The sequence below is a fragment of the Phenylobacterium sp. genome, from assembly GCF_016793285.1.
In the GTDB taxonomy this organism is placed as follows: Bacteria; Pseudomonadota; Alphaproteobacteria; order Caulobacterales; family Caulobacteraceae; genus Phenylobacterium.
In genome coordinates this window covers 1-55,516 of record NZ_JAEUMO010000016.1, presented here as the reverse complement: position 1 = coordinate 55,516, position 55,516 = coordinate 1, and the positions used below count along the sequence as shown (strand labels likewise).

Annotated in this window: 50 protein-coding genes and 1 pseudogene (1 of these 51 cut by a window edge); 30 read left to right on the top strand and 21 right to left on the bottom strand. The window is 70.6% G+C overall.

The features are described 5' to 3' along the window. On the top strand, positions 1-820 hold the 3' portion of the coding sequence (locus JNL41_RS02200; RefSeq protein ID WP_293472632.1) for a DUF2155 domain-containing protein. It extends 2 nt beyond the left edge of the window; only the last 820 of its 822 coding nucleotides appear in the window; only part of the start codon is in view: it crosses the left edge, with 1 base visible at position 1; it ends in the stop codon at positions 818-820. Positions 821-837: 17 nt separating this feature from the next. Here the strand turns inward: JNL41_RS02200 and aat are convergent. After that, positions 838-1,407, bottom strand: a pseudogene (aat, locus tag JNL41_RS02195) (leucyl/phenylalanyl-tRNA--protein transferase); the annotation flags it as partial. Positions 1,408-1,521: 114 nt separating this feature from the next. Here aat and JNL41_RS02190 point away from each other — a divergent pair. Genes JNL41_RS02190 through JNL41_RS02170 form a run of 5 tightly spaced genes read left to right on the top strand, consistent with a single transcriptional unit; the run spans position 1,522 to position 6,972 of the window. After that, entirely contained in the window at positions 1,522-2,718 is a 1,197-nt protein-coding gene (locus JNL41_RS02190; RefSeq protein ID WP_293472631.1) for a glycosyltransferase, read from the top strand. A 5-nt stretch (positions 2,719-2,723) separates the two neighbouring features. Continuing rightward, positions 2,724-3,224 (top strand): PepSY domain-containing protein, encoded by a 501-nt coding sequence (locus JNL41_RS02185; RefSeq protein ID WP_293472630.1) that lies wholly within the window; start codon positions 2,724-2,726, stop codon positions 3,222-3,224. A gap of 10 nt (positions 3,225-3,234) precedes the next feature. Further along, positions 3,235-3,909: a response regulator transcription factor gene (locus JNL41_RS02180; protein ID WP_293472629.1), complete on the top strand. Its 675-nt coding sequence runs from the start codon at positions 3,235-3,237 to the stop codon at positions 3,907-3,909. Beyond that, entirely contained in the window at positions 3,906-5,261 is a 1,356-nt protein-coding gene (locus JNL41_RS02175; protein WP_293472628.1) for a HAMP domain-containing sensor histidine kinase, read from the top strand. Before JNL41_RS02180 ends, JNL41_RS02175 begins: the two co-directional genes overlap by 4 nt. Before the next feature lie 55 nt (positions 5,262-5,316). Continuing rightward, positions 5,317-6,972, top strand: coding sequence for a Na/Pi cotransporter family protein (locus JNL41_RS02170; protein ID WP_365697751.1), 1,656 nt, complete (start codon positions 5,317-5,319; stop codon positions 6,970-6,972). A gap of 34 nt (positions 6,973-7,006) precedes the next feature. Here the strand turns inward: JNL41_RS02170 and accC are convergent, their stop codons facing one another. From accC to aroQ, 3 genes are read right to left on the bottom strand one after another with little or no spacing between them, the layout of a single operon-like run. Then, positions 7,007-8,353 (bottom strand): acetyl-CoA carboxylase biotin carboxylase subunit, encoded by a 1,347-nt coding sequence (gene accC / locus JNL41_RS02165; RefSeq protein ID WP_293472627.1) that lies wholly within the window; start codon positions 8,351-8,353, stop codon positions 7,007-7,009. 4 nt (positions 8,354-8,357) lie between these two features. Then, complete coding sequence (accB, locus tag JNL41_RS02160; protein WP_293472626.1) at positions 8,358-8,852, bottom strand: acetyl-CoA carboxylase biotin carboxyl carrier protein; 495 nt, start codon at positions 8,850-8,852, stop codon at positions 8,358-8,360. A gap of 30 nt (positions 8,853-8,882) precedes the next feature. After that, the gene (gene aroQ, locus JNL41_RS02155) at positions 8,883-9,320 is read right to left on the bottom strand and encodes a type II 3-dehydroquinate dehydratase (RefSeq protein WP_293472625.1); all 438 of its coding nucleotides are present in this window, start codon (positions 9,318-9,320) and stop codon (positions 8,883-8,885) included. A 252-nt stretch (positions 9,321-9,572) separates the two neighbouring features. On the opposite strand from aroQ, the gene thiS reads away from it, so the two are divergent. After that, positions 9,573-9,773 carry a sulfur carrier protein ThiS gene (thiS, locus tag JNL41_RS02150; protein ID WP_293472624.1) on the top strand — a complete coding sequence of 67 codons (201 nt, stop codon included), beginning with the start codon at positions 9,573-9,575 and terminating at the stop codon, positions 9,771-9,773. 1 nt (position 9,774) lies between these two features. Next, positions 9,775-10,566: a thiazole synthase gene (locus JNL41_RS02145; RefSeq protein WP_293472623.1), complete on the top strand. Its 792-nt coding sequence runs from the start codon at positions 9,775-9,777 to the stop codon at positions 10,564-10,566. Here the strand turns inward: JNL41_RS02145 and JNL41_RS02140 are convergent. Next, positions 10,563-11,414, bottom strand: coding sequence for a hypothetical protein (locus tag JNL41_RS02140; RefSeq protein ID WP_293472622.1), 852 nt, complete (start codon positions 11,412-11,414; stop codon positions 10,563-10,565). The genes JNL41_RS02145 and JNL41_RS02140 overlap by 4 nt on opposite strands. A gap of 170 nt (positions 11,415-11,584) precedes the next feature. Between JNL41_RS02140 and JNL41_RS02135 the strand changes: the two genes are divergently transcribed. After that, positions 11,585-13,609 (top strand): TonB-dependent receptor, encoded by a 2,025-nt coding sequence (locus JNL41_RS02135; RefSeq protein ID WP_293472621.1) that lies wholly within the window; start codon positions 11,585-11,587, stop codon positions 13,607-13,609. A gap of 63 nt (positions 13,610-13,672) precedes the next feature. On the opposite strand, the gene JNL41_RS02130 is transcribed toward JNL41_RS02135, so the two are convergent. Both JNL41_RS02130 and JNL41_RS02125 read right to left on the bottom strand, forming a co-directional pair. Continuing rightward, complete coding sequence (locus JNL41_RS02130; RefSeq protein WP_293472620.1) at positions 13,673-15,076, bottom strand: aldehyde dehydrogenase family protein; 1,404 nt, start codon at positions 15,074-15,076, stop codon at positions 13,673-13,675. A gap of 104 nt (positions 15,077-15,180) precedes the next feature. Continuing rightward, complete coding sequence (locus JNL41_RS02125; protein WP_293472619.1) at positions 15,181-16,332, bottom strand: alpha/beta fold hydrolase; 1,152 nt, start codon at positions 16,330-16,332, stop codon at positions 15,181-15,183. Positions 16,333-16,417: 85 nt separating this feature from the next. On the opposite strand from JNL41_RS02125, the gene JNL41_RS02120 reads away from it, so the two are divergent. Genes JNL41_RS02120 through JNL41_RS02110 form a run of 3 tightly spaced genes read left to right on the top strand, consistent with a single transcriptional unit; the run spans position 16,418 to position 19,029 of the window. Then, positions 16,418-17,080 (top strand): TetR/AcrR family transcriptional regulator, encoded by a 663-nt coding sequence (locus JNL41_RS02120; protein ID WP_293472618.1) that lies wholly within the window; start codon positions 16,418-16,420, stop codon positions 17,078-17,080. Further along, on the top strand, positions 17,077-17,769 hold the full coding sequence (locus tag JNL41_RS02115; RefSeq protein WP_293472617.1) for a VOC family protein: 693 nt from the start codon (positions 17,077-17,079) through the stop codon (positions 17,767-17,769). Before JNL41_RS02120 ends, JNL41_RS02115 begins: the two co-directional genes overlap by 4 nt. A 9-nt stretch (positions 17,770-17,778) precedes the next feature. Then, the gene (locus JNL41_RS02110; RefSeq protein ID WP_293472616.1) at positions 17,779-19,029 is read left to right on the top strand and encodes a hypothetical protein; all 1,251 of its coding nucleotides are present in this window, start codon (positions 17,779-17,781) and stop codon (positions 19,027-19,029) included. Here JNL41_RS02110 and JNL41_RS02105 read toward each other — a convergent pair whose 3' ends face one another. From JNL41_RS02105 to JNL41_RS02090, 4 genes are all read right to left on the bottom strand, one after another. Beyond that, a complete protein-coding gene (locus JNL41_RS02105) occupies positions 19,030-20,520 on the bottom strand; it encodes an FAD-binding protein (protein WP_293472615.1) in 1,491 nt (496 codons plus the stop codon). It abuts the gene before it with no gap. A gap of 83 nt (positions 20,521-20,603) precedes the next feature. Then, positions 20,604-21,332 (bottom strand): DsbA family protein, encoded by a 729-nt coding sequence (locus tag JNL41_RS02100; protein WP_293472614.1) that lies wholly within the window; start codon positions 21,330-21,332, stop codon positions 20,604-20,606. A 33-nt stretch (positions 21,333-21,365) separates the two neighbouring features. Then, complete coding sequence (locus tag JNL41_RS02095) at positions 21,366-22,757, bottom strand: M48 family metalloprotease (RefSeq protein WP_293472613.1); 1,392 nt, start codon at positions 22,755-22,757, stop codon at positions 21,366-21,368. 52 nt (positions 22,758-22,809) lie between these two features. Beyond that, positions 22,810-25,491, bottom strand: a complete 2,682-nt coding sequence (locus JNL41_RS02090; protein WP_293472612.1) for a ribonuclease E/G — start codon at positions 25,489-25,491, stop codon at positions 22,810-22,812. A gap of 475 nt (positions 25,492-25,966) precedes the next feature. On the opposite strand from JNL41_RS02090, the gene JNL41_RS02085 reads away from it, so the two are divergent. The 3 genes from JNL41_RS02085 (at position 25,967) to prfB (ending at position 30,877) form a co-directional block, all read left to right on the top strand. Then, positions 25,967-27,142: an N-acetylmuramoyl-L-alanine amidase gene (locus JNL41_RS02085; RefSeq protein WP_293472611.1), complete on the top strand. Its 1,176-nt coding sequence runs from the start codon at positions 25,967-25,969 to the stop codon at positions 27,140-27,142. 151 nt (positions 27,143-27,293) lie between these two features. Next, the gene (locus JNL41_RS02080; RefSeq protein ID WP_293472610.1) at positions 27,294-29,672 is read left to right on the top strand and encodes a penicillin-binding protein 1A; all 2,379 of its coding nucleotides are present in this window, start codon (positions 27,294-27,296) and stop codon (positions 29,670-29,672) included. Positions 29,673-29,766: 94 nt separating this feature from the next. Then, a protein-coding gene (prfB, locus tag JNL41_RS02075) for a peptide chain release factor 2 (RefSeq protein ID WP_293472609.1) occupies positions 29,767-30,877 on the top strand; the annotation gives its coding sequence in 2 pieces (ribosomal slippage) (positions 29,767-29,835 and positions 29,837-30,877; 1,110 coding nt in all). 31 nt (positions 30,878-30,908) lie between these two features. On the opposite strand, the gene JNL41_RS02070 is transcribed toward prfB, so the two are convergent. The 4 genes from JNL41_RS02070 to tyrS form a co-directional block, all read right to left on the bottom strand. Further along, a complete protein-coding gene (locus JNL41_RS02070; RefSeq protein WP_293472608.1) occupies positions 30,909-31,325 on the bottom strand; it encodes a polymer-forming cytoskeletal protein in 417 nt (138 codons plus the stop codon). Further along, positions 31,306-32,460 carry a M23 family metallopeptidase gene (locus tag JNL41_RS02065; RefSeq protein WP_293472607.1) on the bottom strand — a complete coding sequence of 385 codons (1,155 nt, stop codon included), beginning with the start codon at positions 32,458-32,460 and terminating at the stop codon, positions 31,306-31,308. The genes JNL41_RS02070 and JNL41_RS02065 overlap by 20 nt, the downstream gene beginning before the upstream one ends. A gap of 151 nt (positions 32,461-32,611) precedes the next feature. Further along, positions 32,612-33,073: a peroxiredoxin gene (locus JNL41_RS02060; protein WP_293472606.1), complete on the bottom strand. Its 462-nt coding sequence runs from the start codon at positions 33,071-33,073 to the stop codon at positions 32,612-32,614. A 131-nt stretch (positions 33,074-33,204) separates the two neighbouring features. Further along, positions 33,205-34,461, bottom strand: coding sequence for a tyrosine--tRNA ligase (tyrS, locus tag JNL41_RS02055; protein WP_293472605.1), 1,257 nt, complete (start codon positions 34,459-34,461; stop codon positions 33,205-33,207). Positions 34,462-34,809: 348 nt separating this feature from the next. Between tyrS and JNL41_RS02050 the strand changes: the two genes are divergently transcribed. The 5 genes from JNL41_RS02050 (at position 34,810) to JNL41_RS02030 (ending at position 41,816) form a co-directional block, all read left to right on the top strand. Then, positions 34,810-35,934, top strand: a complete 1,125-nt coding sequence (locus tag JNL41_RS02050; protein ID WP_293472604.1) for an anhydro-N-acetylmuramic acid kinase — start codon at positions 34,810-34,812, stop codon at positions 35,932-35,934. Between the two features lie 142 nt (positions 35,935-36,076). Then, positions 36,077-37,894, top strand: coding sequence for an NAD(P)/FAD-dependent oxidoreductase (locus tag JNL41_RS02045; RefSeq protein ID WP_293472603.1), 1,818 nt, complete (start codon positions 36,077-36,079; stop codon positions 37,892-37,894). 111 nt (positions 37,895-38,005) lie between these two features. After that, positions 38,006-39,526: a DUF4173 domain-containing protein gene (locus tag JNL41_RS02040; protein WP_293472602.1), complete on the top strand. Its 1,521-nt coding sequence runs from the start codon at positions 38,006-38,008 to the stop codon at positions 39,524-39,526. Positions 39,527-39,531: 5 nt separating this feature from the next. Next, complete coding sequence (locus tag JNL41_RS02035) at positions 39,532-40,239, top strand: response regulator transcription factor (RefSeq protein ID WP_293472601.1); 708 nt, start codon at positions 39,532-39,534, stop codon at positions 40,237-40,239. Continuing rightward, a complete protein-coding gene (locus tag JNL41_RS02030) occupies positions 40,236-41,816 on the top strand; it encodes a HAMP domain-containing sensor histidine kinase (protein WP_293472600.1) in 1,581 nt (526 codons plus the stop codon). The genes JNL41_RS02035 and JNL41_RS02030 overlap by 4 nt, the downstream gene beginning before the upstream one ends. A gap of 416 nt (positions 41,817-42,232) precedes the next feature. Here JNL41_RS02030 and JNL41_RS02025 read toward each other — a convergent pair whose 3' ends face one another. Further along, positions 42,233-42,601, bottom strand: a complete 369-nt coding sequence (locus JNL41_RS02025; RefSeq protein ID WP_293472599.1) for a nuclear transport factor 2 family protein — start codon at positions 42,599-42,601, stop codon at positions 42,233-42,235. Then, on the bottom strand, positions 42,598-43,248 hold the full coding sequence (locus JNL41_RS02020; protein WP_293472598.1) for an alpha/beta hydrolase: 651 nt from the start codon (positions 43,246-43,248) through the stop codon (positions 42,598-42,600). The genes JNL41_RS02025 and JNL41_RS02020 overlap by 4 nt, the downstream gene beginning before the upstream one ends. Before the next feature lie 162 nt (positions 43,249-43,410). Between JNL41_RS02020 and JNL41_RS02015 the strand changes: the two genes are divergently transcribed. Genes JNL41_RS02015 through JNL41_RS01970 form a run of 10 tightly spaced genes read left to right on the top strand, consistent with a single transcriptional unit; the run spans position 43,411 to position 50,939 of the window. Further along, on the top strand, positions 43,411-43,842 hold the full coding sequence (locus JNL41_RS02015; protein WP_293472597.1) for an Rrf2 family transcriptional regulator: 432 nt from the start codon (positions 43,411-43,413) through the stop codon (positions 43,840-43,842). Next, on the top strand, positions 43,839-44,966 hold the full coding sequence (locus JNL41_RS02010) for a cysteine desulfurase family protein (protein WP_293472596.1): 1,128 nt from the start codon (positions 43,839-43,841) through the stop codon (positions 44,964-44,966). Before JNL41_RS02015 ends, JNL41_RS02010 begins: the two co-directional genes overlap by 4 nt. Continuing rightward, complete coding sequence (sufB, locus tag JNL41_RS02005; RefSeq protein WP_293472595.1) at positions 44,966-46,435, top strand: Fe-S cluster assembly protein SufB; 1,470 nt, start codon at positions 44,966-44,968, stop codon at positions 46,433-46,435. Before JNL41_RS02010 ends, sufB begins: the two co-directional genes overlap by 1 nt. Continuing rightward, positions 46,432-46,836, top strand: coding sequence for a hypothetical protein (locus JNL41_RS02000; RefSeq protein ID WP_293472594.1), 405 nt, complete (start codon positions 46,432-46,434; stop codon positions 46,834-46,836). The genes sufB and JNL41_RS02000 overlap by 4 nt, the downstream gene beginning before the upstream one ends. 2 nt (positions 46,837-46,838) lie before the next feature. Beyond that, on the top strand, positions 46,839-47,588 hold the full coding sequence (gene sufC / locus JNL41_RS01995; RefSeq protein WP_293472593.1) for a Fe-S cluster assembly ATPase SufC: 750 nt from the start codon (positions 46,839-46,841) through the stop codon (positions 47,586-47,588). Continuing rightward, entirely contained in the window at positions 47,585-48,610 is a 1,026-nt protein-coding gene (gene sufD, locus JNL41_RS01990) for a Fe-S cluster assembly protein SufD (protein WP_293472592.1), read from the top strand. Before sufC ends, sufD begins: the two co-directional genes overlap by 4 nt. A 2-nt stretch (positions 48,611-48,612) precedes the next feature. Further along, complete coding sequence (locus JNL41_RS01985) at positions 48,613-49,827, top strand: cysteine desulfurase (RefSeq protein WP_293472591.1); 1,215 nt, start codon at positions 48,613-48,615, stop codon at positions 49,825-49,827. A 13-nt stretch (positions 49,828-49,840) separates the two neighbouring features. Next, positions 49,841-50,203 carry an SUF system Fe-S cluster assembly protein gene (locus tag JNL41_RS01980; RefSeq protein WP_293472590.1) on the top strand — a complete coding sequence of 121 codons (363 nt, stop codon included), beginning with the start codon at positions 49,841-49,843 and terminating at the stop codon, positions 50,201-50,203. Then, a complete protein-coding gene (locus JNL41_RS01975) occupies positions 50,203-50,616 on the top strand; it encodes an iron-sulfur cluster assembly accessory protein (protein ID WP_293472589.1) in 414 nt (137 codons plus the stop codon). The genes JNL41_RS01980 and JNL41_RS01975 overlap by 1 nt, the downstream gene beginning before the upstream one ends. A gap of 44 nt (positions 50,617-50,660) precedes the next feature. After that, positions 50,661-50,939, top strand: coding sequence for a 2TM domain-containing protein (locus JNL41_RS01970; RefSeq protein ID WP_293472588.1), 279 nt, complete (start codon positions 50,661-50,663; stop codon positions 50,937-50,939). On the opposite strand, the gene JNL41_RS01965 is transcribed toward JNL41_RS01970, so the two are convergent. The 4 genes from JNL41_RS01965 to JNL41_RS01950 all read right to left on the bottom strand — a co-directional run bounded on the left by JNL41_RS01965 (position 50,936) and on the right by JNL41_RS01950 (position 55,422). Further along, positions 50,936-51,610, bottom strand: coding sequence for a glutathione S-transferase (locus JNL41_RS01965; protein WP_293472587.1), 675 nt, complete (start codon positions 51,608-51,610; stop codon positions 50,936-50,938). The two genes, JNL41_RS01970 and JNL41_RS01965, sit on opposite strands and share 4 nt — an antisense overlap. Positions 51,611-51,834: 224 nt before the next feature. Continuing rightward, positions 51,835-52,641, bottom strand: coding sequence for an enoyl-CoA hydratase/isomerase (locus tag JNL41_RS01960; protein WP_293472586.1), 807 nt, complete (start codon positions 52,639-52,641; stop codon positions 51,835-51,837). A 101-nt stretch (positions 52,642-52,742) separates the two neighbouring features. Continuing rightward, positions 52,743-53,792, bottom strand: a complete 1,050-nt coding sequence (locus JNL41_RS01955) for a GGDEF domain-containing protein (RefSeq protein WP_293472585.1) — start codon at positions 53,790-53,792, stop codon at positions 52,743-52,745. A gap of 49 nt (positions 53,793-53,841) precedes the next feature. Continuing rightward, on the bottom strand, positions 53,842-55,422 hold the full coding sequence (locus JNL41_RS01950; protein ID WP_293472584.1) for a DEAD/DEAH box helicase: 1,581 nt from the start codon (positions 55,420-55,422) through the stop codon (positions 53,842-53,844). Positions 55,423-55,516 lie beyond the last annotated feature (94 nt).

The following is a 55,516-nucleotide window of genomic DNA, read 5'->3' as shown; positions in this document are numbered from 1 at the left end:
GCGCCGACCGCCAGCCCGCCTGATCCGCCGCGCCGCCCCGCTTCTCGGTCTCGGCGGGCTGGTGCTCGGCGGCCTGGTCGCGGGCGTCGTCTCGGCCCAGCCCGCCGCCCCGTCGCCGCCGCCGCCGCCCGAGGCGCCGTCCGCGCCGCTCGCCGCGCCCCCCGAGGAAGCGCCGCCGGCGACGGTCGCCGCGCCCGCGCCGGCCGCCGCCGCCCCCGTCGAGGCCAAGGACGTCGCGCCGGCCGCCGCGCCGCGCGAGCGCGTGGCCGAGAAGCCCGCGGACGCGCCCATCCGCCGCTCGCGCGCCTACGACGTCGCCGTCCTCCAGGCCCTCGACAAGGTCACGGCCGAGACCCTGAGGTTCGAAGCCCGCGTCGGCGCGCCGGTGCGCTGGAAGGGGCTCGTCTTCACCGTCAGCGCCTGCGAACGCTCGGCGCCCGACGAGGCCATCGAGGACTCCGTCGTCTATGTGACGATCGACTCCCAGCCGCGCCCGCAGCCCGGCCGGCCGACGCCGGCGCCGAAGCGGGCGTTCAGGGGCTGGATGTTCGCGTCGTCGCCCGGCCTGAACCCGGTCGAGCACGCCACCTACGACGCCTGGGCGATCAGTTGCAGGGCCAGCGCGCCCGCGCCGGGCGTCGCACCCGCCGCCGCGCGCCCGCCGCCCGCCAAGGCGCCCGCGGCCGAGGAGCCCAAGGTGCTCGACCTTCCGCCGGCCAAGGCCGTGCCGCCGCCCGCGACCCCGCCGCCCGCGGCGACGCCGGCGCCGAAAGCCGAGCCGCCCGCGCCCAGGAGCGAACCCGCCGCGCCCGCCACGTAGAAGCTGGCGGTGGCCTCCATCGCCGCCGCGAGCCGGCGATGGTACTCGGCGCGGGAGATCTCCTGCGCGCCGAACCGGCCGAGGTGATCGGTCATGAACTGGGTGTCCAGCAGGCGGAAGCCGCCGGCGATCAGCCGGGCGACCAGGTGCGTCAGCGCGACCTTCGAGGCGTCGGTGCGCCGCGAGAACATGCTCTCGCCGAAGAACGCGCCGCGCAGGGAGACGCCGTAGAGCCCGCCCACCAGCGCCCCGTCCTGCCAGGACTCCACGGAATGGGCGTGCCCGGTCTCGTGAAGCCGCAGGTAGAGCCGCTCGATGGGCCGGTTGATCCAGGTCTCCGTCCGGCCGGGACCCGAGGCCGCGCACGCGAGCACGACCTCGTGGAACGCGGTGTTCACCCGCACCTCGAACCGGTCCGACCGCACCGTCCGCGCCAGCCGCCGCTGAACATGGAAGGCGTCGAGCGGAATCACGCCGCGCCGCTCGGGGTCGATCAGGAAGACGCGGTCGTCCTCGCGCGCGTCGGCCATCGGGAAGACGCCGCGCGCATAGCAGTCGAGCAGGTCACGGGCGTCGAACGCGGACATGGGCCACGTCTAGCGCCGCTGGCGCAGCCCTCGCTAGCCCAGGCCCCGTCGAAGATGGGCAAAAGCAAATGTTGCGGTGAGTCCGCCGCCATCCGCCGGCGGCAGGCTCGGGCCATGCCTGCATCCGGTCCTGTCGTGTTGTTCGCCGGCGGGCTCGCAGGGGACGGCGTGGCGCGCAACACCGTCCATCTGGCCAACGCGCTCGCGCGGCGCGGCGTGCCGGTCGAGATCGTCTGCCTGAAGGGCGGCGCGCTGGCGGCCGAGCTGGCGGGGCCCGCGGTGACGTGCCTCGGTCGGGGCCGCGGCGCGCGCGCCCTGGCGCTCGCCGCCGCCGTGCCCGCGCTGCATCGGCGACTGAAGGCGCTGGCGCCGTCGGTCGTGCTCTCGATGGGCAACCACGGCCATCTGGCCTGCTGGGCGGCGCTGCGCGGCCTGCCGGACACGCCGCGGCTCTACCGGATCAGCAACGACCCGGCGCACGGCGGCACGGCGCAGCGATGGGTGCGCGGTCTGGGTCTGCGCCTCGTGGCCGCCGACGCGACGCGCCTGATCTGCGTCTCCGCCGAGATCGCGGCCGCCGGGCCGTTCCGCCGCGCCCGCCGCGACGGGCGGGTGCGTGTCCTGCCGAACGGCGTCGACGCCGACGCCGTTCGCGAGCGCGCCGCGCGGCCCGTCCGCCATCCCTGGCTCTCCGACGGCCGGCCCTACCTGGTCTCCGTGGGCCGTCTGCACCGGCAGAAGAACTACGAGGGCCTGATCGAGGCCATTTCGCTGGCGCGTCGCGAGCGTCCCGACCTGCGCCTGCTGGTGCTGGGCGGCGGGCCGCCGAAGGCGCGGCGCGCGCTGGAGGCCTGCGCCGGCGCAGCCGGGCTCGCCGCCGCCGTCCGCTTCGAGGGCGAGGTCGCCAACCCGTTCCCGCTCGTCGCCGCCGCCCAGGCCTACGTCCTGCCGTCGCTCTGGGAGGGCGCGTCCAACAGCCTGCTGGAGGCGATGGCCTGCGGCGTGCCGGTCGTCGCCTCCCGCACCGCCGGCGCCGCCGCCGCGGTGCTGGAGGACGGCCGCCACGGACTCCTGGCCGATCCGGCCTCGCCCCCCGACCTCGCCCGCGCGATCCTCGTCCAGACCGATCCGGCGACGCGGATCGGGCCCGGCGGGCGGGTCGCCGCGTTCCGGCTCGACGCCACGCTGGCGCGCCTCTGCGCCGCCGTCGCCAGCGCCCGGCTGCTGCATGACGAAAACCAAATGCTGGCCGAACGCGCGCCCCATCTCGCGCGGCTATCTGAGACGGCGCGGGGGCAACGCACGGAGTGACCGACATGAATATCCGCACAGCTTTCCTCGGGGCCGCCGCGGCCGCCCTGCTGACCACGCCGGCCATCGGCCAGGTCGTCCGCCCCAAGGTGACCCTGGCCCAGGCGGTCGCGACCGCCGAATCCCAGCTCGGCGCCCGCGCCTACGACGCCGAGTTCGACATGGACCTGGGCGACATGGTCTACGAGGTCCGCCTCGTGAAGGACGGCAAGCCCGTCGAGGCCCTGGTGGACGCCACCACCGGCCGCCTCGTGCGCCAGTCCAGGCCGCTGAAGGCCCACCTGCCGATCGTCGGCGACCACCTGAAGGCCGCCCAGACCGCGCCGCGCACCCTCAGCCAGACCATCGCCATGGTCGAGGAGGCCACCAAGGGCAAGGTCGCCGAGATCGGGCTGGAGCGCCGGGGCGGGCGGCACTACTACGAGGTGGAACTGGTCGGCGCCGAGGACCGCGACGTGCTCGTCGACGTCCGCACGGGCGCGATCACGCCCCTGATCGGAGACTGAGCCGAGCGCCATGCACGTGCTGGTCGTGGAAGATGACGAACGGGTCGCGGGCCATGTGGTGAAGGGCCTGAAGGGCGAGGGCTGGCTGGTCGACCACGTGGCCGACGGCAAGAAGGCGCTCTTCCAGGTCGCCGCCGAGACCTATGACGTCATCGTCCTCGACCGCATGCTGCCCAACGTCGACGGGCTGAAGATCCTGCAGACCATGCGGGCGTCGGGCGACGGCACGCCGGTCCTGATCCTCTCGGCGCTCGGCGACGTCGACAATCGCGTGAAGGGCCTGCGGGCCGGCGGCGACGACTACCTCGCCAAGCCCTTCGCCATCTCGGAACTGATCGCCCGCGTCGAGGTCCTGGGCCGGCGCAAGGCGCAGCCGGTGCAGGAGACGACGGAACTCAGCCTCGCCGACCTGCAGATGAACCTGCTCACCCGCACGGTGACGCGCCGCGGCCAGCCCATCGAGCTCACCACCCGCGAGTTCGCGCTCCTGGAGCACCTGCTGCGCAACGCCGGGCGCGTCGTCAGCCGCTCGATGCTCCTGGAAGCGGTCTGGGACTACAACTTCGACCCGCAGACCAACATCATCGACCAGCACGTCAGCCGCCTGCGCGCCAAGCTCGACAAGGACTTCGACCCGCCGCTGCTCCAGACGATCCGGGGCATGGGCTACAGCCTGCGCGCATGAACCTCCGCCGCGTCCTGAAGAGCCTGACGCTCAGGCTGACCCTGGTCTACATGGCGCTCTTCACCGGCTCGGTCGGCCTGATGCTGGCGGTGACCTATGTCGCGGGCGTCTGGCGGCCGCTCCGCGCGGTCGAGGCGACGATCCGCGCCGACGGCGACCGGCTGGCGGCGATCTACGCCGCAGACGGCCGCGACGCGCTGATCCGGGCGCTGGAGGCGCGCGTGGCGGCGGCGAAGGGCCGGCTGCCCTATCACGTCCTGATCGCGCCGGGCGGGGCGGTCGTGGCCGCCAACCTCCAGGACTGGCCGGATATCCGGTCGGGCGATTGGGTCCGCTACGAGTTCGGGACCTACGCCACCGGAACCGAGGAGGAGCACGAGGCGGTCGTGCGCGACATGGCGCTGCGCGACGGCTACCGGCTGCTGGTGGGCGTCGACACCGAGGATCTGGATGAGCGCGAGGACATGATCTTCGAGGCCCTGTCCTGGGGCGCGGGCATGAGCCTGCTGCTGGGCCTGCTGGGCGGTCTCGTGATGACCTACGCCGTCTCGCATCGCCTGGAGCGCATCAACCGCGCCGCACGGGCGGTGATCGGCGGCGACCTGTCGGGCCGGGTCGAACTGCACGGCAGCGGCGACGACTTCGACCAGTTGTCGGCGACGCTGAACGAGATGCTGGCGCGGATCGAGGGCCTCGTCGCGTCGATCAGCCGGGTCTCCGACAATATAGCCCACGAGCTGCGCACCCCGCTGACCCGGCTGCGCGCCGAGCTGGAGGAACTGGCCGCCGCCGGCGACCCCGAGGAAGCCAGGACCCTCGCCGCCGCCGCCCTCGACGAGGCCCAGCGGCTCCAGGCGATGTTCGAGGCGCTGCTGCGGATCGCGCGCCTGCAGAGCGGGCCCAGCGACGCCCACGCGCCGGTCGACCTCACGCTGCTGCTGGAGGACGCGGTCGACCTGCATCGCCCGGCCGCCGAGGAGAAGGGGCAGGCCCTCGACCTGCGCGCGCCGGCCGGACTCGCCATCCGCGGCGACCGCGACCTGGTCTTCCAGGTGCTGAGCAACCTGCTCGACAACGCCGTCAAGTTCACGCCGCCGGGCGGGGCGATCCGCGTCGAGGGCCGCCGCGAGGGCCACGCAGTCGAGCTCGCCGTGAGCGACAACGGCCCCGGCGTCCCCGCCGACGAGCGGCCGCGGGTGCTGGAACGCTTCTACCGGAGCGGCAAGGGCGACGCGCCCGGCTTCGGCCTCGGCCTCAGCCTGGTGGCCGCCGCCGCCGAGCGCCACGGCGCGGACCTGCGCCTGGAGGACGCCGCGCCCGGCCTGCGCGTCGTGGTCCGATTCCCCACTTGATGCCGCCGCCGCCCGGTCGCCTTATGCGCGGTCCGGACGAGGAGGTTCCCGCGCCATAGACACCACCCTGGTCATCTTCGAGCTCGCCGGCTTCGCCGCGCTCCTGATGTGGGGCGTCCATATGGTGCAGACGGGCGTGCAGCGGACGTTCGGGCCCAAGCTGCGGCACTTCCTGGCCGGGGCGCTGCGCAACCGCCTGCGGGCTTTCGGCGCCGGCGCCGCGGTGACCGTCGCGCTCCAGAGCAGCACCGCCACGGCGCTGATGCTGACCGCCTTCACGGCCGGCGGCCTCGTGGAGCTCGCCCCGGCGCTGGCGGTGATGCTGGGCGCCAACGTCGGCTCCAGCCTCGTCGTCCAGGCGCTCTCGTTCGATGTGGCCATCCTGGCGCCGATCCTGGTGCTGGCGGGCGTGGTGCTCTGGCGGCGTGGGCGCGACGCCTGGCACGACTTCGGCCGCGTGCTGATCGGCCTGGGTCTCGTGCTCACGGCGCTGCACCAGTTCCTGCAACTGCTCGAACCGCTGGTCGCACAGCCGGGCGCCGCCGAGGCCCTGCGCCAGGCCGGCCAGTTCATTCCGCTGGTCGTCGCGGGCGCGGCGCTGCTGACCTGGGCGGCGCACTCCTCGGTGGTCACCGTCCTGCTCGCCATGTCGCTGGCCGCCAAGGGCGTGGTGGGGATCGAGACGGGCGTGGCCCTGGTGCTCGGCGCCAACCTCGGCTCGGCGATCAACCCGCTGCTGGAGGGCGATGTCGGCAGCAATCCGGCCAATCGCCGCCTGCCGCTGGGCAACCTGGTGAACCGGCTGGCGGGGCTCGCGCTCGTCCTCGGCTTCTTCGCCTACCTCGCCCCGCTCGTGGCCCGCCTCGGTCCCGACCCCGGCCGGGCGCTGGCCAACTTCCACACGCTGTTCAACCTCGCCCTGGCGCTCGCCTTCCTGCCCTGGCTGAAGCCCTACGCCGAGTTGATCCGCCGCCTGCTGCCCAGTCCCGCCGCCGAGGCCCGTCCCGGCGCGCCGATCTACCTCGACCCCGCCGCCCGCGAGACGCCGCAGGTGGCCCTGGCGCTCGCGACCCGCGAGGGCCTGCGGATGGCCGACACCGTGGAGGGGATGCTGAAGGGTCTGCGCGAGGCGCTGCAATCCGACAGCCGCGAGCCGATCACCACCACGCGCCAGCTCGACGACGTGCTCGACGGCCTGAACAGCGCGATCAAGGGCTACGTGCTCGGCCTGCCGCACGAACGCCTCTCGCCCGCCGAGCTCGAACGGCAGATGGAGGTGCTGACCTTCGCCACCAACCTGGAGCACGCCGGCGACCTGATCTCCAACGACCTGCTCAGCGTGGCCCAGCGCCGTCAGGCCCGCGGCGTGGCCTTCTCGGAGGAGGGCGAGGCCGAGCTCGTCCGGCTGGTCGACCGCCTGATCGGCAATGCGCGGCTCGCCGGCTCGCTGTTCATGAACCGCGATCCCGCCACGGCCCGCTCGCTGATGTCCGAGAAGGAGGCGTTCCGCGAGATCGAGACCGAAGCCGTGGCCGCCCACTTCGAGCGCCTGCGCTCGGGCAATCCCAAGACCGTCGAGACCAGTTCGCTGCACCTGGACGCACTGCGCGATCTGAAGCGCATCAACTCCCACCTCGTGGAGGCTTCGGCCTATCCGATCCTGCGCACCGGCGGCGAACTGCTGCCCAGCCGCCTCAAGAGCGTGAAGTGATCGACCTCCCGACGCTGCGCGCAGGAGGTGAGGCTTACCCCGCCTGCGCCGCCATCCACCGTTCCAGCCAGTGGATGTTGTAGTCGCCGTTCAGGATGTCGGGCTGGTGCAGCAGTTCCTGGAAGAGCGGGATGTTGGTGTCGATGCCACCCACCACGATCTCGCCCAGGCAGCGGTTCAGGCGCGCGATGCACTCGGCCCGGTCGCGGCCGTGGACGATCAGCTTGCCGATCAGACTGTCGTAGTAGGGCGGGATCGAATAGCCGGCGTAGAGGGCGCTATCCATGCGCACGCCCAGGCCGCCCGGCGCGTGATAGTCGGTGACCAGGCCCGGCGAGGGGGCGAAGGTCTTCGGATTCTCGGCGTTCACCCGGCACTCGATGGCGTGGCCTTCGAAGACCACGTCCGACTGCTTGAAACTGAGCGGCAGGCCGGCGGCAATGCGGATCTGCTCGCGCACCAGGTCGATGCCGGTAATGGCCTCGGTGACCGGATGCTCGACCTGGAGGCGGGTGTTCATCTCGATGAAGAAGAACTCGCCGTTCTCGTACAGGAACTCGATGGTGCCGACGCCCAGGTAGCCGATGGCGCGAACGGCATCGACCACCACCTGGCCGATCCTGGCGCGCGCGGCGGCGTCGATGGCGGGCGAGGGGGCCTCTTCCAGCACCTTCTGGTGTCGGCGCTGCAGCGAGCAGTCGCGCTCGCCCAGGTGGCAGACGTTGCCGAAGCTGTCGGCGACCACCTGCAGTTCGATGTGCCGCGGGGTCTGGAGGTAGCGCTCCATGTAGACCGCGTCGTCGCCGAAGGCGGCCTTGGCCTCGCTGCGGGCGGTCTGCACGGCCTCGACGAGGTCGGCCTCGGTCCTGGCGACCTTCATCCCGCGCCCGCCGCCGCCGGCGGCCGCCTTGATGAGCACAGGGAAGCCGATCTCCGCGGCGGCCGCGTAGGCCTCTTCCTCGGTGGTCACCGCGCCGTCCGAGCCGGGCACGACCGGGATGCCGGCCGCCTTCACCGCCTGCTTGGCGGTGATCTTGTCGCCCATCATGCGGATATGCTCGGGCTTGGGCCCGATGAAGGTGAAGCCGTGGGCGTTCACGATCTCGGCGAAGCGGGCGTTCTCGGAGAGGAAGCCGTAGCCCGGGTGTACGGCCTGGGCGCCGGTGATCTCGCAGGCCGCGATGATCGCCGGGATGTGCAGGTAGCTCTTGGCCGCGGGCGGGGGTCCGATGCAGACGCTCTCGTCGGCAAGTCGAACCCACATGGCCGACGAGTCCGCTTCGGAGTGTACCGCGACGGTGGAGATGCCCATCTCCTTGCACGCGCGGTGGACGCGCAGCGCGATCTCGCCCCGGTTGGCGATCAGGATCTTTTCGAACATCCGACTACTCAATGATCGCGAGCGGCTCGCCGAATTCGACGGGTTGGGCGTCGTCGACCAGGATCTCCACGATCTTGCCGCCGCGCGGGGCCGGGATCGGGTTCATGGTCTTCATGGCTTCGACGATGAACAGCGTCTGGCCGGCCTCGACGGTGTCGCCCACCTTCACGAAGGGCGCGGACGCCGGGTTGGGCTGCAGGTAGACCGTGCCCACCATCGGCGACTTCACCTCCTCGCCGGCCGCACGGGCCGGGGCGGCCGCGGCGGGGGCGACGGCGGACGGCGCGGCCTGGGCCGGCGCAGCGGGGGCGACCGGGGCCGGGGCGGCGTAGTGCGCCACGGGGGCGGCGACGGCCACCGCCTGCTTGGCGACGCGGATCTTCAGCGCGCCCTGTTCCACCTCGATCTCGGTCAGCCCCGTCTCGGTGAGGATGTCCGCCAGCTTGCGCACGAGGCGTGCGTCGAACGGATCGGCGGGCGCCTTCGGGGAGGTCGGCATGGGTATTCGGCCCTTGTCTATCGGTCTGGTCTAGCGGGCGAGGCCCGCGGCGGCCTCGACGGCCAGTTCGTAGCTCGCGGCCCCGAAGCCGGAGACTATTCCGGTGGCGGCCAGCGACACATAGGTCTTCCGGCGGAACGCCTCGCGCGCGGCAGGGTTCGAGAGGTGGCACTCCACGACGGGGATGCCGAGCATCTTCAGCGCGTCCAGGATGGCGACCGAGGTGTGGCCGTAGCCCGCCGGGTTCAGGACCAGCGCCGCGGCTTCGTTGCGCGCCTCCTGGATCCAGTCGATCAACTCGCCCTCGTGATTGGACTGGCGGAACACGACCTCGAAGCCCCTGGCCTTCGCACGCGCCTCGCAGAGGGCCCGCACGTCGTCCAGGGTCTGATGTCCGTAAATCTCCGGCTCGCGGGTCCCCAGCAGGTTGAGGTTGGGGCCGCTCAGCACATAGATCGGTTTCGGCATTGAGCTCCGCCGTCGATTCCGGCGGTCTTTTAGCCATCCCAGGCCAAGGTCACAAGGACGGCGCCTCTATTCCCGCTCATCCCCACCCCCGCTCATCCCCGCGAATGCGGGGACCCAGACTTTCCTTTGGAGTTCTCGGCGCGCTCCGGCGGTCCACAAGCAAGCCTGGGTCCCCGCATTCGCGGGGATGAGCGGAGCAGGTTGGCGCCGCGCCGGCTTGTCTTCCGAGGGCGTCCGCCCCACAACCGCATCATGCAACTGACCGTCAACGGCGAGGTCCGGAGCTTCGAGGGGGTGGCCGACGTGGCCGGCCTCGTCGCGGCGCTGGGCCTGAACACCAGGAAAGTGGCCGTCGAGCGGAACCTGGAGATCGTGCCGCGGTCGGTCTATGCCAGCACCGCGCTCGCCGACGGCGACCGGATCGAGATCGTGACTTTCATCGGAGGCGGCTGAGTTGGACGGCGCGACGCACACGCAAGACGATACCTGGACCGTCGCCGGCCGCACCTTCCGCTCGCGCCTCATCGTGGGCACGGGCAAGTACAAGGACTACGCCCAGAACGCCGCCGCCGCGAAGGCGGCGGGCGCCGAGATCGTCACGGTGGCGCTGCGCCGCGTGAACCTCAGCGACCCCGGCGCGCCGATGCTCTCGGACTACGTGAAGCCGGACGAGTTCACCTACCTGCCCAACACCGCCGGCTGCTACACCGGCGAGGATGCGGTGCGCCTGCTGCGGCTGGCGCGCGAGGCGGGCGGCTGGGACCTGGTGAAGCTCGAGGTGCTGTCGCAGACGCCGCACCTGCTGCCCGACATGGAAGAGACGCTCAGGGCGCTGAAGCTGCTCATCTCCGACGGCTTCTCGGTGATGGTCTACTGCTCGGACGACCCGGTCTACGCCAGGAAGCTGGAGGACGCGGGCGCCGCGGCGATCATGCCGGCCGCCGCGCCGATCGGCTCGGGCCGCGGCATCCAGAACACGCTGAACCTCGGCCTCATCGTCGAGCAGACCAAGGTTCCGGTGCTCGTCGACGCCGGCGTCGGCACGGCCTCGGACGCGGTGGTGGCCATGGAGCTCGGCTGCGACGCGGTGCTGATGAACACCGCCATCGCCGAGGCGAAGGACCCCATCCGGATGGCCGTCGCCATGAAGCACGCCGTCATCGCCGGCCGCGAAGCCTTCCTCGCCGGGCGCATGGGCAAGCGGATGTACGCCGATCCCTCGTCGCCGCTCAGCGGGCTGATCTAGTCGGCCTGCAGGTCGACGTAGGGGCCGAAATCGGCGCGGTGGCCGATGTTGACGTAGTGGTCCGACCACAGCCAGTAGCGCGGCGGGTTGTGCAGCGCCTCGGGCGTGGCCGGATCGGGGAAGAGGTCTGCGGCCAGGTCGGCGCGCACGAAGAAGGCGTTGGCGCCCGTCAGGTTCGTGCCCACCAGGCGATAGCCCTTGGCGGCGGCCACCTCGGCCATCGCCTTCAGGCTGGAGCCCATGTAGTCGGTTCCGGTCCAGCGCAGTTCGCCATTGTAGACGGGCGTCTTGGCCAGGTGCGCGGGCCACTTCGCATTGTACTCGATGCAGATGACCTTCGGCCGGCTCGTCAGGGCCTCCAGCAGGTAGATGTCCATCCCGTCGATGTCGATCGACAGGAAGTCGACGTCGTCGTCGGCGCCCATGCCCCTGAAGACGTGGTTGATCGTGTCGCGGGAGATGTAGCCCCAGCCGACCTGGAGCCGCCGCCCCAGGATCTCGCCGAACTTGCTCTCGATCGGGCCGCGCTGGCCGATGTTCCCCTCCAGCCAGACGCCGCGCCAGCCCTTGTGCAGCAGGTAGAGCGAGTTGCACTCCAGGCCGTTCTGCACGCCGATCTCGACGAAGCGGCCGGTCTCGATCCCGAGGCGGCGGAAGATCTCCTCGACGATCCCGTCCTCGTCGTTCTGCGAATAGACCTTGAAGCCGAACGGCTCGAGCCGCTTCGGGTCGCGCGCCGCCGCCGCCTGGAGCCGCTCGATCTCCTGGCGGGCGTGGTAGCCGGCGATCCGCTGGTTCTGCGCGCGCAGCGCCAGGAGGGTCCTCAGGGTGGCGTCGTCGTTCTGCATCGCGGCTGCTTAGCACGCGTGCGGAAGCGCCGCGAAGGCGCCGCGCCGGACGCCGACCGTTCGGCCGTTACGTTATCCCGTAACGTCGCCTGAAACCGTTCCGTACTGCCGCGCGCCGACGCCTTCGGCCATGACGCGGTCCGTTGTTCGGGGAAGGGGCCGCCGGTTCCATGCGTCATGCCAGTCTCGCCGCGCTGTGCGTCTTCGGCGCGGGGCTCGTCTGTGGACCGGCGCTCGCCGCGGATGAGGCGGCGGCTGCCGCCGACGACGCGACGGGCGTCCAGGAGGTCGTCGTCTTCGGCCGCGGCGAGGCCAAGATCGGCGTCGCCCACGCCGCCAGCGAGGGCACGATCGCCGGCGCCGACATGCTGGTCCGGCCGCTGCTCAAGCCCGCCGAACTGGTCGAGGCCGTGCCGGGCCTGATCGCCGCCCAGCACTCGGGATCGGGCAAGGCCAACCAGTACTTCCTGCGGGGCTTCAACCTCGACCACGGCACCGATTTCACGACCTACATCGACGACGTGCAGATGAACTTCCGCACCCACGGGCACGGACAGGGCTACCTCGACCTCAACGGCCTGATCCCGGAGGTCGTCAGCCGCGAGGACTACCGCAAGGGCCCGTACCGGGCGGACGGCGGCGACTTCGCGCTGGCCGGCGCGATCTACATGAACACGATCGACGGCTACGACCGGCCCTGGGTGGCGGGCGAGGCTGGCTCGTTCGGCTACGGCCGGATCGCGGCGGGCGGCAGCGTCGGCGACGAGGCGGCCGGCCGGTTCACCCTGGTCGCCGAGGGCAAGGTCTACGACGGCCGCTGGGAGCAGGCCGAACACCTGCGCCACTACGCGGCCTTCGCCAAGTACGCCCGCGACATCCCGCTGGGGCGTCTCGAACTGACCGCGCATGGCTATCACGGGACCTGGCGGCCGACCGAGCAGATCCCCGAGCGGATCGTGGGCTCGTCCGCCTGCGCGGACGTCTTCTGCTCCCCGGATCCGACCGCGACGGGCCGGACCGACCGCTTCGTCGTGAACGCCAGGCTCACCGGCGACGGCTGGAAGGCCAACCTGTACGGCCAGGCCTACGACTGGGACATGTACTCCAACCCGACCTACGCCAACGCCGACGGCTCGAGCGCGCAGATCCACCAGTTCGACCGGCGCGTGATCCTCGGCCTGCGCGCCGAGCGGACCTGGGTCGCAGGCCCGACGCTCCAGGTGCGCGTCGGGACCGAGACCCGCTACGACGACATCTCCAACGTCGGCGTGGCGCAGACCTCGTCCCGGCGGCTCGTCTCGTCGTTCGGCTTCTATGCGGTGAAGGAGGCCTCCGCGGCGGCCTACGGCGAGGCGACCTGGGAGCCGCTGGAGGGGCTGCGGATCATCGGCGGCCTGCGCGGCGACTACTATCACGCCGACGTCGAGGCCAAGGACGCCGCCGCCGCGGCCCTCGGCGTGGGCCGTGCCGGCGACGGCATCGTCTCGCCGAAGGTCGACGTCGCCTACAGGCTCACCGACAGCATCGAGCTCTACGCGGACTGGGGCCGCGGCTTCCACTCCAACGACGTGCGGGGGCGGTTCGCCGCGACGCCCGTGCCGATCCTGGTGCGCGGCACGGGCGAGGAGGTGGGCGCGCGCTTCCAGCTCGGGCGCCTGACGCTCACCACCAACTACTGGAAGCTGAAGGTGGGCAGCGAGCTGCGGTTCGTGGGCGACTCCAACGCCGTGGAGCCGACGGGCGCGAGCCGGCGGCGCGGCTACGACGTCGTGGCCTTCTGGCGCCCGGTGGACTGGCTCGCCGTCGACGGCAGTTGGTCGGCCAGCCACGCCCGCTACGACAACGGCGACCATATCCCGAACGCCTTCGAGAACTCCGGCTCCGTGGGCGTCAGCTATGTCTCGGACGACTGGAAGGCCAGCGTGCGTGTCCGCCATCTCGGCCCGTCGCCGCTGATCGAGGACAACTCCGTGCGCGACAAGGGATCGACCGTCGTCAACCTGCGCGGCGCGCGCGTGTTCGCCGACATCGAGGTCTACGGCGAGCTGCTGAACGTCCTGAACAGCCGCGACAAGGACATCGCCTATTTCTACGAGAGCTTCGTGCCCGCCTTCGACGCCGCGCCGACCGAAGGGCGTCTGAGCCGCGTGGTCGAGCCGCGGACGGTGCGCGTGGGGGCCACCTACCGGTTCTGACGGATCTGCGGGCGGCGGCCCCTCCGAAGCCGCCGCTCGCGATTTTCCGTGAAGGTCAGGCGCTCAGCGCGCCATGTTGAGGACCTGGACCTGGGTGAACTCCTTCAGGCCCTCTTCGCCCAGCTCCGAGCCCACGCCGGAGAACTTGGCGCCGCCGAAGGGCAGGTGCGGCTGCAGGTCGGCGTGCTTGTTCACCCACACCGAACCCGACTCCATCTGCTCGGCCAGGCCCCAGGCCCTCTCGCTGTCCTTGGCCCAGATCGAGCCGCCCAGGCCGTAGATCGAGGCGTTGGCGCGGCGCACGGCCTCGGCCGGGTCGGAGTACTTGATCACCGGCATCACCGGGCCGAACTGCTCCTCGTCGACCAGCTTGGTCCCGTCGGCGATGTCGCGCACGACGGTGGGCTGGATGAAGTAGCCCTTGTCGCCCTGACGGCCACCCCCGGCGATGACCTTGCCATCCTTCCGGGCGCTCTCGATGAAGCCCATGACCTTGTCGAACTGCTGCTTGTTCTGGAGCGGGCCCATCTGGACCCCCTGCTCGAGGCCGTCGCCGACCACCATCTCGCCCGCCAGACGGGCGAACTCGTCGCACATGGCGTCGTACATGCTCTCGTGGACGTAGATGCGCTTGGCCGCGATGCAGACCTGGCCGGCGTTCTGCATGGCCGCGCCGAACACCTTGGGCGCGGTCTCCTTGAGGTCGACGTCGTCCAGGACGATCAGGGCGTCGTTGCCGCCCAGCTCCAGCGACACGCGCTTGAGGGCGTCGGCGGCCGAGGCCATCACCTTCTTGCCGGTCTCGGTCGAGCCGGTGAAGCTGATCTTGCGGATATCGGGATGCCGGGTCATCTCGCCGCCCAGGTCGTTGGCGTCGGCGATGATGTTCACGACGCCCGGCGGCACGATGTCCTTGATGATCTCGCCCAGCTTCAGCGCCGTCAGCGGCGTGGTCGGGGCAGGCTTCACGATGACCGTGTTGCCGGCCAGCAGCGCCGCCGGGACCTTGAACGCCATCAGGATCATCGGGAAGTTCCAGGGGATGATGCAGCCCACCACGCCCAGCGGCTTGCGGCGCACCTCGACCCGGCCCGACGCGTCGTCCTGCACGGTCCTGGCCGGGAGGTCCAGGCTCGCGAAATAGCGGAAGAAGGCCGAGGCGCCGAACACCTCGCCGGTGGCGTCGGCCAGCGGCTTGCCCTGTTCCTGGGTCAGCAGGCGGGCGAGGTCGTTCAGGTTGGCCTGGATCGCGTCGGCGATCTTGACGAGCACCGCGCGGCGTTCGTCGATCGAGGTGGCGCTCCAGGCGGGGAAAGCGGCCTTGGCGGCGGCGACCGCCTGGTCGAGCTGGCCCTTCGAGGCCCGGGCGCAGGAGGCGAACACCTCCTCCGTGGCCGGGTTGACCACGTCCAGCGTGGCGTCGCCCTTCACCAGGGCGCCGTTGATGAGCAGCTTGTAGTCGGACATGGGATCCTCCCGGAGCAATTGTCGGGAGGAAGGCAACGCCCCTTACGTCAGGTCGGTCAAGTGCGGCCTGGAGCCGTCGGCGGTTCGTCCGAACCGTCGAGGCTCTAGAAGCCGCGCGCGTCCAGCCAGGCGCCGACCGCGGCCGTCGCCTTGGGCAGCAGATCCGGCCGCTCGGCATAGTAGTGGTCGGCGCCTTCGATATGCACGATCGACTTGTCCTGCGAGCCCACGGCGTCGAACAGCCGCTGGGCGTGGCTGGGCGTGCAGGCCAGGTCGGCGGTGTTGTTGATCACCAGCGTCGGACAACTGATCCGGCGGCCGTTGGTGACGCCGTTGGCGCGGCTCTCGTCGTAGCTCCATTGCGACAGCCACGAGCGCAGGGTGGTGAAGCGGCCCAGACCCACCGGCCCGTCGTTCACGATCCTGGGGTCGCCGAGATAGCAGGTGTAGGGGCGGCGGTCGGACGGGTCCTGGGAGGGGTCGGTCCAGCGGACGTCGCACATGGTGCCCTGCACCACGAAGCAGCGCTCGGCGTCGGGATCGCCGTTGGCGTTGAGGTCGGCGAGCTGCGCCTTGGCCCAGTCGGTGATGCGCCGGTTGCGGGCGATCTGCGCCTCCCGGAACCGGGCGACGAACTCGGCGGAGTAGGGCGGCCGCTGCGGACAGGCGGCGTCGTAGATGTCGAGGCCGCGATCGCGCTCGAAAGGCCGCGTCTCGTCCAGGATCGAGGGGTCCATCCATTCGGTCATGGTCACCGAGCGGCTGATGTGCGCCGCCAGCAGCATCACGCCGTCGGCCGGCTGCAACCCCGCGCCCTTGATGTCGATCGGATCGCCCGCGGGTGTCTCGGTGATCGTCGGGTGCTCGGCCTGGTCCTGGTAGAACATCGACAGCGAGCCGCCGCCGGACCAGCCGCCCAGGATCACCTTCTCATAGCCGAAGCGGGTCTTCAGGTCGGCGATGCAGGCGCCCAGGTCCAGGACGCACTTCTCCATGATGAGCGCCGTGTCGTTCCCGCGGTAGCGCGGGTTGCAGTAGACGACGTGGCGTCCGGCCCGGGCCAGCGCCGAGACCAGCGGCAGGAACGACCCGCCGCCGATGGGGTGGCTGAACAGGATGGCGGTCTTCGACGTGCCCGTGTCGGGCCGGATGCGCATGCACTCGACGAAGACCTGGCCCGAGGGGCCGCCGTAGACCTCCTTCAGCCGGCTGTTGTCCGCATGAACGAAGCCGTAGGCCTCCCGCACGATCGCCATGGTCGCTCTCCCCGCTGCCGCCGACTTGATGGCCGGATCACTTTCTGACTACAAAATCAGAAAAGCTGATTGCCGAGTCAATGCGATGCCTGACGCCACCGACTGGTCGAGCACACCGAAGGGGGAGGCCACGGCCGCCCGGATCCGTGAGGTGGCGCTGGACCAGTTCTCCCGCCTGGGCTTCGAGCGCGTGACCCTGGGCGGCATCGCCAGGGCGGCCAGGGTCTCGCAGCCGGCCCTACACTACCACTTTCAGGACAAGGCCCAGCTCTGGCGCAGTGCGATGCTGGCGCTTGCCGCGGTCATCGCCGAGGAGGAGCGGCTGATGGCCGTGGCCCGCGACCTGCCCGCGGTCAGCCAGTTGCGCATGGCCATGCGGCTCTTCCTCCAGATCAGTTGGAATCACCCGGCGCTGGGCCGGATCGTGGCCCTCGAGGGCATGGCGGGGGGCGAGCGCCTGGAGTGGCTGAATCGCCGGCTGATCGGGCCGCGCAACCGTCGCCTGGCGGAACTGGCCCGTCAGGCCATCGCCGACGGCGACCTGCGCCCGTTCCCGCCCGAGATGCTGATCGTGACCCTGCAGACCGGCGGCGTGGGGGTGATCAACCTGGCGCCCCTGATGCGAGAGGGGTTCGGCGTCGATCCCGATCTGCCGGCGGCCCGCGCTGCCCACGAAGAGATGATCCTGGAGGCCTTGCTCGGGGGCTTCCTGACCGAACGGGGCCGAGCCAGGGAGAGCGTCAGATGAGCCAGCACCCGACCGGCGTCCACCACCTCGCCTTCATGGCGGCCGACATCAAGACACACATCGAGTTCTTCACCCAGGTGATGGGCTGTCCCCTGGTGGCGATCTTCGACATGCACGGGGTGCCGGGCGCCCTGCATGCGTTCCTGCGCATGAACGACCACAGCTACTTCTCGATCGTCCAGATGGAAGCGGTGGCGGACATCCCCATCGAGGTGGGGCGAACGCACGCGGGCTCGGGCGGCCTGCCCAGCGCCGCCGGTACGCTGCAGCACCTGGCGTTCGGCGTGGACAGCGAGGCCGACCTCCTGGCCATGCGCGACCGCATCCGCAGCCGCGGCGTCAATGTCATCGGGCCCATCGACCACGGCATGTGCAAGTCGATCTACTTCGCGGGGCCCGACCGGATGACCCTGGAGGTCGCGACCTCGGCGGTGGCGGTCGATCCGGCGGTCTGGATAGATCCGGCCGTGCTCGCCAAGGCCGGCATCTCGGCCGAGGAGGCGCAGCGCTACAAGGCCCCCGCCGCCTATTCGGGGCCCAGCCCCGTGCCGCAGCCGGCCTTCGATCCCGCCAAGCCCCACATGGTCTATCCGCAGGCGGTGTACGAGCACCTGCTGGCCATGCCCGACGACGTGCTGGCCAAGGCGGCGTCCTACGCCACGCCGCCCGTTCCGCAGCCCGTCGCCTGAGGTCGCGTCATGGACGACGGGGCAAACGACCTGCCGCTCGCCGAGCGGCGCATTCCCGCCGGCGACGACTTCCTGTCGCCGGACGCGCTCGCGGCGCTGACGCCCGAGATCGTGGTCGCGCGGATGCAGGCGCTCGCGCCCCGCATTGCCGCCGCCGCGGCCGAGGCCGAACGCCTCCGCCGGCCGGTGGACGACATCTGGGCGGCGATCCGGGCCTCGGGTTACTTCTACATCTATGTGCCCCGGGCCTTCGGCGGCCTGGAGGTCACCCCCGACCAGTTCATCGACGCCAGCCTGCCGATCGCCGAGGCCTGCGCCTCCACGGGCTGGGTCGCCTCGTTCTGCGCCGAGCACAACTGGATCGCCTCGCACCTGCCGCCTGAGACGCAGGCGCAGCTATTCGGCGGCGGCCGCTACATCGTGGCCCCCGTCGTCAGCGCCCCGCCGGGCCAGGCCGTGCCGGTCGAAGGCGGCTATCGCGTCACCGCGCGCTGGAAATGGGGCACCGGCGTGATGCACGCCGACTGGGTGGGCGGCAGCGCCATCGTCGTCCGGCCCGAGGGCCCGCCGCAGGTGCTGACGGTGTTCATTCCTGCCGCCGAGGTCGAGGTCCCGGACACCTGGCGCATCGCCGGGATGGTGGGCACCGGCAGCAACGACATCGCCGTGCGCGACGTCTTCGTGCCCGCCGCCCGGACCCTGGCGATGGATCTGCTGGCGAAGGGGCAGGGGCCCGGTTCGCGGGGCTACGAGAATCCCATCTACTCCATGCCCATGCTCCCGTTCCTGGCGATGACCGCGGCGATCTCCGCCGTCGGCGCGGCCCGGTCGGCGCTGGCGGCGTTCCGCGCGCGGCTGGAGCAGCACGTGCGGATGGGCGCCCAGGCGCGCCAGGTCGACCGCCCGGCGGCGCAGATCCGGCTGGGCAAGGCTGCGGTGATGATCGACGTGGCGGAGCAGACGATCCGCCGGGCCGGCCGCGACAACGTCGCCGCGGGGGCGCTGGAGGGACCGGAGCAGGTGGCCGCGCGCATCGCGATCCGCTCGCGCGTGGCTTATGCCGTCCAGCTCTGCCGCGAGGCGGTGGCGCTGCTGGGCGAGGCGGCGGGATCGGGCGCGCAGATGCTGGACCAGCCGTTCCAGCGCGCGGTGCGCGACATCGCGGTCATCTCGACCCACGTCGTGTTCGACATCGACGCCGTGCTGGAGATGCACGGGCGCAGCCTCGTGGGGCTGCCGCCCAACTCGATGCTGATCTGATCAGGCCGCCGCGCGCGCCCGCTGCTCGTCGGCGGCGGCGTCGAGCCCGAGGGCGTCGAACAGGGGCCGCCGGTCCGGTCCGGGCCTGGGAGCGTAGAGGTCGGCGTTCTTCGCCTTCCCGCGGGCCCAGACGCGCAGGATCTTCGCGAGGTTCTTCGGCCGCTTCATCCACGCCTGCGGGTGCTCCAGCATGTGGAACCCCTTCAGGAACCCCCGCATCAGGTCGAGATCGGTGCGCAGCGCAATGGCGATGCCGTCCTCCATGAAGCTCTTGACGATCCGGCCGCGCAGCGAGGGCCGGGAGTCCGGCGCCAGGGCCGCCTTCGCCCGCTTGATCGCCGAGCGGTCGGCCTGGCGCATCACGTCGTAGTACGGCCGCAGCTCGCGCTCGACGCCGGCCCGATAGTGGAGCAGGCGCGCGGTCGGGTCAGGGCTGGCGTTCAGGGCGTCGAGCAGCAGGTGGGCGCTCACCGCGGCGAACGAGCAGCCGCGGCCGTAGAGGGGGTTGGTGCGCACAACGCTGTCGCCGACCGGGAAGAGCCCGAGGACGGCCGGCTTGCCCTCGGGGGCGACGTCGCGCCAGCGGCTCTCGAGCTGGCCCATGCCGAACACCTTGCTGGTCGGGCGCGCGCGCTCCGGATCGACCCACGGCACGAGGCCCGGCATCTGGCGGCAGACGGCGTCGAACACGTCCGGATCGACGATGGCCTTGCGCAGCTCCTCCTCGACCTCGGGCGCGCACAGCGTGATCGAGAAGCAGCCGTTGTCGCCGGGGAAGACGCCGAACTTGAGATAGCCGAGGTCGCCGGTGGCCGAGTTGCGCGTGCGCGGCGGCTCGCTCTGGCCCTCCAGCAGGCGGTAGTGGCGCGTGAAGTAGATCACCCCGCAGGGCTCGGAACTCTCCGGGATGTCCGCACCGAGGCCGCGGAGCTGCTCGTAGGCCTGGCTGGTCCGGCCTGTGGCGTCGACGACGACGTCGGCGGCGAGTTCGGACCCGTCCTCCAGCCGCACGCCGGTGACGCGCCGCGCCGCGCCGGCCTCGACGATCAGCTCCTTCACGAAGGTCTGCGGCCGCATGGTCACGTTCGCCAGGCCCTCGGCGTAGCGGCGCATGACGAGTTCCAGGGTCGTGCGCCGGCTGGTCAGGATCGCAAGGTCGCGGTCGATGGGGGCGGGGACGTAGCCCTTCTTCAGGTTCTCCGGCAGTCCGCCTTCGAAGCCCAGCTCGCGCACACCCTCGGCCATCAGGGCCTCCAGCAGGGCCGGGTGGCGGTCGCGGGCCAGGGTGCGCAGGCGCGCGAGGAAGGCGTGGCTGTGGCGCAGGTGGCCCACGCCGCGGCGATTCCAGTCGTCGAAGGCGGTGTCGGCGCCGCCGGGCGGCGGCGGCGGATCGCGGTCCAGCACCGTGACTTCGCGCTCGGGACCGGCCAGCGCCATGGCGGTCCACAGACCCGCCATCCCGGCCCCCATCACCAGCACACGTTCGACCATGCCCATCCCCGTTCGTTTCGCCCAGTCTAGCAGAGGCTCGGCTTGACGTCGGGGCCGCTTCGCCGGCGCCAGGAGGCCGCGCGTCAGGTCGGACGCTTCAGGTCCTTCGCGCGGGCCGCCTCGACGGCTGCGCGGACGCCCTGGATGTCGGCGCCGTGGATCACCTGGTCGCCCACCACGAACGCCGGGGTCCCGTCGATCTGCAGTTGGGCGGCGAGTTCGCGGGCGTCCTCCATCTGCCGGGTGATCTCCGGGGCCTCGGCCGCGCGGCGCGCGGCGGCCGGGTCGAGGCCGACGGACGCGAGGCTGCGGTCGATGGCGGCGCCGTCCAGCGGCTTCTGGGCCAGCAGCGAGGCGTAGAGCGGCAGCGCCTTGCCCTTGGCATCGGCGGTCAGTGCGATCTTGCCGGCCTGGATCGAGTAGGGGGTCTGGAAGGCGAACTGCTTCAGCACGAGCCGGACGTCCGGGTTCTCCTGCACCAGCTTCACGACCTCGGGCGCGACCAGCTTGCAGTAGCCGCAGTTGAAGTCGAAGAACTCGGTCACCGTGATCGTGCCGGCCGGGTTCACGACGACGTCGCGCGGGTCGTTCTCGATCTGGCGGCGGAACCTGGCGATGGCGTCCTTCGACGCGGTCAGCGCCGCCTGCTGCTTCTTCTCCTGCAGCTTTCCGATCGCCTCCTCCAGGACCTCGGGGTGCGTGAGCAGGTAGGCGCGGACCTTCGCGCCGAAGGCGGCGTCATCGGTCTTCTGGCACGAGGCCAGGGCGAGGGCGGCCGCGGCGAGGACGGCGAGAGGGGCGAGGCGGATCATCGAAGGTCCAGATAGGTCGGCGCGGCCTGAGGCTCAACGCGTATTGCCGGCGATCGAGCCTTCGCGGCCCAGTTGGCGGAGGTCTTCGCGGGTGGGCTCGGCGGCCAGGACGATGTCGGTGGCGCGCCGCCAGTCCGGCGTGCCCCGCGTCAGCATCTCGCGGGCGCGCATGGCGAAGACGCGGGCCTGCTGCTTGTCGCCGATGTTGTAGTTGTATTCGGCGGTGGCGAGGCGGGCGAGGCCGTCCTCGCCCAGCTTGTCGTAGGCTTCGGCCAGCAGGCGCCAGGCGACCGCGTTGTCGTCTTCCCGGGTGAGCGCGCGTTTCAGTTCGGCGACGCCCTCGTTGACCTTCTTCTTGTCGTCGAGCGCGATCAGGGTCTGGCCGAGGTTGATCCGCAGCAGCGGCGCCTCGGGCTTCAGGGCCACGGACTTGCGCTGCGGGGCCTCGGCCTCCTCGGTGCGGCCGAACTCGAAGAGGATCTGCCCCTTCAGCTCCCAGAGGTAGGGGTTGTCCGGCTGTTCGGCGAGCAGCGCATCGACCAGCTTGAGCGCGCGGTCGGGCTCCTTCAACTGGTAGTAGGCGATCGCCCGGGCATAGCGGCTCGGATAGTCGGTCGCTTTTTCGTCGTACTTGGTGATCGAGACCTGCGGATTGATGAAGCCGTCCAGCTTGGCCTTCATGATCGCGTGCTCGGCCTTGGCGGCCTCGCTGTCGGTCTTGCCGAAGTTCGGCTGGACCTCGACGCGGCGGCGCAGCGCCTCGATCCGGTCGGACGAGATCGGGTGGCTGCGGAAGTAGCCGAAGCGCCGGGCCTCGTCGAAGACCTCCTGGTAGCGGAAGTTGTCGAAGAAGTCGGCGAGGCCCTTGCCCGACAGGCCGGCCTTGTCGAGCAGGGTGGCCCCCGCCTGGTCGGCGCGGCTCTCCTGCTCGCGGCTGTAGCCCAGGAACCCCAGGGTCCCGAAGTAGCTGGCGCTGGACGCGAGGCCCGCCGCCGCGTCGGGCGCGCCGGCGATGGCGGCCAGCACGCCCAGGCCCATGGTCAGCAGGAAGGGCTTCATGCCGGCCCGGCTCATGTCGCCCGAGCGGGCGGAGTGGCCGGCGGCCAGGTGGCCGACTTCGTGGGCGATGACGCCTTGGAGTTCGTTCGGGTCCTTCGCCTCGAGGATCAGGCCGGTGTTGAAGCCCATCACCCGGGGCGCGGCGAAGGCGTTCAGGTCCTTCGAGCCGACGAGGACGATCTCGACGTTCTTGGGGTCGATGCCGGCCGCGACCAGGATCGGATCGGCGTCCCGGGCGAGGATCTCCTCGATCTCGGTGTCGCGGATCAGGCTCTGGGCGGCGGCCTGGCCGGCGGCGAGGCTCGCGCTCGCCGCCACGGCGGCGGCGAGCGCGAGACCTGAGACCGACCGGAAGCGGGGAACCATGCTCAACTCTCTCGAAGTCCCAGGTCCCCCATGACCGCCGAATCCTAACCGCTTACCCCCGTCGCCACCATCCCTTGCGCGGAGCTGCCGCAGGGCCGCTGATCTCGTTCGGATCGGGGGCCTTGGGCGCGGGCGGCGGGGCGGGTTCCGGCTCGGGCGCCGCGGCGACCGCCACGGGCTCGGGCGCGGCCTGCGCCACCACCTCGGCGACGGGTTCGGCGGCCGCCTTGCGGCTGCGCGAGCGCTTCGGCTTGGCCGGGGGCGCTTCGGGCTCGGCGGCGACGGCCGGCCCGGGCTCGGGCTCGGGCTCGGGCGCCGTGGCGACGGGTTCCGGCGCGCTCACGGCCTCGGCCGCCGCGGCGTCCTCGCCGCCACGACCGCGGCCGCGGCTGCGGCTGCGGCGGCCGCGCTTCGGTTTCTCCTCGGCCTCGGGCAGTTCGACCCAGATGTCCTCGTCGCCGTCGCGCGCGACGGCGGGCGCCGGCGCGGGCGTGGTCGCATGCGCGGGCGCGGCGGCCTCGGACCGGGGCGCCTCCGCGGCCGGCGGCGGGCCTTGCGTGAAGGGCTTCAGGTCCTCCGACGGGTCGTACCAGACGAACGGGTCGTCGCCGTAGGGCACCCACGGACGCACCCACGAGAAGGTGTCGGTCGGACGGACGTCGTCGCGCATCCGTCGCCCGCCGCGGCGGCCGCGGCGGCGGCGGCGGCCGTCACGGTCGTCGTCGGCGTCGGCGCGGGCCGGGCGCGGCTCGCGCTCGCCGCGCGGCTCGCTCCCGCGGTCGCCGCGGTCGCTGCGATCGTCGTCGCGGCCCCGGCCGCGGCGGCGGCGGCGTCCGCGGCGGCGGCTGCCGTCCTCGTCGTCGCGGCCGCGCTCCTCGCGGCGCGCGTGGGCCGCGTCGTCGTCGGTGTCCTCGCGTTCGAGGTCGTCCTCGTCCTCGTCCGCCTCGTCTTCCTCGTCCTCGTCCTCGAAGGCCTCGTCGTCGAAGCCGTCGTCCTCGGCGTCGGCCGCTGGGGGGGCCTGGATCGGGGCGGCGAGGGCCGCGTGCTCGGGACGCGTCTCCATCGAGGTGCGCTCGATGGCGTGGTCGGCGTGCGCCATGTCGTCCTCGACGACCACGGTCACGAACAGGCTGAACGCCTGCTGCAGGCGCGCGAGATGGGCGCGCTTTTCGTTCAGGATGTAGAGCCCGACCGCGCGGGGCACGCGCAGGGTGGCCTCGCCGCCGCCCTTCAGGGCCTCGATCTCCAGCGCCCGCAGGGCCGCCAGCGCGCTCGACTCCACCGAGCGCACGCGCCCGGTGCCGCCGCAGTGCTCGCAGACGTGCGTGGTGCCTTCCAGGACGCCGGTGCGGCGGCGCTGGCGGCTGATCTCCATCAGGCCGAAGGCGCTGATCTTGCCCATCTGGACCCGCGCGCGGTCGTCCTTCAGGCAGTCCTTCAGCTTCTTCTCGACCGCCCGGTTGTTCTTCGACTCGTCCATGTCGATGAAGTCGATGACGATCAGGCCGGCCAGGTCGCGCAGGCGAAGCTGGCGGCAGGCTTCCTCGGCGGCCTCCAGGTTGGTCTTCAGCGCCGTGGCCTCGATGTTCCGCTCGCGGGTGGAGCGGCCCGAGTTGACGTCGATGGCGACCAGCGCCTCTGTCTGGTTGATGACCAGGTAGCCGCCCGAGCGCAGCGGCACGACCGGCGAGTAGATCTGGCTGAGGTGGTCCTCGACCCGGTGCTTCACGAACAGCGGCGCCGGCTCGCGGTAGGCCATCACCTTCTTGGCCTGGCTCGGCATCAGCATGCGCATGAAGTCGCGCGCTTCCTTGTAGCCGGCCTCGCCCTCGACCCAGACCTCGTCGATGTCCTTGTCGTAGAGGTCTCGGATCGTGCGCTTCACGAGGTCCTCTTCCTCGTAGATCAGCGCCGGCGCGATCGAGTGCAGCGTCTTCTCGCGGATGTTCTCCCAGAGGCGCAGCAGGTAGTCGTAGTCGCGCTTGACCTCGGCCTTGGTGCGCTTGGCGCCGGCCGTGCGCACGATCAGCCCCATGCCCTGCGGCACGTCCAGGCTGGCGACGACGCTCTTCAGCCGCTTGCGGTCTGTGGCCGTGGTGATCTTGCGGCTGATGCCGCCGCCCCGGGCCGTGTTGGGCATCAGCACGCCGTAGCGGCCGGCCAGCGACAGGTAGGTGGTCAGCGCCGCGCCCTTGTTGCCGCGCTCTTCCTTGACGACCTGGACCAGCATGATCTGCCGGCGGCGGATCACTTCCTGGATCTTGTAGCGGCGCATCAGCCGGCGGCGGCGGCGCGCCAACTCCTCTTCCATGACGTCGTCTTCGTCGTCGCCGCCGCTCAGTTCGTCGGCGTCGTCGGCGTCCTCGACATTGGCTTCGGCGGCCTCGGCGTCGTCGCCGCTGCTGCGACGGCGGCGGCCACGGGCGGGACGTTCGTCCTCGTCGTTGTCCTCGGCCTCTTCGCGCAGCAGGGCTTCGCGGTCCGCGACCGGGATCTGGTAGTAGTCGGGGTGGATTTCATTGAAGGCCAGGAAGCCGTGGCGGTTGCCGCCGTACTCCACGAAGGCCGCTTGCAGCGACGGCTCGACGCGCGTCACCTTGGCGAGATAGATGTTCCCTCGAAGCTGCTTGCGGTTCTGGCTCTCGAAATCGAACTCTTCAACGCGGTTCCCGTCGACGACCACCACACGCGTCTCTTCCGCGTGGGCTGCATCGATCAACATAGTCTTGGGCATAAGTCTCTCCGCGGCGCGCCACGAGGTTCGGGCGCTGCCGGCAAATGGGACGAGCGCGCGCGGGGCCCGCGACGACGCCGGGGGCGCCGTATGCGGAGGCCTTGGGGCCGGAAATGGCTCGAGCTGCGCAGCTCATCGGGTGTGTTCCTAGGCGCGTCCCGAGGGGCGCGGATCGGATCTGAGCGTCGTCGCCGAGTACACGGTCGAGGCCGACGCTGGGTGGTTTTGTCGCGTGGCGTGCGGGCCCATACGGGCGCATCGACGTCGCGCGGCCGGACATTGCAACATGGGGCCTGAAAAGAAAAGCGGCAGCGTCACCTGATCGTCGCGCGCGGCAATACCTCGTTAACCCTTTGTCCACGAGGCCCGCCGCTATATGGGCATTGGGTTCGCTTCATGCGAATCTCCGTGTTTTCGGGGCTTTAGGATGCTTCGGCGAGTTGCGGGTGCGGTGGCGCGGAACCGGGGGCGGCTCGTGGCTCTCTCGGCGGCGCTCTGCCTTGGCCTCGCGGCCGTCGCCGTCGGCCACGCCGCGACCGAGCAGGTCGACCTCCTGAAGATCCGCATGGGCGGCGACTCGGCCGAGACGCGCCTCGTCATCGAACTCGGCGCCTCGACCAGCGCCAAGGTGGTCTCCGACGGCTCCCTCGACCGCCGCGTGGTGATCCTGCTGCCGGGCGTGACGGTGGCCCAAGTCCAGCAGGGCGCCGGCCGCGGCGTCGTGAAGGCCTGGACCGTCGATCAGGTCCAGGGGGCGGCGCGCCTGCAGATGGACCTGGCGGGCGACGGCAAGCTCAGGCGCCGCTTCCTGCTCCCGCCGGCCGACGGCGTGACGAGCTACCGCTATGTGATCGACGTGGCCGCCGCCGCGCCCGGGCCCGCCCAGGCCGCCGCGGCGCAGCCGCAGATCCGCACGCAGTTCCTGCCGGTGAAGAAGGCCGCGGCCGCCGCGCCCGCCAAGCTCGCCCTGCCGCTGAAGAAGGTCGTCGTCATCGACGCGGGCCACGGCGGCAAGGACGCCGGCGCCCAGGGGGCGGGCGGCTACGAGAAGGACATCAACCTCGCCGCGGCCCTGACGCTCGCCGACCAGTTGGCCAAGACCGGCCGCTACAAGGTGGTGCTGACCCGCTCGACCGACGTCTACATCCCGCTGGAGGACCGCGTCCGCGTGGCCCAGCGCGCCGGCGCGGACCTCTTCATCTCGCTGCACTCCGACTCCGGGCCCGAGCCCGAGCTGAAGGGCGCGTCGGTCTACACGCTCTCCGACAAGGCCTCGCAGCGCGCCACGCGGTTCGTCAGCGCCAACGACTGGTTCATGAAGGCCAGTCTGACCGGCGACCAGGGCGTTCGCGACATCCTCTTCGACCTGACGCAGCGCGCCACCCGCAACCGCTCGGCCATCTTCGCCCAGACGCTGCTCTCCAGCATCGAGGGCCGCGCGCCGATGCTGCGCCGCAGCCATCGCGACGCGGGCTTCATGGTCCTGCTCGCGCCCGACGTGCCCGCCGTGCTGCTGGAGATGGGCTTCGTCTCCAACGGCGAGGACGAGGCGCGCCTGCGCGATCCGGTCCAGCGCGGCCGGCTGATGACGGCCGTCGCGCGCGCCATCGACGCCCACTTCGGCGAGCAGGTGAAGCTGGCGTCGCGCTGATCCCGCCGCATTGGCGCCCGCTGCGACACAGGCTAGGACGACAGGCGAGTTGCGCCCCCAGGGGGTCCGCCGGAGCCGTTCAGAGTTGACCACCCCAGACACCCCGGATCCGGAGCTGCCACCCAGGCCGCGGGTCCCGCGATGGGTGGGCATGCTGGGCGTCGGCGCGCTGAGCTTCATCGCGATCGCGGCGCTGGCCGTCGGCATCTATTCGGCATGGCTCTTCCACGACATGCCGGACGCCTCGGACCTTGTCGACTACCACCCGCCGACCGCCACGCGCGCCTACGCCTGGGACGGCACCCTGATCGGCGAGTTCTCGCGCGAGCGGCGCATCTTCGTGCCCTACGAGGCGATCCCGAAGCAGACGGCCCAGGCGTTCCTGGCGGCCGAGGACCACGGCTTCTTCCAGCACGGCGGCGTCGATGTGGGCGGCTTCGCGCGCGCCCAGATGAAAAACGTGGTCAACATCGCCCAGGGCCGCCGGCTCGAGGGCGGCTCGACCATCACCCAGCAGGTGGCCAAGAACATCCTGCTCTCGAACGAGCAGACCATCGGCCGCAAGCTGAAGGAGGCGATCCTCTCCACCCAGCTCGAGCAGACGCTCTCGAAGGAGCGGATCCTCGAACTCTACATGAACGAGATCTGGCTGGGCTATCGCTCCTACGGCGTGGGCGCGGCGGCCTACAACTACTTCGGCAAGTCGCTCAGCGAACTCACCCTGGCCCAGAGCGCCTACCTCGCGGCGCTGCCCAAGGGACCCGACAACTACCACCCCATCCGCCGCAAGGCGCAGGCGATGGCGCGGCGCAACTGGGTGATCGACCAGATGGCCGACCTGGGCTGGGTGACCCGCGCCGAGGCCAACGCGGCGATGGCCGAGGACCTGGTCGTGCAGGCCGCGCCGACCCGCTCGCAGTACCGCGACGCCGACTACTTCGTGGAGGAGGTGCGCCGCATCGCCCTCGACATGAAGGAACTGGGCGACGAGCGGCTGAACGCCGGCGGCTACTACATGCGCACGACCCTGGACCCGGAACTCCAGAGCGCCGCCAAGACCGCCCTGATGAACGGGCTCGAGACCTACGACCGCCGCCACGGCTGGCGCGGCGCCTACGGCCACGTCGACGACCTGAACGGCTGGGAGGACGTTGCGCGCAAGACGGTCCGTCCGCGCGAGCATGCCGACTGGCGCCGCGCGGTGGTCCTGAGCGCCTCGGGCGGGACGGTCAGGGTGCGCAACATCGACGGCGTGGAGGGCAATCTGGCCGGGCAGGACGTGTCCTGGGCGCGGGCGGGGAAGGGGATCGGCTCGGGCGACCTCATCTTCGTGGCGCCGGTCGACGGCGGCGGCTTCCGGCTGAAGCAGGTTCCGGCCGCCAACGGCGCGCTGGTGGCCATGGAGCCTTATTCGGGCCGCGTGCTCGCGATGGTCGGGGGCTATTCGTTCTCGCTGTCGAAGTTCAACCGGGCCACCCAGGCGCTGCGCCAGCCGGGATCGTCGTTCAAGCCGATCGTCTATGCGGCGGCGCTGGAGGCCGGCTACACGCCCGCCTCGACGGTGCTCGACGCGCCGATCACGCTGCGCGGCTACGGCGGCCAGGACTGGAGCCCCGAGAACTACCACCACGACTACCTGGGCGCGCTCACGCTGCGCCGGGGCATCGAGCTGTCGCGCAACACCATGACCGTGCGCCTGGCGCAGGGCATCGGCATGGACCGCATCGCGGCGCTTTCCGAGCGCCTCGGCGTGACCCGGAAGATGGACAAGGTGCTGGCCATGGCGCTGGGGTCGGGCGAGACGACCGTCTACCGGATGGCCGCGGCCTACTCGACCTTCGTCAACGGCGGCAAGCTGGTGCAGCCCCACCTGATCGAGGTGGTCGAGGATCGCAACGGCAAGGTCATCTGGAAGGCCGACCGGCGCGACTGCGACCGCTGCGACGCCGGGTTCGGGGGCGCCGAGAGCCCGCGCATCCAGCGCGCCGGCGACCAGGTGATCGACCCCATCACCGCCTACCAGGTCACCTCGTTCATGGAGGGCGTGGTCCAGCGCGGCACCGCCACCCAGGCCTCGTCGATCGGCAAGCCGCTGGGCGGCAAGACCGGGACCACCAACGACTACCGTTCGGCCTGGTTCATGGGCTTCTCGCCGCACCTCGTCGTCGGCGTCTACATCGGCTTCGACGACAACCGCAGCCTGGGCAACAACGAGACCGGTTCGGTGGCCGCCGTGCCGATCTTCACCGAGTTCATGACCGCGGCGCTGAAGGACAAGCCCGCCGAGCCGTTCAAGGCGCCGGCCAACGCCAAGTTCGCCATGATCCGCGGCATCCGCGAAGCGTTCCGGCCCGGCACCGAGCCGGCGGCCTCGACCGCGGATCTCGGCGCGGCGGCGACGCCCTCGGGCCCGCAGCCCTACGACAAGGTGTTCGGCAATGGCCAGGTCACCGGCGCCCCGAACGCGGCGGCCGCGGTCGCGCCGCCGCCCCCGCCGAAGAAGAAGGACGACCTGTCGGACCTGTTCTGACGCGCGTCTTGCCTCCCGCCGCTTGCGGGGGAGGTGGTTGCTAGGACCGCCGCAGCAGGCTAGAGCCCGCGGCTCACGTTTTGGGAGTCTCTCCATGAGAGCGGATGTCGAGGCCGCGAAGGCCGACATCGAGCAGTCGATCGAACTGCTCAGGAGGCGTCTTTGACTGGGAACCGGCCCTCCGAAAACTCGATGAACTGAACGCGCGGGTCGAAGACCCGACGCTGTGGGACAACCCGGCCGAGGCCCAGGCCGTCAGCCGCGACCGCTCGCGTCTGGCCGCGTCGGTTGACGCCGTGCGCTCGCTGGAGCGAGATCTGGGCGACGCCATCGGCTACGCCGAGATGGCCGACGAGGAGGGCGACGACGCCAGCCTCGAGGAAGCCCGCGAGCAGTTGAAGGCGATCAAGGAACGCGTCGGCCGCGCCGAACTCGAGGCGCTGCTCTCGGGCGAGGCCGACGGCAACGACGCCTTCGTCGAGATCAACTCCGGCGCCGGCGGCACCGAGTCCAACGACTGGGCCGGCATGCTGCTGCGCATGTACAGCCGCTGGGCCAAGGCGCACGGCATGGACGTGGATTTCCTGGAAGAGACCTCGGGCGAACAGGCCGGCATCAAGTCGGTGACCCTGCAGGTGAAGGGGACCAACGCCTACGGCTGGCTGAAGACCGAGGGCGGGGTCCACCGGCTGGTCCGCATCTCGCCGTTCGACGCTGCGGCCAAGCGGCACACCAGCTTCGCCTCGGTCTGGGTCTATCCGGTGGTGGACGACACCATCGAGATCGAGATCAACCCCTCCGACGTGCGCACAGACACCTATCGGGCCTCGGGCGCGGGCGGCCAGCACGTCAACAAGACGGACTCGGCGGTGCGCCTCACGCACATCCCGACCGGCATCGTCGTCGCCTGCCAGAACCAGCGCTCGCAGCACCAGAACCGCGACCAGGCCTGGAAGCAGCTCAAGGCGCGCCTCTACGAGGCCGAACTGGCCAAGCGCGAAGCCGCGGCCCAGGCCGTCGAGGACCAGAAGACCGACATCGGCTGGGGCCACCAGATCCGCAGCTACGTGCTGCAGCCGTACCAGATGGTGAAGGACCTGCGGACCGACGTGGAGACGTCCGACACCGACGGCGTCCTGGACGGCGACCTCGACCGCTTCATGGGCGCCGCCTTGGCCCAGCGCGTCGGCGCGACGCGGGAGTAGTCCTTCCTCCCTGATGGGAAGGGAAGGCGATCTACTCCGCCGCCACCACGCTGAGGGCGGGGGTCTCATCGGCCGGCGAGATCAGCGCCAGGCTGCGGCCTTCGAAGTGGGCGCCGGCTTCGATCGAGAGTTCGGTGTGGCTGATGTCGCCGTCGACGCGGGCGGTGGCCCACAGCTTCACGCGGCGCGCGCAGATCACGCCGGTGACCCGGCCGCGGATCTCCACTGCGTCGGCATGGACCGCGCCCGATACGCTGCCCGCCTCGCCGATCACCAGCAGGCCGACGCGCAGGTCGCCCTCGACGGCGCCGTCCAGATGCAGGTCGCCCTGGGTCTCGACGTTGCCGGCGATGCGGACTCCGGCGGCCACCAGCGAGGCCGGCTCCAGCTTGCGCGGCGCCGACGCGGCGATCTCGCTCGCGGCGTCCCTAGTCGGCTTGGAGAACATATTGGCCCGCCTTCAGGAAGCGTCCCGGGTTCTGCGCCCGGCCGTTGACCCACACTTCATAGTGAAGGTGCGTGCCTGTCGAGCGTCCCGTCGAGCCCATCGCCGCGATCCGCTGACCGACGGCCACCCGCTGACCGGGCCGCACGGCGAAGCCCGAAAGGTGGGCATAGCGCGTCTTCAGGCCGCGGCCGTGGTCGATCTCGACGACGTTGCCATAGCCCGACCGCTGGCCGGTGAACGACACCACCCCCGGCCCGGTCGAGTAGATCGGCTGGGCGTAGCCGCCGTTGAAGTCCAGGCCCGAGTGATAGGCCGGGCGGCGGGTGAAGGGGTCGAAGCGCACGCCGAAGCCGCTGGTCTGCGATCCGGCGTTGGTCGGCCGCGCCACGGGCAGGTCTTCTGCGGCCTGCGCGAGCTGCTTGGACTCGTTGAGATCGCGCGCGGCGCGCTGGATGCGCACGGCGAAGTCGTCGTCCACGTCGAGCACGGCGGCCAGCGCCCGCGGGTCCTTCGAGTCGATCAGCGGTCCGCCCAGCGAGCTGCCGCGGTCCACGAACGAGGAGGGCGAGAGGCCGGCCATGCGGAAGGCCAGGCGCAGGCGGTCGGCGCGGCCCTTGGCGAAGCTGTCGGCGGCTTCCAGGAGCTGCTCCTGGCCGATGCGCACCATCTCGACGCGGCGCACGGGGCTCGCGTCCTGCGCGGCGAGCGCGCGGTTGATGGCGGGTGTCAGCGCCTGGGCGGCGCCCGGCGCGCCCTTCAGGTCGGTGAGCAGCATGGCGAGCGCGGCGTGGCGCTTCTCGATCGCCTGCGCGACGTCGGCGTTCGACCCCGAGGCGGCGTTCAGCCGGGCCATGGCGCTGTCGAGGCGGGCCTGGCGGTCGGCGACATAGCGCTCGGACTGCGCCTTGAGCTGCGCGATCTCGCGGTCCGCGCTGGAGGCGGAGAGCAGGTTCACCAGCATCGCGGCGGTGCAGACGCCCATCCACAGCGCGCCCGCGGCCACGCCGCCGGCGATCATCATCTGCTTCCGCGTCGTGAGGACGAAGCCCTTCATCGCGCCGCCGGAGCGCACGTAGAGGTGCCGCTCCGGAAACAGCTCGACGAGCGAGCTCTTGAGCTTCGCCAGACGTTCCATGCGTGCGCTCAAGTCCCCGGCCCCTGGACCCGCGCGATATGCGACGACTTTCCCGCGACAGGCAAGCCGGTTCGCAGCCCGTCCGGCCCGCGAGCGGCGGTCGGCCAAAAGTTGATATCGATTACCGGCAAGGCTGCGTCCGACGGGGCGTTTACAGGGCCTTGGCGGCGTCCAGGACGGCCTGGGCGTGGTTGGGAACCTTCACCTTGCGCCACATCTTCGCGATCTTGCCGTCCCGGATCAGGAAGGTGGAGCGGTCGATGCCCATGTAGTGGCGGCCGTAGAGGCTCTTCTCGACCCAGGAGCCGTAGCGCTCGACGGTCTCGCCGCTCGGGTCGGAGCCCAGCGGGATGCCGAGGTCGTACTTGGCGACGAACTTCCTGTGCGAGGCGACGGAGTCCTTGGAGACGCCGATCACCGCCACGCCGGCCCTGGCGAACTCGGGTGCGAGCTCGGTGAAGGCCTGGGCCTCCTTGGTGCAGCCCCCGGTGTCGTCCTTCGGGTAGAAATAGAGCACCAGGGTCTTGCCGGCGTAGTCGCTGAGCTTCACCCGGCCGTCCGGGGTCTCCAGGTCGAAGTCCGGCGCAGCGGCGCCTTCCGTCACGGTGGTCATGCGATAGCTCCAGGTTCTTGAACGTCATCCCCGGCCTTGTGCCGGGGATCCAGACGCACCGTCGTCGCCAGGTATCCCGAAGGCCGGCGCGTCTGGATGACCGGGACAATGCCGGCCATGACGAGTGAGGGTCAGACGGGTTTCACCAGCACGATCTTCTTCTTGCCGGCGCCCAGCTTCACGACGCCGTCCACCAGGTCGGCGGCGGTGATCAGGCGGTTGCCGTCGGTCTCCGGCTTGTCGTTGACGCGCAGGCCGCCGCCTTGGGCCAGGCGGCGCGCCTCGCCCTTGGAGCCGGCGAGCCCGGCCGCGACGGCGAGGTCGGCGAGCTGCACGCCCGCCTCCAGCCCGGCAGCCGGCGTCTCGTGCGTCGGCAGGTCGGCGGAAAGCGCGCCTTGCTCGAAGGCCGCCTGCGCGGCGGCCGCGGCCTTCTGCGCCTCGGCGTCGCCGTGGAGCATCCGCGTGGCCTCGTTGGCGAGCACCTTCTTGGCCTCGTTGATCTCGGCCCCCGGCAGCGCCTCCAGCCGCGCGACCTCGTCCAGCGGCACGTCGGTGAAGAGGCGCAGGAACCGGCCCACGTCGGCGTCCTCGGTGTTCCGCCAGAACTGCCAGTAGTCGTAAGGGCTGCGCATGTCGGCGTTGAGCCACACGGCCCCGCCGACCGTCTTGCCCATCTTCTGGCCCGAGGCGGTCGAGAGCAGCGGCGTGGTCAGGCCGAACGCCGGCTTCTGCTCCACGCGGCGGATCAGCTCCACGCCGTTGACGATGTTGCCCCACTGGTCCGAGCCGCCCATCTGCAGCACGCAGTTGTTGCGCCGCTCCAGCTCCAGGAAGTCCACCGACTGCATCAGCATGTAGTTGAACTCGAGGAAGGTCATCGGCTGCTCGCGCTCCAGCCGCGCCTTCACGCTGTCGAACGCCAGCATCCGGTTGACCGTGAAATGCACGCCGAACTCGCGCAGGAAGTCGACGTAACCGTACTTCGACAGCCACGCGTCGTTGTCGACCATGATCGCGTCGGTCGGCCCGTCGCCGAACGTCAGGAACTTCGCGAACACCGTCTTGATCGAGGCGATGTTGGCCTGGATGTGCTCGTGGGTGAGCAGCGGGCGCGACTGGTCCTTGTCGGTGGGGTCGCCGATCTTGGTGGTCCCGCCGCCCATCAGCACGATGGGCTTGTGGCCGGCCTGCTGCAGGCGGCGCAGCATCATGATCTGGATCAGCGATCCGACGTGCAGCGAGGGCGCCGTCGCGTCGAACCCGATGTAGGCGGTCACGATCCCGCCCGACGCGGCCTCGTCCAGCTCCGCCGGGTGCGTGACCTGATGGATGTACCCGCGCGCCTGCAGTGTCTTCAGGAACTCGGACTTGAAGGCGGCTTCGGGCATTCGGGGAATCTCGTGATCGGGCGCGGCGCCGTCTAGCACAGGGCGACCGAGGATTTCGAGGGAGATAGAGGACACGGGGCAGGCTCCAGGTGAGGTTGGGGCCGGCGGTCTCCGGGTTTTCGGATCAGGCGCCGGCCAGGGTGGCAGGCGCGTGGGATCGGTCGCCTGCTAGGATCGCAGGCGGTAATAGCGGCCGGTCAGGGGCGCAGGTCCGATCATGGCGGCCCGACCATTCGTCGCTTTACCTAAGTCCGACCCCGGACGACGAATGGTCTCTCCTTGAAGAAAAGACTGAGCATTCGCCGGTTCGATCGAACCGGCGAATGCTCTGGCTACCTGGGCCGGCTCATGGCAGTCAAGGTCCCCATGCTGGTGCTGGGATTCATGACGGGCACGTCGCTGGACGCCGTGGACATGGCGGTCCTCGACACCGATGGAGAGAAGATCCTGACGTTCGGGCCGGCCGGCGAGCGCAGGCTCTCCGACGCCACGCGCGACGTCGTGCTGGAAGCGACCCAGCAGGCCCTGAAGTGGCCGCGGGGCGAACCCGAGCCGCCGATCTTCCGTCATGCCGCCGAGATGATCGCCGAGGAGCACCATGCCGCGGCCGAGGCCTTCCTGCAGGAGAACGGCCTGTCGTTCCCCGACCTCGACCTCGTGGGCATGCACGGCCAGACGGTGCTGCACGAGCGGCCGAAGCCCGGGGTTCCGGGCCGAACGGTCCAGTTGGGCGACGCGGCGCTGCTGGCCAGGCTCTGCGGGCGGCCCGTCGTCTACGACTTCCGCTCGGCCGACGTGGCGGCGGGCGGGGAGGGCGCGCCGCTGGCGCCGGCCTACCACCTGGCGCGGGCCAAGGCGTCGGGGCTGGCGCCGCCGCTGGCGGTGCTGAACATCGGCGGCGTGGCGAACCTCACCCTCTGGACCGGCGGCGACGACATCGTCGGCTTCGACACCGGGCCGGGCAACGGCATGCTGGACCTCCTGGTCCAGGCCCGCGGCGCGGGCCGCTACGACGCCGGCGGCAAGTACGCCAGCGTCGGCCGCGCCGACGAGGGCGTGGTGCGCGCGCTGCTGGCGCATCCGTACTTCACCGCCCGCGCGCCCAAGTCGCTGGACCGCCACGACTTCTCGCTGGAGCCGCTGGAGGCGCTCCAACTGGAGGACGCCGCCGCGACCCTCGTCGCCTTTACCGCCGAGGCCGTGAAGCGCGGCTTCGAGAGCCTGCGCACCGATCCGCGCGAGGTGATCGTCACCGGCGGCGGACGGCGCAATCCCGAGATCATGAAGGCGCTCGCCGAGCGCCTGCCGGCGCCCGTCCGCGTCGCCGAGGACCACGGCTGGCGCGGCGACGCCATCGAGGCCGAGGCCATCGCCTTCCTCGCCGTCCGCGCCCATCGCGGCCTGCCGATCTCGTTCCCGAAGACCACGGGCGTTCCCGCGCCCATGACCGGCGGCAGGGTCGTGCGGCCCTGACCTCCTGAACGTCATCCCCGGACAAGCGCGACCCCGACGTTCGCGGAGGGGTGAGCGCGGGGTTCAGTGACCTGACGTCACACTTGCCCGTCAAACGATCGTTCGGCACGCTGAACGACGATCACCTACACGGGAGGACGCAATGGCGGACGACAAGCCGGAGATCACGGGCGGCGATGATTTGGGCTTCGATCCCAACGCGCTGCGCGACAAGTACCGCGCCGAGCGCGACAAGCGCGTCCGCAAGGACGGCAACGAGCAGTACGTCGAGATCGCCGGGCAGTTCGCCCACTACCTCGAAGACCCCTACGTCCAGCGCATCGACCGCGCTCCGGTGACCGAGGAGGTCGAGGTGGTGGTGGTCGGCGGCGGCTTCGGCGGCCAGCTCGCGGCGGCGCGCCTGAAGGAAGCCGGCGTCGACGACATCCGCATCATCGAGAAGGGCGGCGACTTCGGCGGCACCTGGTACTGGAACCGATACCCCGGCGCGGCCTGCGACATCGAGAGCTACATCTACCTGCCGCTGCTGGAAGAGGTCGGCTACCTGCCGGTCGAGAAGTACAGCCGCGCGCCCGAAATCCTGCGCCACAGTCGCGCCATAGGCGAGAAGTTCGGCCTCTACGCGGGCGCGCTCTTCCAGACCGAAGTCACCGAGATGCGCTGGGACGAGGCGGCCGCGCGCTGGACCGTCTCCACCAACCGCGGCGACGCGCTGAAGGCCCGCTTCGTCGTCATGGCCAACGGGCCGCTGCACCGGCCGAAGCTGCCGGGCATCCCGGGCGTCGAGACCTTCAAGGGCCACAGCTTCCACACCAGCCGCTGGGACTACGACTACACCGGCGGCGACTCCGACGGCGGTCTGACGAAGCTGAAGGACAAGCGCGTCGGCATCATCGGCACCGGCGCGACGGCGGTCCAATGCGTGCCGCACCTGGGCGAATGGTCCCGGCAGCTCTACGTCTTCCAGCGCACGCCCTCGTCGATCGACGTGCGCGCCAACCGGCCGACCGATCCCGACTGGGCCGCGAGCCTGGCGCCGGGCTGGCAGCAGGCGCGGATGGACAACTTCAACGTCCTCGTCTCGGGCGGCTTCGCCGACAAGGACCTGGTCAACGACGGCTGGACCGACATCATCGGCAATATCCTGCTGCTCGCGCGCCGCAAGGCCGAGGCCGGCGAGGCGGTCGGCAACCCGGCCGAGCTGATGCAGCTCGCCGACTTCAAGAAGATGGAGCAGGTCCGCGCGCGCGTGGACAGCGTCGTCCAGGATCCCGCCGCCGCCGAGGCGCTGAAGCCCTGGTACAACCAGTTCTGCAAGCGGCCCTGCTTCCACGACGACTACCTGCCGACCTTCAACCGCCCGAACGTCGAGCTGGTCGACACGCTCGGGAAGGGCGTCGAGCGCATCGACGAGACCGGCATCTGGGCCAACGGCAAGCACTACGAGATCGACTGCCTCGTCTATGCGACGGGCTTCGAGGTGGGCACCAGCTACGTCCGCCGTTCGGGCTACGAGCTTTACGGCAAGGGCGGCCAGAGCCTGACCGACAAGTGGTCGGGGGGCGCGTCGACGCTGCACGGCGTTCTGAGCCGCGGCTTCCCCAACTGCTTCATCGTCTCGAACGTGCAGTCGGGCTTCACTGCCAACTTCCCGCACATGATCAACGAGCAGTCGAAGCACATCGCCTACCTCGTCACCGAGGCGCGCGGACGCCAGGCCCGGACCATCGAGCCCAGCGAGGACGCCGAGGCGACGTGGGTGAAGACCATCGTCGACCTCTCGCTGATGCGCGAGGCGTTCCTCAAGGAATGCACCCCCGGTTACTACAACAACGAGGGCAGCCCCGAGGTCATCGCCAAGCAGAACGGCTCCTACGGCGCCGGCCCCGTCGCCTTCGTGAAGGTGCTCGAGGACTGGCGCGCCGAAGGGGCGCTGAAGGGGCTGGAGCTGAGGGCCTAGGCCCTGCACGGAATCTGCACATGAACCGCGCCGCCTGAGGACGTCCGCCCAAGCGCTCGTCCTCAGGTCTCGGCGCAGGATGCTCCCCGTCAGAGTAGGGGACGGCATCCGATGGGCCGGCGCGGGAGCTTCTGGATCAAGGCGGGGCTGCTGGTCGCCGCCGTGGCCATCGGCGACCTCCTGCTGTTCGACAAGAACGGCCTGGGCCTGAACCTCGGGGTCCTGCTGACCGTCGTCACCCTGGCCCTGGCCTTCGCCGCCCCGGCGATCCGGCGCAGCCGCCTCGCCGTGCTGGCCCTCGCCGCCGCGCTGGCTCTGGCTATCCTGCCTTTTGAGCGGCCCAGCTTCATCGGCTTCCTGCTGTGGGCGCTGGCCATGGCCGTCGCCGCGCTCGCGCCGCGGGCCGCGCAGGGCGACGACGGCTGGCGTTGGCTCCAGCGGCTGGTCGTGGGCGGGCTGAAGGCGCTGGTGGGGCCGCTGGTCGACGTGCGCCGTGCGCTGAAGGTCCGCGCCCGCTCGGGCCCGATGAAGGTCACCGCGCTGCTGCTGGCCGCGGTCCTGCCGGTGGTCGGCGGCTTGGTGTTCCTGCAGCTCTTCGTGATCGCCAACCCGGTGCTCGCCGGCGTCTTCCGCGGCTTCAGCCTGCCGGCCTTCGAGCCCGGCCGGCTGATCTTCTGGCTCGTGGTCGGCCTGCCGGTCTGGGCGCTGCTGCGGCCCCGCGGCCTGCGCCGCACCCTGCGAACCCCCGGCCTCGACCGCGACCTCACGCTGCCGGGCGCCGCCGCCGCCTCGATCACCGCGGCGCTGGCGGTCTTCAACCTCGTCTTCGCCGTCCAGAACGGCCTCGACATCGTCTACCTCTGGAGCGGCGCGGGCCTGCCGGACGGCGTCAGCTTCGCCGACTACGCGCACCAGGGCGCCTATCCGCTGATCGCGACGGCCCTGCTGGCCGGCCTCTTCGTGCTGGCCTTCCTGCGGCCGGGGTCTGAGACCGCGAGCCGCCCTCTGGTCCGCGCGCTGGTGATTGCCTGGGTCGCGCAGAACGTCTTCCTCGTGGCGTCCACCGCGCTCCGCACCGTCGACTACATCGACGCCTACTCGCTGACCCGCATGCGCATCGCGGCGCTGCTGTGGATGGGCCTGGTGGCCACGGGCCTCCTGCTGATCCTCTGGCGCCTGCTGCGCGCAAAGAGCTCGGGCTGGCTCATCAACGCCAACCTTGCGGCGGTCGGCGCCGTGCTCGTCGGCTGTAGCGTGGTCGATCTGGGGTCGGTCGCGGCGTCATGGAATGTGCGGCACGCGCGAGAGATGGGCGGGAACGGCGTGGCGCTCGACCTCTGCTACATGCGCAGCCTGAAGGGCGCCGCCCTTCTGCCGCTCGCCAAGATCGAGAACCGCGACATCTCGCCGGCGCTGCATGACCGCATCCAGTACACACGGCGGATCATTCAGGCCGACATGGCCGGCCAACAGGCGACATGGCGCGGCTGGCGCTGGCGCGACGCGCGAAGGCTCTTGCTGGCGCGCTTCTACATCTACGAGACGCCTCAGGCGAACACGTCTCGCGGCCGCGATTGCCAGGGCAACCCGCCACCCCCTCCATTGACCCCAGCCGCGAACCCGAGAACATGACTTTCATGCCCCAGGTCCTCGTCGTCGACGACGATCCGCACATCCGCCAGCTCCTGGTCTTCGCCCTCGAGAAGGCGGGCCTCAGCGCCCGCGAGGCCGAGGACGGCGAGGCCGCGCTCCTCCAGGTGGCCAAGGCCGCGCCGGACCTCGTGGTGCTCGACATCAACATGCCCAAGCTGGACGGGCTGGAAGTCTGCCGCCGCCTGCGCGCCCAGGGCGACCTGCCGATCCTCTTCCTGTCGTCCCGCGACGACGAGATCGACCGGGTGCTCGGCATCGAGCTGGGCGGCGACGACTACGTCGTGAAGCCCTTCAGCCCACGCGAGGTGGTGGCTCGCGTTCAGGCCATCCTGCGCCGCGCCCGCGCCGCCGCGCCCGCCGCCAAGGCCGACGCGCCGATGAGCCACGGCCGCCTGACGCTCGATCCCGAAAGCTGGGTGGCGCGCTGGGACGACGCGGAGGTCCCGCTCACCGTCACCGAGTTCGGCATTCTGAAGATCCTGCTGGGCGGCCCCACCCGCGTCTTCACCCGCGACGCCATCATCGACCGCCTGCATGGCCCGGGCTTCGCCATCACCGACCGCACCGTCGACAGCCATGTGCGCAACCTGCGCGGCAAGTTCGCGGCGCTGGGCGCCCACGACGTCGTCGAGACCCGCGCCGGCGTCGGCTACCGTCTCGGGCCGTGCCAGGGCGGCGCGCCCGGCGCGTGATCGAGGCCTTCAAGGACTGGGTCGGCCGCTGGTGGCCGCCGCTGCGGCTCCGCTGGATCCTGTTCGCGGTGCTGCTGTTCGCCGCCGCCATGCCGGGCTTCGCCGCACTCTACCTGAGGGTCTACGAGAACACCCTGGTGCGCCAGACCGAGGCCGAGTTGGTGGCGCAGGGCGCGGCGCTGGCGGCCGTGGCGGCGACGGAATGGCCCGGCGCACCGACGCCCCGGCCCAAGCCCGCCAAGCCGCCCGAGGGCTACTACCGGCCCGAGTTCACGACCATCGACCTCACGCTGGGCCAGGTGCTCCCCGAGCGCCCCTGGATGCGGAAGACCCGCAACGCGCTGGATCCCGACGCGGTCTACGTGGCCCGGCAGATCAATCCGGTGGTCGAGCGCACCCTCCAGACGACCCTGGCCTCGGTCTACGTCCTGGACCGCCACGGCTACGGCGTGGCGGGGCAGGGGTACGGCCGCGACTTCTCGGGGCTGCCGGAAGTGCGCTGGGCGCTGTCCGGGCGGCCCTACACGGTGATGCGCGTCAACGGCGACCTGAACGACCGGCAGTCCTCGTTCGAGTGGCTCTCCAAGGCTTCCGGCATCCGCCTGCACCACGCCCGGCCCATCGTGGTCGGCGGCAAGGTGAAGGGCGTGCTGCTGCTCTCGCGCTCCCCGCGGGCGCTGTTTCGCGGGCTCTACGAGGACCGCGGCAAGATCATCTTCGGCGCCGTGCTGATCTTCGGCATCCTGGTGGTGCTGTCGGGCCTGATCTCCCGCGGCGTCGCAGGGCCGATCGAGAAACTCAGCGCGGCCTCGCGCCAAGTGGCCGCCGGCGGCGGCGAGATCCCGCCCACGCCGCGCACCGCCGCCCGCGAAATCCGCGACCTCTACGCCGATTTCCGCGCCATGGCCGAGCGGATCGAGCGCCGCAGCGGCTATCTGCGCGACTTCGCCGCCGCCGTCAGCCACGAGTTCAAGACCCCGCTCGCCGGCATCGGCGGCGCCGTCGAGCTGCTGCAGGACCACTTCGAGACCATGTCGCCGGCCGAGCGCCGCCGGTTCCTGGACAACATCGCGGGCGATTCCGACCGCCTCTCGCAGCTCGTCACGCGCCTGCTCGACCTCGCCCGCGCCGACATGGCCCTGCCGGAAGCCGGTGTCGCCGCCGACCTCGCCGAGGCCGTCCGGCGCACGGTCGACGCTCAGATCGGCGACGCCTTCGCGGTCGCCGTCGACGTGCCCCCCGACCTGCCGGCCGTCGCCGCGCCGGCCACGACCCTGGAGAGCGTGCTGACGATCCTGCTCCAGAACGCCCGCCAGGTCGGCGCGAGGCAGGCGAGGGTGCGTGCCGCGCTCGACGGCAGCGAGGTGGTCGTCACCGTCTCCGACGACGGCCCCGGCGTCCCGCAGGCCGATCGCGAGCGCCTGTTCGAGCCGTTCTTCACCAGCCGCAGGGCCCAGGGCGGCACCGGGCTCGGCCTTCCCATCGCCCGCTCCCTGCTGGCCGCCAGCCAGGGCCGCATCGACCTCGCCCCCGGCCCCGGCGCGACCTTCCGGGTGACCCTGCCGAGAGCGGAGTAGCCCTGCCTTTCCCGTCGCAGACGGGAGAGCGGTGGAGAGGGAAAGCCTCAAGCTCGGCGTTCGATCCGAGCCGAACGGACCGCCCAGCCGGCCGCTTTCCACCAACCGCTCTTCGCTACGCTCGGCGGACGGTCCCCCTTCCCGCAAGCGGGAGGAATTGCATGGAATCTCCACGCGCGCCCACGAACCCCCTGCACGCCCGCGCTTCACGCTGGGAGCATGGACGAGCCTCTCTCTCCCACATCCGGCTACCGCCTCTCCCTCGCGGACGCCGGCGAGGTCTGGTCCTGGCGGCTGACCACGCCTCAAGGCGGCAGCCTCGGCGGTCTTGCCCCGGACCGCAGCGCCGCGCGTCGGTCAGCCGCCTTCGCCGCCTCCGTCGCCGCGGCGCTCAACCGCGTCCATGCCCGGCGATTCTAGGTCAGCGTCACGTAGAGTTCGCTCTCGATCACCCACTGGCCGGTGACCTTCTTCCAGACGGCCAGGTAGCTCCCGCCCAGCTCGCGCCCCGTGATACTCCAGCGGCCCTGCTCGGCGGCGCGCTCACCGCCGGCGTCGACCTCCACCGTGGCGGTCTCGCGCACATAGGCGGTGAAGCCCGGCTCGGCGAACTGCGCGGCGAAGGCGGCCATGACGTCGTCGGCGCCGAGGATCAGGCCGCCGTCCCCCACGATCAGCTTCACGTCCGCCGTGAAGAACGGCCGCAGCCGCGCCGCCGCGTGGGCGGCGATCAGCCTGTTGGTGAGCTTGCGCCGCGCGCGGATGGCGTCGGCGGGCGCCGTCACGCCGGGCTGGCTTCCAGGCGCTTGTCGAGATAGGCGCCGACGCGGCTTTCCACGTCGGGCAGGTTCTCCATCCAGAAGTGGCTGGCGCCGTCGACCACGTCGTAGTCGATCACGATGCCCTTCTGGGTGCGCAGCTTGGACACGACGCGTTCCACGTCGATGGGCGGCACCACGCTGTCGTTCTGGCCGTGCAGGATCAGGCCCGAGGCCGGGCAGGGGGCCAGGAAGCTGAAATCGTAGGCGTTGGTCGGGGGCGAGACCGAGATGAAGCCGTCGGTCTCCGGACGCCGCATCAGGAGCTGCATGCCCACCCAGGCGCCGAACGAGTAGCCGGCGACCCAGCACTGCGAGGCGGCCGGGTTGGTGCTCTGGAGCCAGTCCAGCGCCGTCGCCGCGTCGGCCAGTTCGCCGATCCCGCCGTCGAACTCGCCCTGCGAACGGCCGACGCCGCGGAAATTGAACCGCAGCACCGAAAAGCCGCGCTTCATGAAGAGGTGGAAGAGCTGCACCGCGACGGGGTTGTTCATCTGCCCGCCGGCCTTGGGGTGGGGATGCAGGATCAGGGCGACCGGCGCGGTCTCGCTCTTGCCCTGGGAATAGCGGCCCTCGATCCGGCCGGCTGCACCCGTCAGCACCACTTCAGGCATGCGAACCCTCTTCTCCCGCAGAATACTTGACTAGCCTACTCGGTCTTCCTAAGTCGCTGCCATCCGGGGCGACCGGTCCCCGCACGGGCGGGCGCTCATAACATAGTGCGCTCCGGATGCGCGCGAAAACTGCATTGGCCCGCCAGGGACAAAAGGACTGCCATGCGTCTCTCCACGAAAGGCCGGTATGCCGTGATGGCGATGGCCGACCTGGCGCGCCGCGAAGGCGAGACCGTCCGGGCCGTGGCCCTGGCCGACATCGCCGCGCGGCAGGAGATCTCGCTCTCCTACCTGGAGCAACTGTTCGCCCGCCTGCGCCGCAAGGGCCTCGTGAAGAGCGCGCGGGGTCCCGGCGGCGGCTATCGGCTGGCCCGCGAGGCGTCGGCCACCACCATCGCCGAGATCGTCCACGCCGTGGACGAGCCGTTGCGCGCCACCCGCTGCGACGCCGGCAAGGGCTGCATGATCAAGGGCGAGCGCTGCCTCACCCACGACCTCTGGGCCGACCTGGGCGACCGGATCGAGGACTACCTCGCCTCGGTCAGCCTCGCCGACGTGGTCGGCGGCCGCCTGCGCGGCAGGGCGGCGGCATGAGCGTCTACCTCGACCACAACGCCACCGCGAGGGTGCGGCCCGAAGCCATCGCGGCGATGACGCGCACGATGGAGGCCGTCGGCAATCCGTCGTCGATCCACGCCGCCGGCCGCGCCGCGCGCTCGGCGATGGAGCAGGCGCGCGAGCACGTTGCGAAGCTGATCGCCGCGCCGGCCTCGACCGTGATCTTCACGAGCGGCGGGACAGAGGCCAACGCGCTCGCCATGGAAAGCGCGGTCGCGGCCGGTACGCGCCGCCTCATCGTCTCGGCCGTCGAGCACGACTCGATCCGTGAGGCCGCCGCCGCCTCGGGCGTGGCGTTCGAGGTGCTACCGGTGACCCGCGACGGGACCGCCGACCTGGACTGGCTCTCCGAGCGCCTGGCCCGCTGGGACGTCGCCGACGGCAAGCCGTTCGTGGCCCTGATGCTGGCCAACAACGAGACCGGCGTGATCCAGCCCGTCAGGGTGGCGTCCGAGATCGTGCGCGCGGCCGACGGCTGGCTGCACGTCGACGCCATCCAGGCCGCCGGCAAGGTCGCGGTCGACAGCCGCGGGCTGGGCGCCGACACCCTGGCTATCTCCGCCCACAAGATCGGCGGGCCGCAGGGCGTGGGCGCGCTCACGTTCGGCCCACGGGCCACGCTGGTTCGCCGTCAGCATGGCGGCGGGCAGGAGCGCGGCCGTCGCGGTGGCACCGAGAATCTCCCCGGAATCAGTGGCTTCGGCGCAGCAGCTCAGATCGCCGTCGAGGGCCTGGCCGCGCAAGGTCCGCTCCGCGACGCCGCCGCGGAACGGCTCGAGGCCGCCGCCGCGGTCGTGATAGGCAAGGCCGCGCCGCGCCTGCCCAACACCCTCTGTGTCGCTGCGCCCGGCTGGACCTCGGACCTGCAGGTCATGGCCCTCGACCTCGCCGGCGTGATGATCAGCGCGGGCTCCGCCTGCTCGTCGGGCAAGGTCAAGGCCTCGCCGGTGCTCACCGCCATGGGGCTCGAAGACCTCGCCCCTTGCGCCATCCGCGTCTCGGGCGGCTGGTGCTCGACCGCCGAAGACTGGAACCGCTTCGCCGACGCCTGGCTTGAAGCCCACGCCCGCCACGCCGCGCGGCGGAAGGAAGTTGCGTAATGGCCGCCGTCAAGCAGACCGTCGAACACGTCGCCTCGCTCGAGAAGTACAAGCACGGCTTCGTCACCGACATCGATCAGGAGTTCGCGCCCAAGGGTCTGAACGCCGACATCGTCCGCTTCATTTCCGCCAAGAAGGACGAGCCGGAGTGGATGCTTCAGTGGCGGCTGGAGGCGTTCGAGCGGTGGCTGGCGCTGGAGGAGCCCGACTGGGCCAAGGTGAGCTTTCCGCGCATCGACTACCAGGACAGCTACTATTACGCCGCGCCGAAGACCAAGGAGGGCCCCAAGAGCCTCGACGAGGTCGATCCGGACCTGCTGGAAACCTACAAGAAGCTCGGCATCCCGCTGAAGGAGCAGGAGGTTCTGGCCGGTGTCCAGGGCGCGCCGCGTTACGCGGTGGACGCCGTCTTCGACAGCGTCAGCGTGGTCACGACGTTCAAGAAGGAACTGGCCCAGGCCGGGGTCATCTTCTGCCCCATGAGCGAGGCGATCCGCGAGCACGGTGACCTGGTGCGCCGCTACCTGGGCTCCGTCGTCCCCGTCAGCGACAACTACTTCGCCTGCCTGAACAGCGCCGTCTTCTCGGACGGCAGCTTCGTCTACGTCCCGCCGGGCGTGCGCTGCCCGATGGAGCTCTCCACCTACTTCCGGATCAACGCCGAGAACTCCGGCCAGTTCGAGCGCACCCTGATCATCGCCGATGCGGGCGCCTACGTCTCGTACCTGGAGGGCTGCACGGCCCCGATGCGCGACGAGAACCAGCTCCACGCCGCCGTGGTCGAACTGGTCGCCCTGGACGACGCCGAGATCAAGTACTCCACCGTCCAGAACTGGTATCCGGGCGACCCCGAGACCGGAAAAGGCGGCATCTACAATTTCGTCACAAAGCGCGCCGACTGCCGGGGCGACCGCTCGAAGGTCTCCTGGACCCAGGTGGAGACCGGCTCCTCCATCACCTGGAAGTACCCCTCCTGTGTCCTGCGCGGGAACGAGAGTTCCGGCGAGTTCTACTCGATCGCCATCACCAACGGCCGCCAGCAGGCCGACACCGGCACCAAGATGATCCACCTGGGCGCCAACACCCGCTCGCGGATCATCTCCAAGGGCATCAGCGCCGGGAAGTCGTCCAACACCTACCGCGGGCTTGTCTCGGCCCACCCGAAGGCCAGGGGCGCGCGCAACTTTACCCAGTGCGACAGCCTGCTGATCGGCAAGCACTGCGCGGCTCACACCGTGCCCTACATCGAGGCCCGCAACGGCCAGGCGGTGTTCGAGCACGAGGCCACCACGACGCGCCTTTCCGAAGACCAGCTCTTCTACGCCATGCAGCGCGGCCTTTCGCAGGAAGAGGCCGTCCAGCTCCTCGTGAACGGCTTCGTGAAGGACGTCCTCCAGGAACTCCCCATGGAGTTCGCCGTCGAAGCCCAGAAGCTGGTCGCGATCTCCCTCGAAGGGAGCGTCGGATGACGGCTCGGACCAGGAAGCCCAGGGCCTTGACGCTGAAGGACGCGTTCGAGACCGAATTCGCCCGGCGGGAAATGGAGCGGCGCGCCCGCGAGGAGGCCGAGCGGCGCCAGCAGGAGCAGGACCTCGCCTCTGCCCAGGCGCTGTACGAGGCCGTCCGGGCCGACGCCGATTTCCTGAAGGCGCGGGCCCTCGGCGCCGACCTGCGCCGCTACACCGTCTCGCTGGACCACAAGGCCTACCGGATCGCCGCCTACTTCGAGGCCGGCAAGGCGAGCGTCACCCTCTCCGACAAGCGCACGGCGAGCCCCGGCTCCACCGCGCCCCGCAAGCAAGAGACCGTCGAGAGCGTCGAGGACGCGCTCGGGGTCATGGCCCAGTTCCTCGCCGACGAGACCCGTTGAAGATGCTTTCCGTCAAAGACCTGCACGCCGAAGTCGACGGCAAGGAGATCCTGAAGGGCCTCAGCCTGGAGGTTCCGGCCGGCGAGGTCCACGCCATCATGGGCCCCAACGGCGCCGGCAAGTCGACGCTGAGCTACGTGCTGACCGGCCGCCAGGGCTACGACGTCACATCCGGGAAGGTCACCTTCGAGGGTGAGGATCTGCTGGCCCTCGAACCCGACGAACGCGCGGCCAAGGGCGTGTTCCTGTCGTTCCAGTATCCGCTGGAGATCCCGGGCGTCCCGGCGCTCACCTTCATCCGTACCGCGCTGAACGCGCAAAGGAAGGCCCGCGGCGAGCCCGAGGTCAGCGCGCCCGAGTTCCTGAAGCTCGCCCGCGCCAAGGCCGGCGAGCTCAAGATCGACTTCGACATGCTGAAGCGCGCGCTCAACGTCGGGTTCTCGGGCGGTGAGAAGAAGCGGATGGAAATCCTTCAGATGGCGATGCTTTCGCCGCGCTTCCTGATCCTGGACGAGACCGATTCCGGCCTCGACATCGACGCGCTCCGCATCGTCGCCGACGGCGTGAACGCGCTCCGCTCGCCCGACCGCGCGATGCTGGTGATCACGCACTACCAGCGCCTGCTGGACTACATCAGACCGGACCGCGTCCACGTCCTCTCGGCCGGCCGCATCGTCGCGTCAGGCGGTCCCGAGTTGGCGCTCGAACTCGAACGCGAGGGCTACGACAAGTACGCGAGGGCCGCCGCTTGAGCGTCGCCTCCGCCATCAAGACCGGCGACGCCGCCGAGCTTCCCGGCAAGCGCGACGAGGACTGGCGCTGGACCGACCTGCGCGGCCTGATCCGCCAGGTCCCGCCTGACTCCGCACCCGCTGCCGCCGTTGGCGCAGGGCCGTTCGATGGGGCGGCCGAGGAGATCGTGGTCATCGCCAACGGCGAGGGCGCGGCCCACATCGGCGTCGATCCTCACGGCGACCGCACGGTGGCGCTCCGCATCGTCTCTCGCGGCGACGGCAGCCATGCGGCCCGCGTTTCCATCGACGTCGAAGCCGACGGCCGGCTCACGCTGCTGGAGAGCTACGAAGGCGAGGGGAGCTACCTCAGCCAGACCGGCCTCGTGTTCAGCCTGGGCGTCGGCGCCCAGGTCGAGCGGGTCGTCCTGGCGGCCGACGACGCCGAGGGCGTGACGGTCAGCGAGGCCGAGGTGCAGCTCGCAGCCGAGGCCAGCTTCGGCCAGACCGTGATCACCGGGGGCGCGCGTCGCCAGCGTCTCCAGACGACCGTCCGCCACCCCGGCGGCCACGCGAACCTGCGCCTCGACGGCGTCTACCTGCTGGCCGACAAGCGTCACGCCGACCTGACCACGGTCGTCACCCACGAGGGCCTCGACGGCGTCACCGAGCAGCTCGCCAAGGGCGTCGTGCGCGACCAGGCCCGGGGCGTGTTCCAGGGCCGCATCGTCGTGGCCGAGGGCGCCGACAGGACCGACGCGCGCATGGGCCATCACGCGCTGATCCTGTCGGACCGCGCCGAGGTCGACGCCAGGCCGGAGCTGGAGATCTACGCCGACGACGTCTCCTGCGCCCACGGCAACACGGTGGGGCGGCTGGACGAGGACGCCCTGTTCTACGCCCGCCAGCGCGGCATGCCGGACGATGTCGCGCGCGCGCTTCTGACCGAGGCGTTCGTGGGCGAGGTGGTCGAGCGGATCGGGCACGAGCCCGCCCGCGACATTGCCGCCGCCTGGGTCGCCGAACGGCTGAGGGGAGGCTGAGCATGGCCTTCGACGCCGAGGCGATCCGCGCCGAGTTCCCCATCCTGTCGCGCCAGGTGCATGGCAAGCCGCTGGTCTACCTGGACAGCGCCGCCTCGGCGCAGAAGCCCCGCGCCGTCATCGAGGCGATGACGCATGCGATGGAGCACGCCTACGCCAACGTCCACCGCGGCCTGCACACGCTGGCCAACGAGACCACCGACGCCTACGAGGCCGCGCGCAACACGGTGGCGGCCTTCATCAACGCCGCGCCCACCGAGATCGTCTTCACCAAGGGCGGAACCGAGGCGGTCAATCTCGTCGCGGCCGGCATCGGCGCGTCGCTCCAGGCGGGCGACGAGATCGTGATCTCCGAGATGGAGCACCACGCCAACATCGTACCCTGGCACTTCCTGCGCGAACGCAAGGGCGTGGTGCTGAAGTGGGTCCCGGTCACCGACGACGGCCGCCTGGACCTGGAGGCCTTCCAGGCCCTGCTGGGACCCAGGACGAAGGTCGTCGCGCTCACCCACATGTCGAACGTCCTGGGCACGATCAACGACGCCAAGGCGTTGACCCGGATGGCCCATGAAGCGGGCGCGCTGGTGCTGTTCGACGGCTGCCAGGCCATCGTCCACAAACCCGTCGACGTCGCCGACATCGACTGCGACTTCTACGTCTTCTCGGGCCACAAACTCTACGGCCCGACCGGCATCGGCATCCTCTACGGCAAGGCCGAAAGGCTGGCCGCGCTGCCGCCCTACCAGGGCGGCGGCGAGATGATCGGCATCGTCAGCAAGGACGAGATCACCTACGCAGATCCGCCGCACCGCTTCGAGGCCGGCACGCCGCCGATCATCGAGGCCATCGGCCTGGGCGCAGCCGTCGCGTGGCTCTCGGCGCAGGATCGCTTCGCCATCGCCGAGCACGAGCATGCGCTGTACGCCCGCGCCCGCGAACGGCTGCAGGGCATGAACTGGCTGCGCGTCATCGGCGACGCCCCGGAGAAGGGCGCGATCCTGTCCTTCACCGTCGATGGCGCGCATGCCCACGACGTGGCCCAGATCCTCGATCGCTACGGGGTGGCCGTGCGGGCCGGAACCCACTGCGCGGAGCCCCTGATGCGGCGCTTTGGCGTGACGTCGAGCGCGCGGGCGTCCTTCGCCCTATATAACACCCTGGAAGAGGCCGACGCCTTCGTGGATGCGCTCACGAAGACCCAAGCCTTCTTCGCCTAGACCCATGAGCCCGATGGACGACGCGACCGCGATAGAGCCGACCCCCAGCACTCCGCTCAGCCAGGCGGAACTGGATGCGCTGACCGATCAGCTCATCGAGAAGCTGAAGACGGTGTTCGACCCGGAGATTCCGGTCGACATCTACGAACTCGGCCTCATCTACAAGGTCGACGTCTCCGACGACAAGGACGTGGCGATCGACATGACCTTGACCGCGCCGGGCTGTCCGGTGGCGGGCGAGATGCCGGGCTGGGTCGAGGACGCGGTCTCTGAAATCAAGGAGGTCCGCTCGGTCAAGGTCGAACTGGTCTTCGATCCCCCCTGGGATCCCTCACGGATGAGCGACGAGGCCAAGCTCGCGCTCAATATGTTCTGATGCCTGAACTCGACCTCAACACGCCCGCGCCGCGCGCGCGCCGCCCGCGACCGAAGGTCGTCAGCCTGACCGACGCGGCCGCCGGCCGCGTGCGCGAGATCATGGAAAGATCTCGGCAGGATGCAGCCGCGAAGCCCTATGTGGGCCTGCGGGTCGGCGTGAAGAACGGTGGCTGCGCCGGCCAGGAGTATGTCCTGGAGTACGCCGAGACCGCCGACCCGCTGGATGAGGTGGTCGAGGACAAGGGCGTGACCATCCTGGTCGAGCCGAAGGCGGTGCTGTTCCTGCTGGGCACCGTGATCGACTACGAGGTCACGCGGCTCGCTGCGAAGTTCGTGTTCCGCAACCCCAATGAGACCGATGCCTGCGGCTGCGGCGAGAGCGTGACCATTACACCAGTGAAACTCGACTGACCGTCGGAACGCGGTATCCTGTGTCCAGCAACCCGGGATCCGACATGACCGACGACGTCGAACTGCGCCGCCTGGCCATCCGCCGCGCCGACATGAAGCTGGCTTTCCGCAGCCACCTGCTGGCCTACGTGGTGGTCAATGCCGGACTGACGGCGATCTACGTCGCGACCTCGTTCGGCGACTACTTCTGGCCGATCTGGCCCATGCTGGGCTGGGGCATCGGCCTGGCTGCCCACGGCGCCTCCGTCTACATGAACGGCGAGGGCATCCGCGACCGCCTGATCGAGGAAGAGCTCGAGAAGCTCCGGCGCACGCGGCCCTAGTCGCCCGCGGCGTAGGCGTAGGGTCCGCCGCGTTCCAGCGCCCGCCGGTAGGCCGGCCGCTGATGGATCCGCTTCAGGAACGCCGCCAGCCGCGGTCGGCCCACGCGCGCCGCCGCACGCTCGGCCGCCGCCTCGAGCGGGAAGCTCATCATGATGTCGGCGGCGCTGAACTCGGGCCCTGAGAACCACTCGGCCTTCTCCAGCTCGCCCTCGATGTAGTTGAGGTGTGCGGCCACCTGCGGGTCGATGAAGCCCCGCTGCGCCTGCCTGGCGATGGCGCGGACCAGCGGCCGCACGATCGCCGGCGAGCGCGGCGCCATCTCGCCGAACACCAGCTTGAGCAGGAGCGGGGGCATGGCGGAGCCCTCGGCGTAGTGGAGCCAGTAGCGCAGGCGGCGGTGCTCGGCCGTGCCCGTCGGCGCGGCGAGCCGGCCCGCGCCGTATCGGTCCAGGATGTACTCGATGATCGCCCCGGTCTCGGCGACGGTCTCGCCTTCGTCGGTGACGACAGGTGACTTGCCCAGCGGATGGATCGCCTTCAGCTCGGGCGGCGCCAGCATCGTCTGCGGGTCGCGTTCGTACCGCACGATCTCATAGGGCGCTTCCAGCTCCTCCAGAAGCCACAGCACGCGCTGGGAGCGGGAGTTCTCGAGATGGTGGACGGTCAGCACGAAAAGGCCCTCGCAAGCGGCTGCGCGTGCGAGGGTCCTTAGCCTGTAAGCGGAAGCGTCGGCTAGTGTCCCGATTCCGAAGTTCGCAAGCGCGTGAGGCAGACTCGGTCGAACTTCGGAATCGATAAGGACACTAGAGAAATATTTGTTTCTAGTGTGCTTTTTGGATCTGAAGTTCGCTCGGCGCGCCGACCCGGAAGCAGGCGAACTTCAGATCCAGCACACTAGCGGCCGGTGAACTTCGCCGGGCGCTTCTGGGCGAAGGCCATGATGCCTTCCCGCGCATCGCTGGTGCGCGAGGCGACGGCCTGGGCGTAGGCCTCGGCTTCGATCTGCTCGTGCCACGCCGCGTCCAGCGAGTCCCACACCAGGTTCCGCGTGAGCGCCAGCGAGGCCGGCCCTTCGGCGAGGGCCCGGGCGTACTGCATCGCGGCGTCCGTCAGCTCGGCGTCGGGCACGCACTTGTTGATCAGGCCCCACTCGGCGGCGGTCCTGGCCGGCAGCTTCTCGCCCAGCAGCATCAGCTCCATGGCGCGCGCCTTGCCGATGAGCCGGGGCAGCATCCACGTCGCGCCGCCGTCCGGCACCAGGCCGATACGGCGGAAGGCGAGCAGGAAGTAGGCGCTCTCGGCGGCCACCACCAGGTCAGCCGACAGGGCCAGCGACACCCCGACGCCCGCCGCGACGCCGTTCACCGCCGAGACCAGCGGCTTGGGCGACTTGCGCACGGCGGAGACGAACGGGTTGTAGGTACGCAGCAGCGCCTGGTTCGGGCCGTTGCTGGCGTCCGTCGCGCGGCTGGCGGAGTTGCCGCCGGACAGGTTCGCGCCCGAGCAGAATCCGCGGCCTTCGCCGGTGATGACGATCGCGCGGGCCTTGTCGCCGTAGGCGAAGTCGTCGAACGCGGCCTGCAGCTCGCTCATCAGGTCGAGGCCCGCCGCGTTCAGCGTGCCGGGATCGGATAGGGTGATGATGCCGACGCCGTCTTCGACGCTCGTCTTCACCTTGGCGGGGGCCTGCGCGCCGTCCATGGCGTCCTCCGTTGAGCCTGATTGCGGTCAACGAAGCCAGAATACCCCCGCGTCAGCCAAGGGCGAAAAGCCGAACGACCGCTTGGCGGGGCGAGCGGAGGCTATGCCGCCCTGGCCTTCGAGGCTTCGTCCAGCTCGGCCAGGGTGTTGCGGTTGCGCCCCGCGTTCTTCGACGCATAGAGCGCCTCGTCGGCCCGCTCCAGCAGCATCGCCGGCGTCTCGTCCGCCAGCTTCTGCGCGATGCCGCCCGAAATCGTGATCGCTCCGAGGTCTTCGTTGGTCGAGCGGCGCTTCAGGATGCGCGAGCTGATCTCTTCGCGAGCCTGTTCCAGCGCCTGCAGCGCGACCCCGGGCGTCTCGCCCGGGAAGATCACCGCAAACTCCTCGCCGCCGTAGCGCGCGGCGAGCCGCTCGCCCGTTTCGGCGACGCGGCCGATGACGCTCGCCACATAGCGGATGACCTGATCGCCCGTCTGGTGGCCCCAGGTGTCGTTGAACGACTTGAAGTGGTCGATGTCGACGATCGCCAGAGTGACCGGGCCCTTGCACGCCGAGTCCAGCGCCTCGTCGAACGCCTTGCGGTTCGCGAGGTTGGTCAGGCCGTCGGTCATCGCCTCGCGGCGCACCTGCTCCAGGTGTTCGCGCAGCTTGCCCAGCTCGTCGGTGGTCTCGGCGAGCTGGTTCTCCAGCGCCGAGTTCTCGTCCCGGACCCTCTTCGTGGCTGCCGACAACGTCTCGACCATCACGCGGACGGCCTCGGCGTCCTCGCCCTGCAGCGACTCCGAGGCGGTGGCCAGTTGCTGGCCGTAGGCCTCGCTCGTCTCGCGGGCGGATTCGATGGCGCGCGAGACGCTGTCCAGTTCTTCGGTCAGGCTCTTGCCTGCGTCGATCAACTCGCCGGAGAGCTTGCCGCTCGGCAGGTGCTTGGAGGCGATCTCTTCGCCGACCTGCTCGGTGAACTGCTCACCGGACTCGATCACCGAGGCGATCTTCTGGGTCACTTCGCTGTCCTTCGAGGACACGTAGTGGAGCCAGAGCTCGAAATTGACGGCGGTCGGCCAGACGCGATGGGCTTCCATCGCGTCGATCGCCTTCTTGGCCAGCTCGTAGGCCTTGGCGCCTCTCAACAGGGAATCGATATCCGACGACATAGGGCGAGACCCTACGGACGGACCCCAAACGAGCCGTTAAAGGCGCCGGTTAATCATCCGTGGATCGCGGCGGCGGCGGGCGCATCAGGAACGCCGGCGTGTCGGCGCCGAAGCCGCGGACGGCCCGGTCCTCCCGATCTTCGCGGTCGCGCCGGCGGGTGTCGTCACGGCGGGCCTCGTCACGGCGGGGTTCGTCGCGGCGAGGACGTTCCTCACGGGGCGGGCGCTCCTCGCGGGGCGGGCGCTCGGCCCGGGCAGGGGCTTCGGCCTCGCGGTCCCGGCGTTCGCGGCGCGGACGCTCGGAGCGCTCCGGGCGCACCTCGGTCGCGCCGGGCGCAGCTTCCGCGGCCGCAGCCGCGGCCGGCGCTTCCGCGCGGGCGCGGTCTTCGCGCGGACCGCGATCCCGGTCGCGCCCGCCGCGGTCACGCCCGCGGCCGCGGTCACGATCGCGGGCGCCGCCGCGCGGGCTGCGGGGCTCGTCCTTGATCGAGGCCCAGTCGATGCCTTCCAGCGTGGTCTCTTCGGGCGTCTTGCCGATCAGCTTCAGCACCTTGTCGAGGTTGCGGCTGTCGGCCGGGGTCACGATCATGAACGCCTTGCCCGAACGCCCGGCGCGGCCGGTGCGGCCGATGCGGTGGACGTAGTCGTCGGCGTGATGCGGGACGTCGTAGTTGAAGACGTGGGTCACATCGGGGATGTCGAGCCCGCGGGCGGCCACGTCGGAGGCGCAGAGCAGCTTCAGCTCGCCCTTTCGGAACGCCTCCAGCGTGCGCATCCGCGTCGCCTGGTCGAGATCGCCGTGGATGGGGGCCGCATCGAAGCCGTACTTCTTCAGCGACTTGGCGACGATGTCGACTTCGCTTTTGCGGTTGCAGAAGACGATGCCGTTCTTCACCTCCTCGCCCTCGATCAGGGCCCGGAGCGCCGTGCGCTTGGCCTTCGGATCGGCGGTCGGGATGCGGGTCAGGTGCTGGGTGATCGTCTCGGCGGTGGTCGCCGGGCGGGCCGCCTCCAGCCGGGTCGGGTTCTTGAGGAACTGCTGGGTCAGCCGCGTGATCTCGGGCGGCATGGTGGCCGAGAAGAACAGCGTCTGCTTCTTGGCCGGCGTCAGCTTGAAGATGCGCTCGATGTCCGGGATGAAGCCCATGTCGAGCATGCGGTCGGCCTCGTCGACCACCATGATCTGGACGCCGGTCATCAGCAGCTTGCCACGCTCGAAATGGTCGAGGAGGCGGCCCGGCGTGGCGATCAGCACATCGACGCCGCGGTCCAGCTTCAGCTCCTGGTCCGAGAACGAGACGCCGCCGATCAGTAGCGCCCACGAGAGCTTCTGACCCTTGGAGTACTTCTCGAAGCTGGAGGCGACCTGGTCGGCCAGTTCGCGGGTCGGTGCGATGACCAGGGCGCGCGGCATGCGCGCCTTCGAGCGGCCGGCGGCCAGCTTGTCGATCATCGGCAGGGTGAAGGCGGCGGTCTTGCCGGTGCCGGTCTGGGCGATGCCCAGGACATCCTGGCCGGCCAGGGCGACCGGGATCGCGCTCGCCTGGATCGGCGTGGCGGTGGTGTAGCCGGTCTCAGCGACGGCGGCGAGGGTCGCGGGCGAAAGCCCAAGTTCGGAAAATTCGGTCATTCGGTACTTAAGAAGCGGAGCGCTCCCGGGATCGGGCAAGGCGCAGCGCGGCGGCGCGGACGGAGATCGCCGCGCGCGCGGAACATACGTTTCG

Excerpts from the sequence above, each read along its gene's own strand:
- JNL41_RS02050 (WP_293472604.1), top strand. The coding sequence starts at position 34,810 with ATGGCAGTCAAGGTCCCCATGCTGGTGCTGGGATTCATGACGGGCACG.
- JNL41_RS01955 (WP_293472585.1), bottom strand. The coding sequence starts at position 53,792 with ATGTCGTCGGATATCGATTCCCTGTTGAGAGGCGCCAAGGCCTACGAG.
- JNL41_RS02070 (WP_293472608.1), bottom strand. The coding sequence starts at position 31,325 with ATGTTCTCCAAGCCGACTAGGGACGCCGCGAGCGAGATCGCCGCGTCG.
- JNL41_RS02135 (WP_293472621.1), top strand. The coding sequence starts at position 11,585 with ATGCGTCATGCCAGTCTCGCCGCGCTGTGCGTCTTCGGCGCGGGGCTC.
- JNL41_RS02035 (WP_293472601.1), top strand. The coding sequence starts at position 39,532 with ATGCCCCAGGTCCTCGTCGTCGACGACGATCCGCACATCCGCCAGCTC.
- JNL41_RS02125 (WP_293472619.1), bottom strand. The coding sequence starts at position 16,332 with ATGGCGATCGTGCGGGAGGCCTACGGCTTCGTTCATGCGGACAACAGC.
- JNL41_RS02100 (WP_293472614.1), bottom strand. The coding sequence starts at position 21,332 with ATGATCCGCCTCGCCCCTCTCGCCGTCCTCGCCGCGGCCGCCCTCGCC.
- JNL41_RS02065 (WP_293472607.1), bottom strand. The coding sequence starts at position 32,460 with ATGGAACGTCTGGCGAAGCTCAAGAGCTCGCTCGTCGAGCTGTTTCCG.
- JNL41_RS02010 (WP_293472596.1), top strand. The coding sequence starts at position 43,839 with ATGAGCGTCTACCTCGACCACAACGCCACCGCGAGGGTGCGGCCCGAA.
- JNL41_RS02115 (WP_293472617.1), top strand. The coding sequence starts at position 17,077 with ATGAGCCAGCACCCGACCGGCGTCCACCACCTCGCCTTCATGGCGGCC.
- JNL41_RS01950 (WP_293472584.1), bottom strand. The coding sequence starts at position 55,422 with ATGACCGAATTTTCCGAACTTGGGCTTTCGCCCGCGACCCTCGCCGCC.
- JNL41_RS02110 (WP_293472616.1), top strand. The coding sequence starts at position 17,779 with ATGGACGACGGGGCAAACGACCTGCCGCTCGCCGAGCGGCGCATTCCC.
- JNL41_RS02095 (WP_293472613.1), bottom strand. The coding sequence starts at position 22,757 with ATGGTTCCCCGCTTCCGGTCGGTCTCAGGTCTCGCGCTCGCCGCCGCC.
- tyrS (WP_293472605.1), bottom strand. The coding sequence starts at position 34,461 with ATGCCCGAAGCCGCCTTCAAGTCCGAGTTCCTGAAGACACTGCAGGCG.
- JNL41_RS02060 (WP_293472606.1), bottom strand. The coding sequence starts at position 33,073 with ATGACCACCGTGACGGAAGGCGCCGCTGCGCCGGACTTCGACCTGGAG.
- JNL41_RS02190 (WP_293472631.1), top strand. The coding sequence starts at position 1,522 with ATGCCTGCATCCGGTCCTGTCGTGTTGTTCGCCGGCGGGCTCGCAGGG.
- JNL41_RS02090 (WP_293472612.1), bottom strand. The coding sequence starts at position 25,491 with ATGCCCAAGACTATGTTGATCGATGCAGCCCACGCGGAAGAGACGCGT.
- JNL41_RS02020 (WP_293472598.1), bottom strand. The coding sequence starts at position 43,248 with ATGCCTGAAGTGGTGCTGACGGGTGCAGCCGGCCGGATCGAGGGCCGC.
- JNL41_RS02080 (WP_293472610.1), top strand. The coding sequence starts at position 27,294 with ATGCTGGGCGTCGGCGCGCTGAGCTTCATCGCGATCGCGGCGCTGGCC.
- accB (WP_293472626.1), bottom strand. The coding sequence starts at position 8,852 with ATGCCGACCTCCCCGAAGGCGCCCGCCGATCCGTTCGACGCACGCCTC.
- accC (WP_293472627.1), bottom strand. The coding sequence starts at position 8,353 with ATGTTCGAAAAGATCCTGATCGCCAACCGGGGCGAGATCGCGCTGCGC.
- JNL41_RS02175 (WP_293472628.1), top strand. The coding sequence starts at position 3,906 with ATGAACCTCCGCCGCGTCCTGAAGAGCCTGACGCTCAGGCTGACCCTG.
- thiS (WP_293472624.1), top strand. The coding sequence starts at position 9,573 with ATGCAACTGACCGTCAACGGCGAGGTCCGGAGCTTCGAGGGGGTGGCC.
- aroQ (WP_293472625.1), bottom strand. The coding sequence starts at position 9,320 with ATGCCGAAACCGATCTATGTGCTGAGCGGCCCCAACCTCAACCTGCTG.
- JNL41_RS02185 (WP_293472630.1), top strand. The coding sequence starts at position 2,724 with ATGAATATCCGCACAGCTTTCCTCGGGGCCGCCGCGGCCGCCCTGCTG.
- JNL41_RS02040 (WP_293472602.1), top strand. The coding sequence starts at position 38,006 with ATGGGCCGGCGCGGGAGCTTCTGGATCAAGGCGGGGCTGCTGGTCGCC.
- JNL41_RS02015 (WP_293472597.1), top strand. The coding sequence starts at position 43,411 with ATGCGTCTCTCCACGAAAGGCCGGTATGCCGTGATGGCGATGGCCGAC.
- JNL41_RS01970 (WP_293472588.1), top strand. The coding sequence starts at position 50,661 with ATGACCGACGACGTCGAACTGCGCCGCCTGGCCATCCGCCGCGCCGAC.
- JNL41_RS01985 (WP_293472591.1), top strand. The coding sequence starts at position 48,613 with ATGGCCTTCGACGCCGAGGCGATCCGCGCCGAGTTCCCCATCCTGTCG.
- JNL41_RS02130 (WP_293472620.1), bottom strand. The coding sequence starts at position 15,076 with ATGTCCGACTACAAGCTGCTCATCAACGGCGCCCTGGTGAAGGGCGAC.
- sufC (WP_293472593.1), top strand. The coding sequence starts at position 46,839 with ATGCTTTCCGTCAAAGACCTGCACGCCGAAGTCGACGGCAAGGAGATC.
- JNL41_RS02105 (WP_293472615.1), bottom strand. The coding sequence starts at position 20,520 with ATGGTCGAACGTGTGCTGGTGATGGGGGCCGGGATGGCGGGTCTGTGG.
- JNL41_RS02045 (WP_293472603.1), top strand. The coding sequence starts at position 36,077 with ATGGCGGACGACAAGCCGGAGATCACGGGCGGCGATGATTTGGGCTTC.
- JNL41_RS02180 (WP_293472629.1), top strand. The coding sequence starts at position 3,235 with ATGCACGTGCTGGTCGTGGAAGATGACGAACGGGTCGCGGGCCATGTG.
- JNL41_RS02000 (WP_293472594.1), top strand. The coding sequence starts at position 46,432 with ATGACGGCTCGGACCAGGAAGCCCAGGGCCTTGACGCTGAAGGACGCG.
- JNL41_RS02120 (WP_293472618.1), top strand. The coding sequence starts at position 16,418 with ATGCCTGACGCCACCGACTGGTCGAGCACACCGAAGGGGGAGGCCACG.
- JNL41_RS01975 (WP_293472589.1), top strand. The coding sequence starts at position 50,203 with ATGCCTGAACTCGACCTCAACACGCCCGCGCCGCGCGCGCGCCGCCCG.
- JNL41_RS01960 (WP_293472586.1), bottom strand. The coding sequence starts at position 52,641 with ATGGACGGCGCGCAGGCCCCCGCCAAGGTGAAGACGAGCGTCGAAGAC.
- JNL41_RS02140 (WP_293472622.1), bottom strand. The coding sequence starts at position 11,414 with ATGCAGAACGACGACGCCACCCTGAGGACCCTCCTGGCGCTGCGCGCG.
- sufB (WP_293472595.1), top strand. The coding sequence starts at position 44,966 with ATGGCCGCCGTCAAGCAGACCGTCGAACACGTCGCCTCGCTCGAGAAG.
- JNL41_RS01980 (WP_293472590.1), top strand. The coding sequence starts at position 49,841 with ATGGACGACGCGACCGCGATAGAGCCGACCCCCAGCACTCCGCTCAGC.